Below are 57,671 nucleotides of genomic sequence, written 5' to 3'. Positions count from 1 at the left end.
TACACGAATGACGAAAGAGTTAGTCATCAAAGCGTTACAACGGGCTCTAAACAGCGAAAAACCAACGGGACGAGTGATTCATCATTCGGATCGTGGGAGCCAATATGCTTCGAATGACTATCAGCAACTTTTACAGGAACATCATTTTCAAGTGAGCATGTCGAGACGTGGGAACTGTTACGACAATGCTTGTATGGAGTCGTTTCATAGCCTCATCAAGAAAGAGTGTATTTATCTGAATCGATTCCGCACGCGAAAAGAAGCGAAACAAGCCGTTTTTGAGTACATCGAATGCTTCTACAACCGCAAAAGAAGTCATTCAGCCCTTGGCTATGTATCGCCATGTGAATTTGAAGCTGCATATTACGCTAACCAGAGAAAAGTAGCTGCCTAAATTCAGCTATTTCTCTCTGTTTAACGTGTCCGTTTTCTTGACATAACACCACATTTTTATAATTTCCTAAGGGTACTGTTAATCTTAATTCAGTTCCATCTGTAAAGAATGGTGAATTTAATAGATGGTTTAATTCACTAGCTCCTGATGAGTTTGATAAAGTATGGTCTGACCCTAGGTTAAGAAAAGCCATTGAAAGTAGACTTAGACATCCAGGTGGATTTCATGAGTGGCATTTAGTATCTCGAGCTCCTACTTTTAAACGGTGGGGTGTAACAGCAGAACAAATTAAGGAATTAAGAACTGCTATAGAAGATGTGAAGTTTGTTAATCCAAAAGGAGTTCATGGCGGGAAGGGTTCTACGAAAGCCCATAATGAATTGTTAGAGATTATTGATTCTTCACCAGATTATGCAACATTTAAGAGACGACTCCAAAGTTGGGCTAATTATAGACTAGAAGGTGGAGTGGAATCTTTACCGGAAGGTCTTAGACCGTAAAAAAGCTAAGGAGGAGTATGAAGTATATGGAAAAGGAAGGATTTGTATCATTATTTATTGGCAACTCTAAGTCATATAAGGATCTTCAAAACTATATTTTGAATAGTTATACAGAAGATGGAGATTTACTACCTTCCGAATTTGAAAAAGACTTTAACATTGATTACTATAATGAAGATTTTAGAGAAGTAGAATTCTATGATGAACCATCGAATGATTTACGTGTTCTACTTGAAGGTTTTTCTTATGATGAGGAGATAATTCCAAAATTTATAGAGCTTTGCGGTGAGCGTTTAAATCAAGAAGCGAACTCAGTTATTTTACTTTATAACTTTCAATATAATGGAAATGTCAATGAAAAAAATCAGTTTAGATTTTTAGGAACCGTACAATATAAGTAATTATAAACACCTTGAATGAGTGTTCGACACTCTTTCAAGGTTTCTTTTTTTATTTTATAAGAGGGGTGAGTGCCAAATAAACCACCATTGATACAGCCTATACTCATAACCTACGGAACTTTGAAAGAAGCATTGATGTTTTATTCAGTAAATTTAATCAAAATTTTTTACAAAACTAGATAATTTTGTACACGAATAATAAAACTGTTTAAAAATATATAATAATTGTTTAAAAATCAGGGCGATATAAAAGTTTTAACGCCTTACCCATTTACATGGCAACGATTATTTGTCTCTTTACAACTTTTCATAAACTGAGTAAGATAATTTCTGTAAAATTGAATATGATTAAATCGCTGAATCCTTTTAAGGAGCGGGGGAACCATTTTGTAACGTTTTGTTACTTGGGGTGAATCCTTGAAAAAGGAGGGGCTACTCTCATAGTCCTAATCCGACAGCTAACCTCGTAAGCGTTTTGGGAGGGATGTAAGTTGAATGATGTCTTTTTGGCCACTGAGTGCATCCTCAGTGGTTTTTTATGTTTATGAAGATGCACATAAAAGTCCATACAGTTCATCAAGCTATAAGAGAGGAAAAAGCCTAATACTTTTAAGAAAGAAGGAATCTTGAAAATGGCTTATTTGAAACGGTTATTCATCGGTTCGCCAATGGAAACGAAACGATTGAAACATGAAAAATTACCAAAATGGAAAGCATTGGCGGTATTTTCTTCGGATGCATTGTCTTCCGTTGCGTATGCAACAGAAGAAATATTATTAGTATTGATGATATTAGGAACCAGCGTGTTTTTTTATTCCTTACCCATAGCTTTGGCGATTGTAGGGCTTTTAGTCATTGTGACTTTATCCTATAGACAAATCATTTATGCCTTCCCATCAGGAGGCGGAGCTTATGTAGTGGCAAGAGACCACATCAATACCACCACAAGCCTAGTAGCAGGCGCAGCATTAATGATTGATTATGTTCTTACGGTTGCGGTTAGTATTAGCTCAGCCGTTGCGGCTCTTACTTCTGCTTTTCCAGCCTTGCTTACTTGGAAAGTGGAAATAGCCGTCGCTCTTGTATTATTGCTCATGATTTTAAATTTGCGGGGAATTACCGAATCAGCCACTGTATTTGCCTATCCAACCTATTTATTTATTATTTCAGTACTAGTTCTCATTATTGCAGGAGGATGGAAATTATATAATGAAGGATGGCATGGTTTTAATTATGCAAATCACGCTACACCTGAACATTTCTTCGCTAGTGGATACGGCGTGTTTATTTTATTAAGGGCTTTTTCATCCGGTTGTTCAGCAATGACAGGAGTGGAAGCCATTAGCAACGGTGTGCCATCGTTTAGACCTAACAGTTCCAAAAATGCTGCAATTACAATGGGATGGATGTCCTTACTGTTAGGCATCATGTTTCTAGGTATTACAATTTTAAGTACAGGCTTCGGAGTGACTCCAGCCGAACATAAGACTGTCATTTCTCAAATTGGAAGTCACGTCTTTGGCAATAGCATATTATTTTATATTTTTCAGATGATCACCATGTTAATTTTAGTATTAGCTGCGAATACAAGTTTTGCCGGATTTCCGCAGCTTGTTTCGATTATAGCTACTGACCGTTATTTGCCGAGAAGTTTAGCAGCGCGCGGAGATCGTTTGGTGTTTTCCAATGGAATTATTCTCTTAAGTATTTTAGCGATCATTTTAATTATCGTATTCCATGGTAAAACACATTCTCTGATCCCGCTGTATGCAGTCGGAGTATTTCTTTCCTTTACGATCGGTCAATACGGTATGATTAAAAAAATATGGAAAGAAAAATCGAAAAGCAATATGGCCACATTGTTGATCATTATCACTGGAACAATTGCTACAGGATTAGTAACGATCATTACCGTTATAGCGAAATTTACACACGGTGCATGGTTAGTGATTGTAGCCATTCCATTAATCGTTGTCTTGTTTAACAAAATTCATGCTCATTATGAAACATTAGCACAGCAATTAAAATTGGATAAAAGTGATCGGACTGAAACAAAAGAAATTGTGTCTCCGAAGGTGATCATCCCGATTTCAGGCATTAGTAAAGTCGTTGATCAATCTGTACAATATGCAAAAAGTATTTCAGACGATATTACAGCCATTACAATTGTTTTTGCCGAAGAAGAAGAACAGAAAATACGCGACAAATGGTATAAGTTGTATCCAGATATCGAGCTGAAAATTATTTATTCACCTTATCGGACAATCCTTTCTCCATTATTGGATTACATTAATAAAGTAGAAAAAGAAACAAAAGGAGCAACCATAACTATTTTAATGCCGCAATTTATTGTGAAAAAATGGTGGCATACTTTACTTCATAACCAAACAGCGATCTTTTTAAGATTCTTTTTGATCCTGAAAAAAGACATCGTCATTGCTACGCTTCCGTACCATTTAAAAGAATAACATCTGACTTTTGGCACTTGCTTAGGCGTTGTAAGTGTATATGAATCCGAGGATATATGTTCGAATTTCAAGAGCATTTATCCTCTTTTTTTTCATACGTTCATCTATCCGAATCGATTCTGTAGGCGGATATTCATAATGTGCCTCTCAATAACAGTTTTGATCATTAATTAAATGAAAACCATACGCACAGCGGTGTATGGTTTTCGGAAAGCTTTAAGCGAGGTATAAAAAAGCCCCTCCTAGTATTTTGGCTCGCCAACCAAATTTTATCTAGCTAGAAGGGAACTTTTTATGTCTTCTGACTTAAATAGTTAGTCACAGACAAAATGTAATTGTAAGTAATCATATCATCTTTGCTGATGAGTTATAATAAATTGAAGAAGATAGAACAGCCAAAGCCGAAATCACAACTGAAACATGATGAAAAGCCCTTTTAATAAGTTTAAGTTGGTGTATTTTCAGATCCCAAAGATGCTGAACGATTAGCCCAAGAACCTTATCTTTCCATGACATGATCGTTAACCATATTTTCTTTTTCGATACAATAAAGTCTATTGATTCTCTTCGTTTCCGTAAAAGATAGGACTCATTATTTCTTCTGATTTTATCAAAGTCTGTAATTGTTCATCTGTAATTTTATTTTCGTCATCATTTTTTTCAATAAACCCCAATATATCCAAGTATAGGGTTCTCCAATTTACAGAGGTAATGAAGTGATGAAGCCAAAGAATATTGAAATAACCCATTAAAATTGATTTTTAGTCCTGGGAAAGATATTTAAATTTTGAAATATCAGCTCTATCAATCCCATATGTTTCTAATACCTCTCGAATATAATCATCTGGATTTATATTAAATAAAAAATCTAAGTTCCAACTACAATATGCTTGTGCTACATGACCTAATAAATTTTCGGTTAACGCTGCTATTTCACTATGTTCTAAGTTTAATTCCTCTATATTTTTATTTGAAATAAATTGAACCTTTATATAGTTTTCTCTCGGCTCAAAAAATTGCTTATCTGTTTCACTAAGCCAAGAATAGTCCTTCAATGTACTTGGCCTCTTTTTATCTTCAATAATCAAAAAATTTGTACTTTCTATGTCCGGTATTTCAATTTTCCAAATTTCAAGTGAATTAGATTTTAGTTCTCTACTAATTATCATTTTTTTGATTCCACTCCTTTATATTATTCATAGTAATTGTCAATCTAGTAAATTTTAAAAATATATATCCCGAAGATAAGTATAAAATTAAGCACTTTGAGCAACCTTAGGATAATATAATTATAATACAAATATTTACAATTATGTATTTTGATAGAATTATGTCGACGGAATGGACACGTTAAACTGAGAGAAATAGCTGAACTTAGGCAAATATTTTTCTATCTTTGGCGTAATAAGCAGCCTCAAATTCACATGGCGATACATAGCGAAGGGCGGAATGTGTCAAAGCATTCAATATACTCGACAATGGCTTGTGTCGCTTTTTTCGCGTACGGAATTGATTCAGATAAATGTACTCTTCTTTGAGGAGGCTATGAAAGGTACCTTCAAGAATTTTGTGTAATGTAAGTCTGATCAGAAGAATAATTGTGTAAAAATTTACAATTTTGTGAAGATCAAAGTATAACGTTTGACTGTACAGTTTGATTATAATATGATCTTATTAAAAGGGTTAAAAGGGGGTATAGATGGATGGGGTCGTCTATAAAATTGGTGAACTAGCAAGTATAGCAAATGTTTCTAAAAGAACAATCGATTATTATACAAAACTAGGCTTGCTTAAAGCAGAACGGTCCAAATCGAATTATCGATATTATGATTCATCTGCTCTTGAGGATTTAAAATTAATTGACCATTACAAAAAACTGAATTATTCATTAGACATGATAAAAGAGAGGTTAGAGTTGCATAGAAAAAAAACAGCAGCCGAGGAAGAACTTATTCTTAAACAAGCCAAAACAATTGCTGAACATATGAAATTATTGGAGGATGAAATTAAAGAAATTCATGATCTTTTAAGCAAATTGGATGATGAGTGTAAGAAAAAGATTTCGAATCAATTGTCTCCACAGACGATGGCATTATTACAATCATTAATCATGTTTTTAGGATGATAAAGAGAGATCTATACAAGGGAATAGTGAAAAAAGCATAATTACTGTTGACATTTCGTTATTGGGAGGTGTAAGTCGTTCCTTTTTATAGGGGAACGGCCGTAGTTTGGAAATATTTAATTTATTTATGGTTGCTGTGTTAATTGGTTTCACAGCATTTTTCGTCGCTTCTGAATTCGCCATTGTAAAAGTCCGATCTTCAAGAATTGATCAGCTTATCTCGGAAGGAAATAAAAATGCTGTTGTAGCTAAAAAAATCATCTCCAATTTGGACGAATATTTATCAGCGTGCCAGCTTGGAATCACCATAACAGCATTAGGTTTAGGCTGGCTAGGAGAACCGACTGTTGAGCATCTTCTTCACCCCGTTTTTGAAAAAATGAATTTTTCCCCATATGTGTCTAATATACTGTCATTTGGAATTTCTTTCGCTGCGATTACATTTTTACATGTCGTTATTGGAGAATTGGCTCCGAAAACGGTAGCCATTCAAAAGGCAGAAGCTATTACATTATTAACAGCAAGACCCTTAGTTTTGTTTTATAAAATCATGTATCCATTTATTTGGGCATTAAACGGTTCTGCAAGGGGCATTATCCGTTTATTTGGCTTAAAACCAGCTTCCGAACATGAGCTTGCACACTCAGAGGAAGAGCTGCGGCTTATTTTATCTGAAAGCTACAAAAGCGGCGAGATTAACCAAACGGAATACAAATATGTGAATAACATCTTCACGTTTGATGACCGGATCGCAAAAGAAATCATGGTTCCCCGAACGGAAATTGTTGCACTTGATAAAAATAAAACCATTAAAGAAAACTTGGAAATCATCAAAAAAGAAAAATTTACAAGATATCCGGTAATTGACGGAGATAAAGATCATGTTATTGGCCTTATCAACATCAAAGAAGTATTTACAGAAATCTCCTCTCACGATAGCTTAAATACCGAAAAATCCATAGATGATTTTGTCCGTCCAATTATTCAAGTCATTGAATCCATTCCAATCCATGATCTGTTGCTGAAAATGCAAAAAGAACGAATACACATGGCAATTTTATATGATGAATATGGCGGTACATCCGGTTTGGTCACCGTTGAAGATATTCTTGAAGAAATTGTCGGTGAGATTCAAGATGAATTTGATGAAGATAAAAAACCCATCATCCAACAAATAAATCATGATCGAGCCTTAGTTGATGGCCGCATCTTAATTAGCGAGATAAATGATTGGTTAGGGTTGAAAATTGAAGAAACGGATGTAGATACACTTGGCGGATGGATGTTAACTGAGCGTTATGATATTAAACAAGGGGAAAGTATTGAATTTGGACCGTACACCTTTCACGTAGTGGAAATGGCCGGGAACCATATTAAAACGATTGAGATTACTAAAATTGATAAAGGCTCGCCAGTTCTAGTAGAAGATTAATCATAATAAGACTTGGCGACAAGATCCCCCCGCTAGCAGAATACAAAAAAAGTCTGCCAAAAGGCTTCGATATTTCAACCCACAGGGGAATACTGTAATCCCCAAAACGTGCTTATAGTTGCGGCGAAAATAAAAATCTGTCATCCGCCAAACTCATTTAAACGAAGCTCTCTAAATTGAGTTCACTCCTTCTAATGGTCGCTTATCTCGAGCGTATCAGTATCATTAAAATTTAAATAAGTGGAATGGGATATCGTTTCTTGAAAAGAATAATTATGAATAAATGGAGGGAAATTCAAAAATGCTCAAGAAATTTTTAGCGAAATTCGGTAAGGGAGCAGCGACAGTAGATTTACAATTCGAAAATCGTCCTTATCAGATTGGTGAAGTAGTGCAAGGAGAAGTTGTCATTAAGGGAGGCGAAGTAGATCAACAGATCAACCAGTTGGCAGTTCAATTCATGATGACTGTTAGAGCAAAGAATGGCCAGTCTGTTTCACGGGAGGTTGAGAGGATTCCTTTAAACGGATCATTTGTAATTTCAAAAAAAGAAGAAAAACGCATCCCATTTAATTATCGAATTCCGCAAGCCTTGCCTTTATCTAGAGGCCCTGTATCTTATTATTTTGATACCCATCTTGATATTGAGGGAGGCGTAGATCGGACAGATATTGATTATATCACCATTGGAGCATCGAAAGAGATCCAATCCATTTTTCATGCTCTTTCCCGTTTAGGCTTCCGAGAAAAATCTACTTCAGGAAAGCTTGATTCTTATGGCCAAGAATTTGAGTTTTTTCCGACACAGTTATTTGCAGACAAAGTTCATGAATTAGAAATTCGTTTTGCTTATGTAGAAGAAGGAGTCAAAGTTTGGATGGAAGTGGAATGCCGATCTGGCTATGGAAAAATCGAAGCGAAACGAGAATTTGTTTTGACTAAAGAAATAGTAGAGAACGAAGACAAGCTGGTGTCCTCACTCGAAAAATATATTGCAGAAGCAGTCCAGCAACCGGAATTGTATAAACAACCTTTTACCTATCCTACCTATCAGCCTCATCATAAAGGCAGTATGGCAAGCGGCATTGGAAGCATGGTTGGAGGATTGGCGATGGGTGTTTTAGGTGGTATGGTATTAAATGAACTGATGGATAACCTCGGTGTAGATGAAATGTTAGAAGATGCGGCAGAGGCCATAGGTTTGGACGAAGAGAATTTTGATTTAGCTGGCATGGATTTTGGTGATTTTTTTGATGAAAACTAATAAAAAAGCGTATTAACGGTCAGAAGAATGATTATTCTTTTAAAAAAAACAATTTTATGTTTGATGGAAGAATCCATTTGATCAAGCTTTTTTCCAAATGGATTCTTTTTTATTTACGGTTCAATATTTGTTTGATGTTTATAAACAAACTTAATTTTCATTAAGAACATAAATAACAACATTAACATGAATTTTATTAGTATCTAAACTTTTATTTAAAAAACATATGTCATGGAGTAAAATGGAAATAGCTCTAAACGACTGTGTTTTATTTTAATGAGATAATCATAGCAAAGCCTGAAATGCAAATAAAAATGATAAAAATTTAGGAAAGTTTTGAATAAACGTTATCAATAAAACATCGAATGTTATACTGCCTATAAAAATTACGAAACGATATGCTTCTTCTTCGAGGATACAATGGATTTTTACAAAGACATAGGTGCTGACGACAATTTATAGTTGAGCTCTATTGTTCAACTAGAACAAGGGGCATTAAACATTTTGTTTTTTAATTTTTAGCATTTTATCAATTAGCTAAGGGAAAATGACTACATAAAACTAAGAAAGGAATGTTCATTTTGGATAATAAGAATAAAAAACTTAAAATTATTATTGTAAGCGCAATTTCAGCAACCATTCTTTGTTCAATCATTGTATTGGCTTCACTTTCTCCAATATCTAATTCAGGACCTAATGTCAATCAATTTGGAGACATCGGTATGTGGATGTCTATCATTCTCATTCTTATATGCAATCCCTTTAATTATTTACAGTTTAGGGGTTGATGCATTTAAGTATGTAATGGCTGCACTCTGTGGCTTAGGTCTTCTAATAGGGATGGCTGTTATATTTACTACTATTTTATTTATATTTACTTCTACAACTAGTATGATTTTATATGCTTTATTATGTCTTTCCGTTTTATATATTATGTCAAATATAATTTGGATTTTTATTACCTTTTCAACTAGTAATAAAAGCAAAAACACAATTCTTCAATAGGCCTTATTATGCAAATGAGAAGTACAGGAACGGTCCGATAAATTCTAAAATGAAGCCAGTAGAGAAAAATGAGTTGTTTTTCTCCGCTGGCTTTTGTAATTTTTCGATTCTTGTCTGAGTTGAAGATGCGGATCCACTATTTTCAGGATGCTGTGAACTATTGCCACAATTCCAAACTCGCCCCCCTGCAAGGATCATCTGCAGATCACCCTTGATGTGTCTTGACGTTTTTTTACTTCGATTTTGAGTCGAATGTAAAAAAATCACATCTTTCTTCCTGAGTTTTAGGAACTGCTATTTCTTTCATTTTTCTTTGAACCAACTGGTCAAGTAAGTTCCCGAGAAAGGTGCAATCGTGGAACGACTTGAATATTATGGACTTTTCAAGCAGGGGTCGGAATGTGCATTATACGACCAATGCGATCGAAAGAAATTCGGAAATAGTTGAAACCGATGGGCATTTGAGCAGTTTAGAAATCGTGGGGAAAAGTTGTATATTTGATGATATAAGACTTTCATGAAAAATGGGCAGAGCAAAAGTAGAGAGGAGTACCGAAGCAAAGGAAGTCTTTCAGCAAATGTTTGGTAAATGTTGCAATGAACCATTATTGCAAAAAGGCCATACAGGAGACTTAAAATTTAGCCGCATTGTGTGAAGAAAACAGCCCTCTATTCTAAATTTCCATCAGAGGTACTTTATTTATCTTGCATTATACAAAATTATTGACGTTACCGAGTCAGTATCATTACAATAAAAAGGTTAACTTTTCCATTTGTCCTGCCTGACATATTTATTTTTTAAAAACTGTTCCTTATAAACAAAAAAATTATTTTCAAAATAAGTTAGGAGGCTATATAAATGGAAATATATTTGAAATACTTTTTAATGGGGTTAACGATTGCTTTACCGATAGGAACCATCACAATTGAAATGACTAAACAAGGGATTAAACATGGTTTTTTACATGGTTGGGCGGTGGGGTTAGGCGGGATGACAGTTGATTTTCTTTTAATTATTGCCATTTATTTAGGATTGGCTCCCCTATTATCGGCCCCTTTAATACAAATTCCATTATGGCTGCTAGGCGCTGTTTTTTTATTTTATTTAGCTTATGATTCGATAAAAAATGCAAATCACGATATGACAATGATTGGCGAACCAACTTATAAATCGATTGGAAAAACATATCGAAATGGTATATTTGTTGCAATCTCGCCAAGTAATTTAATTTTTTGGATATCAATTTTTGGTGTAGTGTTGACAGATTCATTTTCTCAAGCGAATACAGCTGATTTTTTTATTACTGCATTAGGAATCTTATCAGGAATATTGGTACATGACATTATACTTCTTACTATCATTTCGGTTACACGAAAAGCAATGAATAAAAAAGCAATAATGACTGTTTCGATTATTGCCGGAATTTTGTTGTTTGGTTTCGGTTGTACTTTTCTCTATAAATTTCTCATAACATTACAAGCGAACTATCCGTTTTGGTAGGTGCAAATAAATAATGACATTAGTGTAACAGGTTCGAATTGGATCGAAATTGAAAAAACTGCATCTTCAATTTTAGTCCTTCCTTCTATCACGGAACGATATTTTTATTTGAAAAATACGCTTTCCTCGTGGTAATGAAACGGTGAATCATAAAGGAATTTCAGTTTCATTCGATAAAACATCATTAACACTTGAATCTAAAAAATCGGTGATACGGCAGTAGCTCTATTTCCCATTAGCTCAAGGAAGAGCAATAGAAACACAGGAGAATCTCCTGAAGCGATGAAAGGATCAAGTTGAACAATTGAGAAAGAGTCATAAGTGTTTAACTCTTTGAGTCTCATACATTGCTTCCGGCAAAACAAACTTTAATACGATTCGCCAAGTATTTTTGGAGAAGTGCATTTTCTCCCTTAAAAAACACGTATTGATTATTCGGCTTGTTGCGTTTTGCTTGTGCAACATTAAAAAAAACACGTATTGGTTATTGACAAAACAAAAATCCAAGCTATATAATATCTAGTAATCAACTAGGAATACTATGTTTCGGTTGCATAATTTTCGGAAATACATTCAGACGTTCCGCTCCCTTTGAAATAGAATATCTCATTCATGTCGAACAGCGAATTTACAAAGCTATCTGGATTTATTTGTTTATCAATTGGGCGATTCTTTAACCTTAGAGCATACCAGCAAAAGAAGCAAAATAATCACTGATTGGAAATCTGAGCATATCTTGCATGGATACATGATAAAGTCCAATAGCAAGCTGATGAAGTGATGACAATCATTAGTCCACCAGACCACTGGAGACTTCCTTTCATTTTTAAGGGAGTCTCCTTTTTTATTTTAAGCACCTCAAGACATATTTAATCGTCCATATTCAAGGAGGAATTATAAATGGAAATCTTTTGGTTTATTCCCACAAATGGCGACTTTCGTCAATTAAATCATCAAGAAGGTTCACGTCCTGCAACCTATAACTATTGCAGACAAATTGCACAGGCTGTCGATGATTTAGGCTATAGCGGCGTGTTAATTCCAACAGGAAAAACATGTGAAGAAGGCTTTATTGTCGCTTCAACGCTTGCACCCGTAACAAAAAATTTAAAGTATCTTGTAGCGGTGCGGCCAGGATTAATGTCACCGAGCTTTGCAGCACGCATGTCGGCGACATTGGATCGATTTTCTGACGGTCGGTTATTAATTAATGTGGTGGCTGGCGGAGATCCGGTCGAGCTTGCAGGAGAAGGTGTGTTTTTAGATCACGATGAACGATATGAGTTAACAGATGAATTTTTAACCATTTGGCGTCAATTATTTACAGAAGAAGAAGTTGATTTAGAAGGAGACTATTTACAAATTCGAGGTGGGCAATTGCCATACCCGACAGTTCAAAAACCATATCCGCCGCTATATTTTGGAGGATCTTCACCTGCTGCGATGAAGGTGGCGGCAAAGCATATCGATGTCTATTTAACATGGGGAGAACCACCGGCACAAGTGGAGAAAAAAATCAATAAAATGCGGGCGTACGCTGCTGCCCAAGGAAGAACAGTAAAATTCGGCATCCGGCTGCACGTCATTGTCCGTCCAACAGAAGAGGAAGCATGGGAAGCTGCCAATAAGCTCATTGAACATGTGGATGAGGAAACTATTGCGCAGGCGTTGAAAGTATTTAAGCGGATGGATTCTGAAGGCCAGCGCTTAATGACGAGTTTGCATGAAGGTGATCGTACAAGATTAGAAGTGAGTCCAAATCTTTGGGCCGGTGTTGGATTGGTACGGACCGGTGCAGGCACGGCGCTAGTAGGAGATCCTGATACGGTTGCTGCCCGTATGAAAGAATACGCTGATTTAGGCATTGAGACCTTTATTCTTTCAGGCTATCCGCATTTAGAAGAAGCCTATAGAACAGCGGAATTATTATTCCCGAAACTTCCAATTGATAAAAAGGATACTTCTCATCAGAAGACATTCCTTAGCCCATTCGGAGGAGATATCAAATCGGCTGTTGCGAAATAACAGGTTCATTAAACAATTTGAGGTGACAACAAGAGGATTGTGAAAATGCTTGATTTTAATTGGTGATAACCATCATGTCTCTTATAGGATGATGCAGAAAGATTTTCATCTGTCACATAGAGGACAGCGGCTCTTTTTGGTTAAAACCAAAGTAAATAAATATGTTTAATTTGAAATAAGACAGTATGAAAGCGGGCAGCTCATCAGCAAGGAAAGGTTTGGCTTTACAGAAAACAGCAGCTCCAAAGTGGATCAATTAGTGAAAATTACGGGATTTAGTATGAGTTGACCAGACGACTGGAGACTTCCTTCATTTTATGGAAGTCTCTTTTCATTTTTTATGGGAATTTCAGTTTAAAAAAGTAAAAACGATTTTAAATGATGAAAAGGGGATGGATAAAATGGCATTCAATCATTCTGAAAAATTAATCAATCAAATATATGATGTAAGTTTTAAAGCAGATGTTCTTGTTATAGGTGGAGGGCCTGCCGGCGCTTGGGCTGCATTATCAGCCAAAAAAAACGGGGCAACGGTTATCTTGGTGGATAAAGGTTATTGCGGCACAAGCGGGGCGACGGCTCCTTCAGGCAATGGAGTATGGTATATACCGCCTGATAAAGAGAAAAGAGAAGAAGCGATGAGAAGCCGTGAAGCCTTAGGAGGGTTTCTTTCTGAACGGAAATGGATGAAAAGGGTACTAGAACAAACATATGAAAGTGTCAATCAGCTTGCTGAGTTGTTTTTGCAAGCAAAAAATACAGATAATTGCAGTAAAATTTACAGAGGCTTGCAAGCTCATTTTCTATTATTTGGAATCTGATTTCTTCACAGAAGAAAGGGCGTTTCTTAAACGATAACTTTCTCCTGTGAAGGCGATAATATGGGCGTCATATACGGACGGAATTCTTGGAAAATTATTTCCCCATCGTTGGTAAAACAGATAAATCGGTCCCATTCTTTCTTCATCACTAAGGACTGCTTGATCCGGACTTTATGAATCACAAACTTTTCCCCATCGACCTTAATCTCACCGTATTTATTTACTTTGACTGTATCGATTGAAAAGATTGGAAGATCTTTTAATGGCAACACTTTTAGCTTCTTTTGATCGTCTTGCCATAATTCTTCGATGCTGACACCTTTTTCATAATGCAGGCGTTTCCGATCTTCGATCATCTTCTTTTTCAGCCACTCAGCTAGTTGTTTGAAGTCCTCCATGATAGGAGCCGTGACAAAAAAGTGATTCCGTACATAACTGACTTTTCTTTCTACGTTTCCTTTTTCATGTTCACTGGCCGGATTACACGGTTGAACTTTAAACCCATAATGCGCTTGGAACCGTAGAAAGGCATCCGTATACTCCCATTGGTCTCCTTTTCCTACCGTCACAATGGCGGCAGCTAGATTATCCATTCTCAAATACGTTGGAATTCCTCCTGCTTGGTGAAACAGTTGTTTTAGTCCTTCTAAAAAACACTCTGTATTTTCAAAGGAAGAGGATAAGCAAACGCTGCATTGCTGTATGAAAAGCTTAAAATCAACGTTTTCACGTCTTTATAAGCCCCGTCTTTCACAGTGGTCATGTTCCCAAAATCACCCTGTGCCTCACCCGGAGGGTACTCTAGACAGTTCGATACGAACCTTCGAACTCATATTCCTCTTTCAATTGCTCAAAAATCGCTAGATTTGTTCTCCGATCTTTTCGATTTAGTTTCATGTCCTCCTCTAACCAACAATCCACTATTTCTCCATACCCTTTTTCATACATTATTCCACGTTTTTTCTTCACAACTTCTTGTTCAGATAAATCACCATCCGCATATTTTTTCACGGTTCTCCAATTATGTCCTGTTTTTCTTGCAATTTCATTTATGGACAAGTCTTCGTTTTCTCTTAAATGTTTGATATAATTAACTGCAGGCATTGCTAGCATCCTTTCTTTCCCTCCACCTGTTTAAGTCTGTACACAACCTAAACATGTAGAGGGGATATTGGGAACTGGCAAACCTTTTTTTATGCAATCAAGTTCTGCATTTTTTTGTTGCAGAACTCTGTATTTTTATTTTGCAATAAACAAATGGGAAAGAATTAATACGACTACATTGATTTCAACCAATTGACCATCCTTTGTTTCAAAAGGAATACTCTCTTTCCAATCTAATTGTGCTTGTTTTCCTATCGGTGTTTCAAATCGTGCAGTACCTTTTGGAGAAGGAAATCGTTTGTCCTCCTCAAAGAGCTTTAAACTCTGGCTTTTCCGCATATATGCCCGGAAAGTGGATGCTGTGCAATCCAATCCATGATTATCTTTTAAGTACTGCCATAGTACACGGCGATAATAAAATTACTGCTTGGAATCCTCCGAAAGGAGGGCTGCGATCGTTTCATAATACTCATCAATTTTCGAAGTCTTCTTTCGTGTCCGTTTAGGAACGAACCCTTTTAAATACTTATCTATGGTTCTCCGATCTACACCCAGATCTCTTGCTAATTGACTTTTATTTATTTTCATCTTCAAATGCTCCATTAGTTGTTTGAATTTTGGTAAATCTTCAAGACTCTTAATCTCTAAATCTGTTTCGCCATTTGTTGACATATACATACGAGCCCTATGGTGGGTTCAGGCCATCGCCGCAGATCAATCAACAACCTCGCCACTACTTGCCTGTTATACGGCGCTCAATGGAAAAAAGATATGATTGACGAAGATATCGTGCGTATGGCAGCCGAAGAAATGGGGTACTAACACAGCAGGGGCCGATCGGCCTCTGCTGTGTTCCATCCCACTCTATCCTCATTCTAGTTGATCATCCAAAATAATATGCAAACGTTCGGATATAATCTGCAAAATCTGGAATAATTCGCATTATTTCCGAATCCGTCCGAAATAATTGGAAAAAGGGATTCTGAAATAATGTGCTAATTTACACTCGGGGCTCAAAAAGTCAGTTAATCCTAACTTTTTGGACAGTCTCCTGAAAAATTGCTGTTTTATATTCAACATGATTCTGTTTGTCTGGATTGCCAGCCATCTTACATCTTTCATCTGTTCGCTACGTGATAGAGAACTTTGCAGTAATAAATTTATCTCTTTATTAAGACAAAGGGTTTTTTGGCAATTTTTCCACCTTCACTGTTGAATAAATTGCTTTAACATCCTCTTTTCTTACTTCTGGATACCAGTTTAAACAATTGGCTGCTGAATAAGAAATTGCTAATTTCAGTGATTCCTCATACGGAATATTTTGATCAATGCAATTAGTCAAGACACCTAAAAAAAAGTCACCAGATGCAACTGGATTTTTCGCTTCTATTTCTTTTGTTTTTAAATAAAAAAATTCATTTTCCATTTTGGCAATAACACCTTTTTTTCCTAAAGTAATAATAAAAAACGGTATGTTAGTTTGACCTGATAATAATTGATGGTAGTCTTGGATAGTGTTGAGTTTTTTTTTCGGAAATAGATCCATAATTTCTTCGTCATTGATTTTTATCATATATGGTTTTTCTTTATATGCTTCTACTAAAGGTTTTCCGCTTGTATCAACAAAAATTTTGACATTTCTCTTTTTTAACTTTTTTGAAATCTCTGCAATATAATTGTCAGGCATACCTTTCATCAATGAACCGGAAAATACAATAATGTCATTATCCTTAACGTTTGCTGCAATATTTTGGCTAAATGTCTTCAAAATGTCATTTGTTAAGCTTAAACCTTTTTCATAAATGGGATAGATTACTTTTTTCTCCGTATCTACAACAATATTACAGACTCTTGTATTTTGCATAACTTCTGTAATGACAAGATTTACTTTGCATTTTTTGGCTAAATCAGATAGATATTTACCATTATGTCCGCCGATTATCGTATGAATGCAAACCTCGGCCATTGGATTTTCCTGTTTTATAGCATATGCCACATTGAAGCTCTTTCCACCAGGGAATTCCTTCACCTCAAATGGTCTGTTTGGGGTGGAAGGAGAAAAGTTTTTGACTAATAGTGTTCGGTCTATAGCCGGATTGGGACAAATTAAATGGATCATGGAATACACTCTCCTTATATCAGTATATTAGCAATTGCAAAGAAAAATAGCAATATATTAAGGCTAAATGCAAATAAAATATTGGTTTTTTAATCAAAAAAGCAAAAAAATGCAAAGAAAAGTATTGCGATTATGACTAAATTGGCTTATGATATAGAAAACGGTTACAGGAAAGCAGGTGATAAATTGCTAAATGCAGCAGAAAGAAAAGAAAAAATAATTGAAATTCTTAAAGAAAAGAAAGCAGTAAAGATTTTGAGCTTAAGCAAAATGTTGAAAGTAACTAGGGAAACAATTCGAAAAGATCTATACGAATTGGAAAAAGAAGGATTAATCAAAAAAATTCATGGCGGAGCTGTTTTGGATTTGCCTAATCAAGAATCAGATTATGAAAGAAGGAAAACAAAAAATTTAGAAGCCAAGAGAGCCATTGCAAAAGAGGCAGCTAAACATGTTGAAGACGGCGATATTATCTATCTCGATTATGGTACAACAACGTACCTCTTGGCGGAGGAATTATTAAAATTAAAAAATATCACCGTTGTCACGAATACAATTCCAATCGTTAATTTATTGTTGCGGAGTGATTCAGTTAATTTAGTGATTTTGGGGGGGATGGTAAGAAAAAATGAAGATTCCCTTTATGGACCATTTGCCTCAAACAATATAAAAAACATATATGTTGATATTGGTTTTTTTGGCTGCGGAGGTATTGACAGCTTTAGCGGTATTACGAATCACCATATTGGAGAAACTGAAATTTCCAAAGAAATGATGTCACACTGCCAAAATAAAATTATTCTTGCAGACCATAGTAAATTCGGAACAACCGCTTTTAACCAGACTGCTACATTTTCCGATGTAGATATTATTATCACTGATAAAGATATTGATGAAGAAATTAAATCGGAAATATTAAAGCATAATGTTGAGGTAGTGATTGCAAAAGGAGCATCCGGGGGTGAGGAAAACGATGATTGATTCCAAGTATATTATAAAAGATTTAGATGTTAGCAACCAAAAAGAACTATTTGAAACGATAGGACAGGCTCTTATGGAGGATAAAATTGTAAAGGATGGTTTTATTGAAGCACTCTTAAAGAGAGAAAAAGAATATCCCACTGGTTTACCAGTGAACCCTGGAGTAGCCATACCTCATACAGATGGAACTCTAGTTAATGAAGATCGATTAGTTTTTGCAACTTTAAAAAATCCGGTAACATTTGCTGAAATGGGGGGAAGCGATGAGAATATCATTGACATCCACATCGTCATTTTGATGGCTATTAAAGACGGAAAAAAACATTTGGAAACCTTGCGGCAGCTTATCGATTCGATCAAAAAAGAAGAATTTATCAAAGGGTTGTTTAATAGCAAAAATTCCGATGAGATGGAAACGATCATTAAAAAATTTTTATAAATAAATGGATGGAGGTAATTTATATGAAAAAGAAAATAATTGTTGCTTGCGGTGGAGCTGTAGCAACTTCTACTGTGGCTGCCGAAAAAATTAGAGAATTATTAAAAAAGGAAAATATAGATGCAGAAATTATACAATGCAGAATGAATGAGCTTGAATCTAAAAAAGATGGAGCCGATTTAATCGTTACTACTGCAAGAGTAACGAAAGATTTCGGCGTCCCAGTTGTTCATGGAGTGGCGTTTATTTCAGGAGTAAACGTTCAAAAAACAGAACAGCAAATTTTAGATATTCTTAAATAAATGCTTGCCAAATGGGGGATTTGACATGGCTGTTATCCAATATATTGTTGATTTAGGTGCTAGCGTCATGCTGCCGATCATTATTTTTATAATTGGTTTGCTGTTAAAGCAAGGTGTCGGTAAATCATTACGCTCTGGTTTAACAATTGGAATCGGATTTGTCGGAATTGGGCTAGTCGTTGATTTGCTTAATAAAAACTTGGGACCTGCAGCTCAAGCAATGGCAGACAATTTCAATTTGGGGCTGTCAGTTGTTGATTTAGGATGGCCGGGCACATCGCCTATGGCATGGGCTTCTGCTATGGGATTAATTGCGATCCCGATTGCCATAGCTGTTAACATCGTGATGCTTCTTTTACGGATGACAAAAGTTGTTAACGTAGATATTTGGAATATTTGGCATATGGCTTTTACAGGGGCGATTGTATATGTGGCAACCGACAATTTCACTTTCGGCATTATTGGTATTATTGTCCATGCTATTATTGCCTATAAATTGGGGGATATGTTTGGTCAAGTCACAGATAATTATTTCGGCTTGGAAGGAATTGCAATACCGCACGGAACGTCAGCATATATGGGAGTTATTGCATCGCCAATTGATGATTTAATCGAGAAGATACCGGGAATAAACAAAATTAAAATTGACGGTGAAAAAATAGAACAAAAATTAGGTGTTTTTGGTGAACCAACCATCATTGGTGCCATACTTGGATTTGTTATTGGATTATTAGCAAAGTATCCTGTCGGCCAAGCGCTGCAATTAGCTGTACAAATGGCCAGTGTCATGGTGCTTATGCCAATGGTTGTAAAATTAATTATGCAAGGCTTATTACCTATCTCAGATGCTGCCAAACAAATGCTTGACAAAAAATTTAGCGGCGGCAACTACAAAATCGGCTTGGATCCTGCTTTGCTGCTGGGAGATTCCCAAGTCATATCAGCTAGTTTGCTATTTGTTCCGTTGACGGTTTTAATTGCTGCTATTGTTCCCGGAAACCAAGTGTTACCTTTCGGTGATCTCGCAACGATCGGTTTCTTTGTGGCGATGGCGGTAGCAATTCACAAAGGAAACCTCTTTAGAACACTTATTTCCGGCTCCATTATTATGTTTATTACGATTTGGATTGCAAACCAAATGATATCGTTGCAAACCGCTTTAGGGCAAAGTGTAAATTTGGTGGATGTCGGAGAACGTGTTTCATCTCTAGACCAATCAGGAAGTCCCATTACCTATTTGCTAGCCAAAGGGTTTAGTCTGGAAATGGGAATAGGATTCTTTATCATCTTTCTCATTTATGCGTTCTGTTTCGGGTACACATTTATGAAATATAAGAAGAAAACCATCTATTCAGATGAGAATAATAATTAAATAAGCACCCAAGATACTTTTAGGAGTGGTCAAATTGAAAGCGCTAAGTGTAGTAGATGTCAAAACTTTTAGTCTGGAAGAAATGGAGAAACCACGTGCTGGATTAGGAAACGTCGTTATTAAAGTGGCTTATTGCGGTATTTGCGGATCAGATCTTCCGAGATATTTTAATGGCGCAGTTCATTCATTTCCACAAATATTGGGGCATGAATTTTCCGGTATTGTGGAGGAAGTGGGTGAAAACGTAACATCTGTAAGTCGTGGAGACCGCGTAGCGGTTGCTCCTCTTGTACCTTGCGGAAAATGTGAATTTTGTCAAAAAGGGGAGCCTGCGATGTGTACCCATTACAGTTTTATTGGCTCAAGACAGAGCGGTGCAATGGCAGAATATGTTGAGGTGCCGGCTAGGAATTGTATAAAAATCCCAAACCATCTTTCATTAAAAGAGGCTGCGCTGGTTGAGCCATTGACAGTTGCTATCCATGGAGTAGATCGAGTCAATCTTCATTCAGGAGCCAAAGTTTTAATTTTAGGGGCCGGTACAATCGGATTGCTTACATTGCTTACGCTCCGTGCCAAAGGTGCAGGAGAGATTATTGTAGTGGATTTAAATCCGCATAAGATCAGCATAGCAAAGCAAATCGGGGCAGATGTAGTGATTAATCCGAAGGAACAAACTTTAAAAGATTATTTTTCTACTCATGACCTGCCTGAAATCGTTTATGAAACAGCAGGTAGTGCGTTGACTCAAGTTCAAGCTGTTGAATTTGTTAAAAAAAGAGGGAAAGTCGTCTATATTGGCACATGTACCAAAGACATCCTCTTTCCGCCAAAAGTGTTTGAGAAAATTCTCCGCGGTGAATTAGAAATAACAGGTTCATGGATGTCTTACAGCAGCCCGTTTCCTGGTTATGAGTGGGAAAGTGGGATAAGATATATGGCTGAAAAAGAAATAAATGTACAGCCATTAATCACCGGAGAATTCAAATTAGAAGATAAAGAACAGCCTTTCCAAAAAATGATAGAAAAGGATTCAAAACATATAAAACTTCTCTATAACATGAATGAGAATTAAACAGGAGGTACTCATGCTTACATTAAGTCGCTCTAAAATTGAGGCACTCGAACGTTTATCCAATGGAAATCATATTATTGGCGCATTAGCCATAGATCAACGGGGTTCTTTGAAAAAAATGATTGCTTCACATGGAAACACATCAGCTGGCGATGAAGATATAATTAAGTTTAAAGAAATCGTTTCTGCGGAGTTAACCCCTTTCTCTACATCGATATTACTCGATCCTGAATACGGGTTGCCAGCATCCCGAAAAAGGAATGAACATGCAGGTTTAATTCTTGCCTATGAAAAAACTGGATATGATGCCTCTCAACCTGGTCGCCTGCCAGATTTACTTGATAAGTGGTCCGTCAAACGCTTAAAGGAACAGGGAGCCGATGCCGTAAAATTTTTGCTTTATTATGACGTAGATGAAGATGCGGAAATTAATGAGTACAAACATGTCTACATTGAACGGATTGGTTCTGAATGCATGGCGGAAGATATTCCTTTTTTTCTTGAAATCGTAACTTATGATGCTGCTATCCAAGATGAAAAAGGAATAGAGTATGCCAAGGTGAAACCTTACAAAGTCATTGAAGCAATGAAGGAATTTTCAAAATCACAATATCATGTGGATGTCCTTAAAGTAGAAGTTCCGGTAAATATGAATTTCGTAGAAGGATTTTCCGAAGGAGAAACTGTGTATTCACGTGAAGAAGCACTGCGTTTCTTCAAAGAACAAAGCGAAGTAACCCCATTACCCTTTATCTTCTTAAGCGCAGGCGTTTCTGCGAAGTTGTTTCAGGAAACGTTAAAATTTGCTAAAGAAGCTGGCTCTACATTTAACGGTGTGTTATGCGGACGGGCAACTTGGAAAAGTGGTGTAAAAGTATTTGCAAATGAAGGAGAAAAAAAAGGAAGAGAATGGATGAGAACAGAAGGTAGAAGAAACATTGAGGAGCTCAATCAAGTCCTTCAAACGACAGCGAGTTCTTGGAAAGAAAAAGTTGCAGCCAAATTGTGAATCTTTCTGGACAGCCTCTCTGTTGAAAAAATTCGATTCTATCTTTAATCATTTTATTTTGTTATAAATAGTGTATCATTTTCGAAAAAGAGCGGACCGAAAAGTGGTATTTACGTCCCAAAATCTAAAAAAGTAGGCTCCAAGAATGTTGTTGCTACAGCATTCTTAGAGCTTTAATTTTGGTGTACTTTACCTTAAAATGGTCTTTTTAGACAGCCCCTACTAATCTTAATATGTTTAACTATTGATAAGGGGTTGGCGATAGCGAACAACTTATAAGCATTTGAAAATACTATATCCGATAGCGAACCGCTGTCCAAAACGATCAAGTCTCTTTCACTTCAGCTTCGTTTTGTCTTTTATTCAAGTTGGCAGCGTAATATGCAATGACTAAAATGGCAACCCAAAGCGGACCGACTATTAAGGCGATTCTTGTGTCTGGATAGTAGCCAAGCAGAATTGCGACAAATATGAGAAACGCCCCTGCAATGAAAGTGGATAACGGGTATAGCGGGGTTTTAAATTTGATATTTTTTTGTTGTTCAGGTGTAATCGATTTTCGGAATCGCCATTGTGCTAATAAAATAATAAACCAAGTCAATAAAGCGCCAAATGTTGAGATAGATGCAATCCAAGTAAATACTTGAGCTGGTACTAAATAGTTAAGCAGAACTCCGAATAATAAAACGGCTGATGTAACCATAACCCCTCTAAAAGGAACGCCTTTTTTGTTTAATGTGCCAAATGCCTTCGGAGCTTGTCCATTATGGGAAAGGTTGTATAACATACGTCCCGAACTGAAAATTCCTGTATTACAGGAGGAAAGGGCAGCGGTTAAAACGACAAAGTTGATAATGCCTGCTGCGGCCGGGATACCGATTTTGTCAAAGGTTAAAACGAAGGGGCTTCCACTTGTCCCGATTTCATTCCACGGATAAATGGACAAAATGACAAACAACGCACCCACATAAAAAATTAATATACGAAGTAAAGTAGAATTAATGGCTCTAGGCAGCGTTTTTTCCGGATCTTTTGCTTCACCGGCTGTTACGCCGATCATTTCGATTCCTAGAAAGGCAAACATAACCATTTGAAATGACATTAAGACACCTTCAAGACCGTTAGGAAGAAAGCCGCCGTGCTCCCACAAATTGCTGATTCCTGTAGGAACTCCGTTATTGCCGAATCCGAACAAAATCATGGCTAAGCCAATAATAATCATAAAGATAATCGCAATAATTTTGATTAGGGCAAACCAGAATTCCAACTCACCGTAAGCACTGACTTGAAGAAAGTTAAAGCTCATCATGATGATTAATGCTGCCAGAATCCAAATCCATCGCGGAACCTCCGGAAACCAAAATTCCATATAGATTCCAACGGCTGTCAGCTCGGTCATACAAGTAATGACCCATACAAACCAATAATTCCACCCTGTAATATATCCTGCCAGATTACCAAGATAATCATTGGCGTATTGGCTGAATGAACCGGCAACGGGATGGTGGACAGCCATTTCTCCTAACGCTCTTAAAATGAAAAATAAAATGATTCCGCAGAAAAGGTAGGATAACATTATACCGGGACCTGCCAGCTTGATTGAGCTTGAAGATCCTAAAAACAGCCCGACTCCGATTGCAGAACCTAATGCAATCAGTGTAATATGTCTTTCTTTTAAACCTCTTTGCAGCTGATTTTCCATGATCGTTCCTCCTTAAGTTTATAAATGAAATCCCTTTCAATGTTCTGTTGCGAAGGTCATCATATGTCAGATTTCATGATCGAAAAATTTAAGTTATTATTCCCCGCAACTCCTCTTGATAATCAAATTGTGACGCTTACATTTAGATTTGAATAAATTTTATCATACTATATTTCAATTTCTTTTTGTATAAAACGACAAATTTAGACGTTCAATTTGTTGAATGATACAAAGGAAAAATGTTCAAATCATTTTCCTTACTTCCGTTATTATGATCAAATAAAACTATAGATAAACTATTTAATTCAAGTTTTCCTGCCCTACTGGTTACAAACATGTAAGGCAAAATCGCGAATAAATACTCCGAGAAATCAGCCAATTCCTATTACAACCGGCTGGGAAATTGACAGATGTAATGAAGGCACGGTTTGTTTAAGAACAGAAAAAATAACAAAGTTCAAGTATTACAAGCAAGGCACTGTTGAAAAAGTGTAAAAAATATGAGTGAAACCTTGCTTCAAAAATTAATGTAACAAGTCAAACTGAATTTATTTGTGAAAATGTGCACAAAAAAACGAGACAAGCACCTCAATTTTTGATAATACAAAAATAGCGGCAAGTCTAGACTTCAACCGCTTACCATCCATCGAGAAAAATGCCAAAGATTCATGGACAAGGTGTTATATAGAGTACAAGCCATGTTTTTAAAATGTTTCGCTATTGGATGAGCATCACGATTTTGCTGTGACTATGAGAAAAGTGAAACAAACCTTTTATTGTCTATTTATTGCTTCTTGACTTTCGTTTACTCTATTAGAGTGGCAGTATCCTGCCTCTTATTGCGATAAATAGTGCAGTAGCTAAAATGTAAAATAAACATGCTGCAATATTCAATATATTACCATAAATTTTGTTCAGAGTGGTGATTATATTTGGAAGACAGGAAATTCGTGGCAGTTCCCTTTCAAGATTAGAAAATTGAAACTGCATTTCACAAATATTGATTTAGGTAAAAATTGGTGCAAAAGGAGAGGCAAAATTAAAGTTGTGTTGATCACACACGTAAAATATGAACAGCTGATCCAATTAATTAAAAATTCGAATTAAAAGATGTTAATACAATCTCTAAAAGGTTTTGCAAGGTTTGTGAATTTCATCCATCTAAAATTTTTTGCTTACTTGAATAGGCTGATAAGCTATAGATATTTAAGAGATGTTCCCTCTCCCACATGATGTGGCCTTTTTACAGCTGTGAAGAAAAACAGAAACCCCATTGATTGTGAAACACGGTCCTCGACAGTTTTTCAAATAACAATTAGCACGAAAAAAGTTATTGGATCTGACAAAAAGAAAAAATATCGAAAAATTTGAAATCGAAAGAGAAAAGGAGTCACTTATCAAAAGAAAAGAAAGCTATTTTATGAATTCAATTATTCATGATTTTCTTGAAAAAGCTTGTTGCTTCATTTTTATAGAGTTAAAAGTTCAACAAATTTGTTAAAAGCTAATGTTTTGGCAAGTGACTTACGAGTGATAAACACAGTATCTACGTTTACGTAGTCCTTATCAATGGGATATGTGTATAGACTTTTTGTTAATTTTGACATAGACTCGGGAATCAAAGAAATTCCAACTCCTGCACGAACACAATTTAAAATAGCTTGTGCGGCGTCTACCTCTATGACATTTTGAATCGTTATATGATAGTCGTTCATGATTCTGGTAAACACTTCTCGATAGTAACACCCTTCTTTAAATACAACTAAAGTGCATTCCTTGTTTTTAAGAGGATTGTCAGGAGTATTGGTGATAAGTACCAGTCTTTCTTTAAAAATAACGTTTTCGATAAGATCCGGATGATTAACAGGTCCAGCAACAAATGCACCCTCTATATCATGATGTAAGACCTTATCTATTAATTCTTTTGTGGTACCGGTTTGCAATTTAATTTTTACGTTAGGATAATTAGCTGAATATTGTTTTAATATGTGGGGAAGACGTACATAGGAGGTTGTTTCCATGGAGCCTATGTTTAATTCTCCATCGGGGATTGCCAGTTTATTCATTGCTTTTTCAGCTTCGCGACACAAATTTAAAATCAAATTAGCATAGTTAAGAAAGACTTTGCCGTTCGGTGTGAGAATAACCTCTTTTTTGGTTCTTATAAATAATGGAAAACCTAAACAGCTTTCTAATTTATTTAGTCTAGCCGTAACATTGGGCTGTACATATCCAAGCTCTTTTGCAGCCTTCGTAATCCCCTTATTTTTTGCTATTGCTGCAATGATTCTTAAATCTTGTAGCTCAAACATTATTTCTCCCCCATCACTCAAATTGATTCATAACAACAATTATCATTTTTTTCTATTTTACACCATCAAAATGGGGTCATAAACTATTTATAGAAGACAATTTGCGAAATATTAAAAAAATAAATTTTCATCTTTATACAAGTCAATTTCAGATGAATGTAGAAGCAGCTTGAATGAACAACATGATTTCAGTCCAATAATGTGAATTTTAGGATGGAAGGATGGGAACAAGAGAAATAAAAGAGCCGGACAACTGATGTTTCACTAAGTTTTGGGTGATCGTTTTTTCTGCTGCTGACCAAATCGTATGAATGGCATTATTAATTGAATGCCAACAGCTATGATTATTGTATTGTTAACCTATAGATTTGACGTATATAAGGCAAGGAGGAACATGGCATGTGGAATCATACAAAAATAACAGACAAACTATCAATTAAAATTCCGATTATACAAGCGGGAATGGCGGGAGGGATCACGACCCCCGAGCTTGTTGCTGCTGTATCCAATGCAGGTGGTCTAGGGATGATTGGGGCGGGTTATATGACGCCGGAAAAATTGGAGTCGGATATTCAAAAAATAAAGGAATTGACTTCAAAACCATTTGGTGTCAATCTGTTTGTTCCTGAACATCCGGCAGTCATTCAAGAAGAAATTGAAAGAGCGAATCAACTGCTGGAACCTATCCGCCAAATGTTAGGGATCGAAAAAAAGAATGATGTTCCGCAAATCAACACCTCTGTTTTTGATGAACAAATTCAAATCGTTTTAAAATATGAAGTACCCGTTTGCAGCTTCACATTTGGCATTCCTCAGAGAGAAATTATTCATCAATTAAAGAATAATGGTATTGTCACAATTGGAACAGCCACAACAGTAAAAGAAGCCATATTGAATGAAGAGGCTGGGATGGATATGATTGTCGTTCAAGGCAGTGACGCTGGGGGGCATAGGGGCAGTTTTGCAGGATCCTTTGATGATTCAATGATCGGAACAATGGCCCTTATTCCGCAAGTAGCGGATCATGTTTCAATTCCTATTATTGCAGCTGGCGGTATCATGGATGGCAGAGGAGTTTTAGCTTCTCTTGTATTGGGAGCGCAAGCGGTTCAAATGGGAACAGCCTTTCTTACCTGTATAGAAAGCGGAGCAAATGAACTCCATAAAGAAGCAATATTAAACGGTACCGAAGAACAGGCAGTAATCACTTCAGCATTCAGCGGCAAGCCAGCAAGGGGATTAAAAAATGAATTTATCATCAAAATGAAAGAGCATGAAGATGCTTTGCCAGCTTATCCGATTCAAAATATGCTCACCCAAGATATCCGGTCAGAAGCCGCAAAGCAGAAAAATAAAGAGTGGATGTCGCTTTGGTGCGGGCAAAATCCTCGACTAAGCAAAAATTTGCATGCCGCCGAACTGATCGAAACAATCATCAATCAAATAGAAGAAATTATAAGTAACTTCCCATTAATAAAAGGATGACTATGAAACCGCGGCTTACTTTATGCGGCGGTATTATTGCATTGATTATTGTAATGGGGATCAGAAGATTTGCTTATACCCTATCCTCCCCTACATGAATATAACTAAATCGATGGCTGGATATTTGGCTGGAACTTTATTTGTTAGCTTTTTTAATTTGAGAAGATATGAATCAATTTATTTAAAGATATTTTTAGCTTTGAACATTTTTACGACTCTGCTCATGGGAATGGTCAGTAAATAATATATTTTGGTACCTGTTCAGGTTTTTTTCAGGCCTTAGCAGCGGTGTAGTCTTTGTCTTAGTTTCTAGTATAGTGCTTCAAGTATTGAAAAAGCAAAATATGCAAATATTTAACGGTTTGTTTTATAGTGGTGTAGGGATTAGGATTTTCTTGTGTAGTATTCTAGTTCCTTTCTTCATTAGTATAAACGGGTGGAAACCATAAACAGCTGTTAAATATCCAATTAATTTGCTGCTGTTGTTCGTTGACATATATTGTACTTTTGAAACAGCTAACGTTTGAACTTCCAGGCATGCGTGTTTAAGTGTTGTTTTAAGCGCTATTCTACCCAAGAACTGGATTTCTTTTCCGAGGGCTATCATTTCGGTCTATTCTGAATAATAAGATTTTCCGCTGCCGCTTGTACCATATTTCTTCCAGATACAAAATAATTTTTGTTCAAAAGAGGCTGTTTGGAAAGGACCATAAAAAAATTCTTTTTCAATTCAGTCTCTTTTTTACGTTGATAGGATATTGCAGGGAGAAAAAAGATAGGTCGGCTATACATCAGATCATCTTGACGTACGGCAAGTTTAATAGAATTTCATTTTTCTTATTTTTTTGTAAATTCGAAAAATTCGTTGAAAAATCTTCATAAGAGTGTTTTAATAATTGTAAACATATAACATATCAAATATGTGTAATAAGAGAAGTGTTGCAGTCGATTGAAAGAAAATGATTTAAAACGCTTGCTCTTTTGCGCATTTATAGAAACGGTGTTTCTTATTACAAAACATAGGAGGTGCTTGATTTGCTCCAAGGAGAGTTGTACACAGAATTAAAAGATGTTTTCCCCGAAAGTCAAATGGAAGTAAAGGAAAATGAAGGTCATCCACTTGGAAATGGCGGAAAAGTCGCAGTCTATCCAAAAACTGAAAACGAAATTTCACACATCTTGCAATATGCAAACAAAAATGGGAAAACCGTTTCCATTGTGGGCGGAGGAACAAAGCGGGGGTTTGGCGGTCTAATTGATTCGGCTGATATTTTGCTTTCCTTAGCAAATCTAAAAGGAATCGTCGAGCATACAGTGGGAGATATGACATTAACAGTGAAAGCAGGTACACCATTTCAAGAATTGCAGCAGTACTTAGAAGAACATAACCAAAAAATATCTCTAGATCCTGCTTGGCCGGATTATGCGACCATCGGAGGTATTATCGCCGCGAATGAAAGCGGTCCCAAACGTTTGGCATATGGATCCGCCAGAGATGCAGTCATCGGGCTTCGAGTTGTTTATCCAAATGGCAAGGTCATCCGAACAGGCGGAAAGGTCGTGAAAAATGTCGCCGGATATGATATGAACAAACTTTTTGTCGGTTCCATGGGCACTTTGGGGGTTTTGACGGAAATCACTTTAAAACTCCGTCCTTTGCCAAAATATGAAAGCAATGTTCTTTTATCATTTACAGAAGGAGATTTTGCTGAAATGCGATCATTTGCCGCGGCGTTTTTAGATTCGCAGATGGAACCTGTCTCACTGGAACTGATAAGTCCGTCTTTGGCTGAAAAGCTAACGGGTGAAAAATTTTATACATTGGCCATTAGTTTTGAAGATAATGAAAGTTCGGTTCATTACCAAGAATCTTTTCTAAAAAGCATTCAGCCTCCTAAAACGAAAATGACCATTCTTGCTCAAGAGAAAGCGCGCAAGTTTTGGCAATCTTTTTATACAATCAGCCCGAATGGCAGGGTGTCTAATCAGACAGGGGAAACTGAAGCAGTATTGAAAATCGGAGTTGTCAATTTAGATGTCCTAAAAGTTATTAGGGAAAGCCATTTATTACAGGATACGCACAATTTGCTTATCGAAGCCCACGGTGGATTAGGCCACGGATTGTGTCAAATCGTTTTAAGAGGCGGCAGCGAAAACGTCATTTCAGCAATTCAGCATTTAAGGAATTTTGTAAAGCAGCTCAATGGGTATGCAGTCATTAAACATTTGCCGTTTATTTTACGCCAGAAAATAGAGGTTTGGGGGGAAAATCCGCCATATTTCTTTCTTTTCAAAGGAATCAAAACAAAGATTGATCCGAACAACATTCTCAATCCGAAGCGATTTGTGGGAGGGATTTAAATATGGGATTAAATGAAAGTGATCTTATCAAAGAACCAGCCTGTCAAACCAACAGCTTCAGCAATTACCTTTGGAGTGATCCGCCTGATGAAAACAAATGGGCGGATTGTGTCCATTGCGGTATGTGTTTAGAATCGTGCCCCACTTATGAGATCACGGGTCAGGAACAGCATTCTCCCCGCGGACGCGTCCATTTGATTAAATCAGTTGCAGAAGGAAAGCTTGAAGTGAACGAACATTTTATGGATCCTGTCTTTGCTTGTCTTGATTGCCGCGCTTGTACTACCGCTTGTCCTGCGGACGTCGATGTAGGGGGATTGATAGAAGAAGCGCGCGGTCAAATTCGCCAAGCCATGCCGTTAAAAGGCTGGAAAAAGGCGGTCAGCCATCTGTTTTTGCATAGTTTGTTTCCGCACCACAATCGCTTGTACACGTTAGGAAATGTGTTGAAATTGTATCAAAAAAGCGGCATGCAAACGTTTGTCCGTAAAACAGGGCTGATCAATATCATACCGCAGCATTTAGCCGAAATGGAAGCGATCATGCCGGAAGTGAAAAAGCCTGTGCGGAAAAAGTACAAACATGAAAAAGTCATTAAAGCAAAAGGAGAAACGAAGAGTACGGTTGCGTTTTTAACTGGCTGCGTAATGGATGTCATGTTCAGCGAAATTAATGAAGCAACAATTAACGTGTTAACTCGAAATGGAAATGACGTTATGATTCCGCAAAATCAAACTTGCTGCGGGGCTCTTCATGTTCATGCAGGCGACCGGGAAATGGGGAGAAAATTAGCGAAACAAAATATTGAAGCATTCCAACATGCTGAAAAAGTAATTGTAAATTCTGCCGGTTGCGGATGTATGTTAAAAGAATATCCGGAGCTGTTCCGTGAAGACCCCGTTTGGCGCCAAAAAGCTGAAACATTTTCAAAAAAGGTGGAAGACATTTCAAAATACCTTTATGACACTGGTTATAAAAGGCCCATCGCCGAAATCAAGGCTCGTGTTGTCTATCATGATGCATGCCATTTAGCTCATGGGCAGGGCATTCGTGACGAACCTCGCAGCCTTCTTCTTGATATACCTGGGGTCGAAATGGTTGAAATGGCGAATGCTGACCGATGCTGCGGCAGTGCTGGCATTTACAATATAACAAATCCGGAGATGGCTAAAGAAGTGCTTGATAGCAAAATGAAGAATGTTCCTAAAGAAGCAGAAATGATTGTAATGGGAAACCCCGGCTGTATGCTGCAGATGGCGATGGGTGTTCAAAAAAACGGAAGAAATCAAAAAATTGTTCATACCGTACAGCTGCTGGATTGGGCGTACCAAAAAGAAGATCGGCTAAAGGAGGGGGAGGAATGTCTCTAAAAGGGATAAGAACAAATGACAAACATATAAAAAACCTTGCAAACATTGTTGAAGGAAACCGTTCCATCTTGTATAAAAAAGAAGATTTATTAGCTTATGATTGCGATGGCTTTACCATTTATCGTCATTTGCCGAGGGCAGTCGTTTTCCCGAATAATACAGAAGAAGTCGCAAAAATTGTGAAATATTGCCACGAACATGATTTGCCGTTCCTTGCCCGCGGCGCCGGAACTGGTCTCAGCGGCGGGGCGATCCCGTTGAATGGGGAAGTAATCATTAGTCTTGTAAAAATGAAACGCCTTATAAGCGTTGATTTTGAAAACAGGCGTGCAGTAGTGGAACCTGGATTTGTCAACTTAAAACTGACGAACTCCATTTCGGACAAAGGATATTATTATGCGCCTGATCCATCAAGCCAATATTGCTGCACCATCGGCGGAAATGTCGGTGAAAATGCGGGCGGTGCACACTGTCTAAAATATGGTGTGACGACAAATCACATTTTAGGGCTTGAAGTGGTATTGCCAAATGGCGAAGTCATTGAAATAGGCAAGGATGGAATACCTGATGCACCGGGCTATGATTTATTAGGACTTTTAACAGGATCAGAAGGAACTTTAGGAATTGTGACGAAAATAACGGTTCGTATTTTAAAAAACCCGGAAGCAAAGCAAACGGTGCTCGCTTATTTTGACAACGTTGCGGATGGCAGTCAAGCCGTATCGGACATTATTTCTGCCGGAATTGTACCAGCAGCCCTTGAAATGATGGATCAAATAGCAATAGAAGCGGTTGAAGCGGCAGCGTTTCCTGTCGGCCATCCAAAAGACATTGAAGCGCTTTTGCTCATTGAAGTGGATGGAATATCCGCAGGTATAGACGAGCAAATCCATCAAATTTTAGAAGTTTGCAAGAGAAATCATGTTCGAGAAGTAAAAGTGGCACAAAGTGAAGAGGAAAGAGCTAGATGGTGGGCAAACCGCAAAACTGGATTTGGCGCAATGGGGGCGATCTCTCCTGATTATTTAGTTCAGGATGGTGTGATTCCCCGCAGCAAATTACCCGAAGTGTTAAACAGAATTCACGAAATCAGTCGAGAGTATGGTCTGCGCATCGCAAATATCTTTCATGCTGGCGATGGCAATCTGCACCCGCTTGTACTTTTTGATGCCAGAAAACCGGGCGAAACAGAAAAGGCTTTAAAAGCTGGCAGCGCCTGTTTGCAAGCATGTGCAGATGCCGGCGGATCGATTACAGGTGAACATGGAGTAGGGATCGAGAAAAGAGAAGAGATGCGCTTCATTTTTAGCGACGAAGAAATAGCGGCGCAAACGGATATTCGGGAAGTATTTAATCCGAAAAATTTATTAAATGCCGGGAAGCTCTTCCCAACTCCGGGACGTTGTTTGGAAGTGAAAAAAGAGGGGAAATCTGTTACAGCATCATAAAAAAGAATTTTAAGAAAATTATTGAAATGATTCCATCATCATGTTATCCTTTTTTAAACAATTACGAAACAGTGTTTCGTAATAACAAACAAAAATTATAACATTTAAAGGAGGAGTTGTGCCCATGAAAACAAACTATGTAAAAGTCGGCAATTTGCAAGTAGCTGAAAATTTGTATGATTTTATCAACAATGAAGCATTGCCGGGAAGCGGTGTGGAAAAAGATGAATTCTGGCTTCAGTTTGAGAACCTTGTTTATGAACTGACACCTATTAATAAAAATTTGCTTAAGCGTCGTGATGAAATCCAGCAAAAAATCAACGAATGGCACAAAAAACATCGCAACAAATTCAACTTTGAAGCCTATAAATCATTTTTGCAGGAAATCGGCTATTTAGAACAAGAAGTGGGAGACTTTAAGATTACAACAGAAAATGTCGATGACGAAATTGCTCTACAAGCCGGGCCGCAGTTAGTAGTGCCGATTAATAACGCACGGTACGCTCTTAACGCCGCCAATGCCCGATGGGGAAGCCTTTATGATGCTCTTTATGGAACGGATGTCATCAGCGAAGAAGATGGGGCTGAACGAAAAGGAGAGTATAATCCGATTCGCGGGGAAAAAGTCATTGCTTTTTCGAAAAACTTCCTTGATGAAGTAGTGCCGTTGCAAGAACATTTCCACCGAGACGCTGTTCAATACGCAGTTGAAGACGGGAATTTGCTTGTCACTTTAATGAATGGCAAGACAACCGCTCTTAAAGAAAGAGAAAAGTTCGTAGGCTACAGAGGAGAGTCGGATAAACCATCTGCCATTTTATTGAAGAACAACGGTCTTCATATTGAAATCCAGATCGATCGAAGCCATCCAATTGGAAAACATGACGATGCGGGAATTAAAGATATTCTATTGGAAGCGGCTGTTACAACGATTATGGATTGCGAAGATTCTGTGGCGGCAGTGGATGCGGAAGACAAAGTGCTTGTTTATCGCAATTGGCTTGGCCTCATAAAAGGAGATTTGACAGCTACTTTTACAAAAAAAGATAAAACGATTACACGTACGCTTAATGCTGACAGAACATACACATCCAAAACAGGAGAAAAGTTCACTCTCCCAGGTCGTTCACTTATGCTCATTCGTAACGTTGGGCATTTGATGACAAATAGTGCAGTGCTCATTGGAGAGGGAGAAGAGATCCCAGAAGGAATATTGGATACGGTTGTAACAAGTTTGATTGCTAAACATTCCCTTTTAGGAAATGGCAAATTTGAAAACTCCAGGAAAGGTTCGATCTACATTGTAAAACCTAAAATGCACGGGTCTGAGGAAGTGGCGTTTGCCAACTTGCTATTTAACTGCGTCGAAGATTTGCTGGGATTAAAACGGAATACGCTGAAAATTGGTGTGATGGATGAGGAACGGCGCACAACTTTGAATTTGAAAGCTTGTATTCGGGAAGTAAAAGATCGTGTTGTATTTATTAACACAGGGTTTTTGGACCGAACTGGCGATGAAATCCATACATCAATGGAAGCAGGTCCGATGATTCGGAAAAATGATATGAAAACATCTCAATGGCTGCAAGCCTATGAACGCTCAAACGTCTATATCGGTTTACAAAGCGGCTTCCAAGGCCGTGCGCAAATTGGAAAAGGCATGTGGGCAATGCCGGACATGATGGCGGAAATGCTCAAGCAAAAGATTGGCCATCTAAAAGCAGGCGGCAATACTGCGTGGGTGCCATCACCAACAGCGGCTACATTGCATGCTCTCCATTATCACCAAGTAAATGTAACAGATGTCCAAAACAAATTGGCTGAAACGATTGAAGATCTCCGTGATGAAATTTTACAAATTCCGGTTGCAGAAAACCCGAATTGGACCCCTGAAGAAATACAAGAAGAGTTAGATAATAATGCACAAGGAATTTTAGGATATGTTGTTCGTTGGGTGGAGTTAGGAATCGGCTGTTCAAAAGTTCCGGATATTAATAATATTGCTTTGATGGAAGACCGGGCAACGTTGCGGATTTCAAGCCAGCATATCGCAAACTGGCTGCATCACGGCATTGTTACGAAAGAACAAGTTCTTGAAACACTTAAGCGGATGGCGAAAATAGTCGACAAGCAAAATGAAAATGAACCTGGCTACCGCCCGATGTCAAAAGATTATGACCGTTCCGTCGCATTTCAAGCTGCGTGTGACCTCGTATTTAAAGGTTATGATCAACCTAACGGCTACACAGAACCGATTTTGCATCGCCGCCGTCTTGAAGCAAAAGCAAAATATGCTGTAAAACAATAACTTCTCATCATGAAGGCATCCTACCAAAGGGTGCCTTCTATTTAAAAGCTACATCTTCCATGCACAAAAACCGATCAAAATCTTTAGTTGCGCGGCTTTGGTTATGAATGAAAAGTTTTATTATGAAGGAGTTGAATGTATGAAAAACCTTCGGGAAAAGGCGCTGGAAGTTCATAAAAATCCGTTATTTGTCCTGAAGAACAGATTGTTATTCCAGAGGGAATAGACAGGGTAAAGTTTGAATCTAAGCTGGCAATTGTAATCGGTAAACAAACGAAAATGGTGCCGGAATCAGAAGCATTGAATTATGTATTTGGGTACACGGTGGGCAACGACGTAACGGCGCCGCAGTTTTCCATGAAGATGGCCATTGGACAATCGGTAAATCGTTTGACACATTTCCCCCCCTTGGCCCTGTCATTGAAACAGAATTTGATACATTTCACATTCATGTTGAAGCAAAGTTGAACGGTGTTAAAAAACAAGATAGTTCAACGGAATTGATGATTATTTCCATTCGGAAAATGATTTCCTATTTATCATCTGTCATGACACTTAAACCCGGTGATGTCCTTTTAACAGGAAGTCCGGTTGGAGCCGATTTTGTTTAAGCAGGAGATGTAATTGAATGTGAAATGAAAGGAATCGGCACATTAAAAAATACCGTTGTTGCTGCAAAAAAACGTGTTAACACGTTATGAAGGAAACAATCTTAGTATTCAAATGATAAAGTGAATAATGGAACAGAAAGAACTTGGCAGTTTTTGTTCTTCCTGTCATAATATAAGGGAATCAAGAAAATTTATATGGCGGAATTTGCACTCTAGCAAATTCCGCCAAGATTTTAGAAGGTGAACGGCTGTGGAAAGGGACAATATGGTCAAGTCTGTAAGCAGGGCGTTGGACATTATTCAACTTGTCAGCTTAAAAAAAGAAGGTTTAGGCGTCACAGAGATTGCCAATCAGATAGATATCAACAAAAGCTCCGTGTATCGAATCTTATCTACACTTGCCCGGTACGGCTATATTGAACAAGATTCCGAAACAGGACGATATAAACTGGGGTATAAATTTTTGGAAATCAGTTCGAAGCTATTAGAATCGATTGATCTTCGCAAAGAAGCAAAACCTTTCCTGCAAAAATTAGAAAATGAGACGAACGAAGTCATCCATCTGGTTGTTTATGACCAAGGAGAAGTCGTTTATATTGAAAAATTGGAAGGAAATGAAACGCTGCGCATGCATTCAAAAGTCGGAAAGCGTGCCCCAATGCATTGCACCTCTGTAGGGAAGGCCATTCTCGCCAATTTGCCGTCAAGTGTCGTTTTAGACATCCTTGACAGAAAAGGGTTGCCGATGCATACGAAAAATACGATTACGAATAAGGATGCATTTTTGAAAGAGCTCATTCGAGTAAAACAACAAGGATATGCACTAGATTTAGAAGAAAACGAATATGGGATTCGTTGTATTGCCGCCCCAATTTTTGATCATTTGGGGAAGGTCATTGCTGCCGTGAGCGTATCAGGACCAACCATTCGAATGACAGATGAGAGGCTCAAACAACTTCAGCCGCGGATGATTGAAATAGGAAAGCAAATTTCTGCTCGGCTTGGTTTTGTTGACTATGCTTGAGTAATACCTTCGCCTTATTTGAATTGGATTTCGCTCCAACTTTTCAAATAGGGCAAGGGTTTGATTATTACATAACAAAGGAATTAGTTAATGATAAAAAATTCAGAAAATATTGATAATTAAAAAAATAAAAGATATAATGAGTGTACAATAATTTTCCATTCATGTGGGTGAATTACATTTTGAATAAGAGAGGGGAAAATCTCTTGTGAGTACTGGATTGTTGGCTTTTTTATCGCTTCTTCCAATTTTAATCGTCGGAATTTTCTTGGTTGGGTTTCGATGGTCAGCTAGCAAAGCGATGCCGATTTCATATGTTGTGGCCGTCATACTTGCGCTCTTTGTTTGGAAAGTATCAGCAGCCAATGTAATAGCTGCCTCCATAAATGGTTTGGTTGTAGCTGCTACACTATTGTACATCATTTTTGGCGCCATTTTGCTTTTAAATACTTTGCAAGAAAGTGGGGGAATTAAAACAATCCGGCAAGGGTTCACCGATATTTCTCCAGACCGGCGCATTCAAGTAATTATTGTCGCATGGTTATTTGGTTCGTTTATTGAAGGATCCGCAGGCTTTGGTACACCAGCTGCAGTTGCTGTTCCATTATTAGTAGGATTGGGATTCCCAGCGATGGCAGCCGTTGTGGCGGGCATGGTCATACAAAGCACACCCGTTTCATTCGGTGCTGTCGGCACACCGATTCTTGTCGGCGTACAATCAGGATTATCCGCTGATGCAACGATTACTGATAACTTGTTGTCGTTGGTCACTTTGATTGGAGCGAAAGTTGCTATTCTTCATATGATAACGGGCACTCTTGTTCCATTATTTGTTGTAGCCCTAATGACCAAATTTTTTGGAAAAAACAAGTCGTTTTCTGAAGGAATTAAAGTTTGGAAATTTGCCTTGTTTGCGGCTTTTACAATGACGATACCATATCTCATCGTTGCCAATGTCCTTGGCCCTGAATTTCCTTCCATGGTTGGCGGCTTGGTCGGATTAGCAATCGTTATTGCCGCTGCGAAAAAAGGTTTTTTAATGCCATCTCAAGAAGAAGTATGGGATTTTGAAGAAAAGTCTAAATGGGATCCGGATTGGATAGGAAAAATTGAGATTAAAGATATCGCACACAAGAACGGCAAGATGAGCATGATTCGCGCTTGGACTCCGTATATTTTAGTTGGCCTGTTTTTAGTGGCGACCAGGTTGAAATCGCTTCCGATCGGCGGATGGCTGCAAGCGTGGACGATTGAGATTCGGAATATGTTTGGAACAAATATTACGGCTAGCTTTCAACCGCTTTATTCACCAGGAACAATTTTTATTGTTGCGTCACTGATTACCTTTTTTATTCACGGTATGAATGGAAGCGCATACAAACGTGCTTGGATGCATTCAGGGAAAACGATGATCTCAGCTTCAACCGCGCTAATTTTTACCGTTCCAATGGTTCAAGTGTTTTTAAATTCAGGCGGCGGTGCTGCAGGTTATGATCAAATGCCAATTGAATTGGCGAACGGAGTAGCAGCGCTGGCGGGCAATTATTGGCCCTTTTTCTCCACATTTATTGGTGGACTGGGCGCTTTTATAGCTGGCAGCAACACGGTCAGTAATATGATGTTTTCTTTATTTCAATATAATGTAGGTTCCCAAATTGGTGTTGATCCCACTTGGATTGTTGCCCTTCAGGCGGTAGGTGGTGCGGCTGGGAATATGATTTGTGTACACAATGTCGTCGCTGCTTCGGCAGTAGTCGGGTTGGTAGGAAAAGAAGGAGAAGTTATTAGAAAAACATTGCTCCCATTTACGTATTATGCTTTAATGGCTGGTTCGATTGGATACTCGATTGCATGGTACTCCGAAAAGGGAATATTTAATCTCGGTTCCTTGATTGCAGTCTTGATCGCAGTTGCCGCCGTTTACATCATTGCAACAAATAAAAAACGGGCAACATGGCCCGCTCATAATAAGTCATCATTTGGCGCAAAACAATAATCCTAACAAAAAGAATGGATATAATAATTTTTTAAGAAAAAGTAAAGGCTCTCTTAAAATATATGCTCCCCTTCACTAGGGGAGTTTTTCTATGACAAAAAAACATACTAATCTTAGTATGTTTTGTGAAGAGTGATAATAGGACTTGTATACTTTACAAAGTTGCTCTCACAATATCGCCCTATATTAAAATCCAGCTTTTTCTATGCAGATATAAGATGTGCTTGGTTGCACGTAAATATCAACGAAGTTTACATCAATAAGAAACCACTTGTAGCCTAAAGGTGTTTTTGTGACTATTATGTTAACTATGATTGAACAGCATATTTATATTTTGAAAAGGTGAAAAAATTTAAAGTGACATATCCCCCCTAGGGGGATATTATTATAATAAGGAGGAATGAAATATGTGTCAAAACCACCATCATCAAAATCATGAACATAAATATCGCAAGCAGGTCACTAATCGATTAGCACGAATTGAGGGACATGTTCGTTCCATTAAAGAAATGGCGATAGAAGGAAGAGACTGTCCTGAAATTCTTCTGCAAATTGCGGCTGTAAGGAAAGCGTTAGATAATGCAGCAAAAGTAATTTTTGTTGATCATATGGAGAATTGTCTAGTAAATGCTGTTCATCAAGGAAATGAGGAACAAGTATTAAACGATTTAAAAAAAGCATTAGAGAATTTCATTCGATAAGGGGATTAAATTTTTTGATGATTCCAGAGGGTATCAGTCAGGAGCGATCAACAAAACAAAAAATAAAGATCATCCTAGCATTAGCTGTTCCTGCCATGATCGAAAATATTTTGCAGACAGTGGTAGGATTTGTAGACACACTTTTTGTATCAAAATTAGGATTAAACGAAGTCACAGCAGTAGGCGTGGCAAATGCTGTTCTAGCCGTATATATTGCCATTTTCATGGCAGTTGGAGTAGGGGCTTCTTCTTTGATCGCACGTCATGTCGGTGCTGGTAATATTGGCCAAGCAAAAGCCGTTGCTAAGCAGTCAACCATTCTTTCTTTTTTTATAGGTTTATTTTTTGGTTTTATCACCTTATTTTTCACAGAACCTTTACTTCGTATTATGGGAGCAGAACCAAGCGTTTTAGTAGACGCCTCTGTTTATTTTCGGATTGTAGCTGTCCCGTCTGTTTTTATTTCTTTAATGTTTATCTTTGGAAGTATTTTACGAGCTGCTGGCGATACAAAAACACCGATGAAAGTAAGCTGGTGGATTAATATCATCCATATCGTTTTGGACTACTTTTTCATTTTTGGTTTATTGGGATTTCACGGGTTGGGCTTAGCAGGAGCAGCCTGGGCGACAGTCATTGTAAGAGTGCTGGGAGCCATCGCTCTTTATTATTACATTCAAAAATCGTCTATATCATTTTCTTTATTTCAGAAATCTTCTTTGGATATAAAGAAATTCACATTGCCTATTTTGAGGCTGTCTGCTCCTGCAGCAATTGAACGCTTAATTATGCGTTTAGGGCAAGTGTTTTACTTTGGATTAATTGTTCGAATTGGAACGGAAACGTATGCAGCTCATACAATTGCCGGGAATATCGAAACATTTTCCTATATGCTAGGATATGGCTTAGCTGCGGCAGCATCAACACTTGTAGGGCAGCATATTGGGGCAAAGCTTGAAAAAGAGGCTTATACATATGGAATGCTGACGACTTATATCGCCATGTTATTTATGTCTATTATAGGTGTTCTGTTGTTTTTTCTTTCTCCTTGGCTTGCTACCTGGTTTACAACAGATAAACAGGCTATTGAGATGGTTACTACGGCATTAAGAATTGATGCTTTTGCCCAACCAGCATTAGCTATGGGATTGGTGTTGACTGGAGCTTTGCAAGGAGCAGGAGATACAAAAAGCCCCATGTACAGTACAGCGGTCGGCATGTGGGTCATTCGTATTGTAGGTGTATATGTATTGGGCATCCAATTAAATTTAGGAATAGCAGGAGTATGGCTATCCATTGTAATCGATCAAGTCATTCGAGCCCTGATTTTATGGTGGAGATTTAAAAAGCAAATCAAACATTGAACATACAATTATATGTATAGAAAACTATGATTCTCAAATACTTTAGTATGCTAATGAACTAAAAATATCCATTGACATTCATTTTTATGTTGTGTTATTTTTATTTTATGTTAATTTATTACTCTAATATATTATCGAATTAAAGTACACTCGCAGATATCTTCATAGATGCGTTTTTATAGCAATTATCGTTATGCTTTTTTGAGCTTATTTGATGCAAATGTTGTCCGAACTATTGCAGATGCATTTACGGATGGTTTAATTGTGATTAGTAGTGGGGGACATTTAAATTTTTTGGACATGCAATAGGTTAAAAACAAAATGAAAATAAATTAAAGGTGGTTATCTACAGTATGAAACGATTAGCAATGTTTATTCTAACTATGGCAGCGTTATTCTCGCTCCTGATAGGATGCTCCAAATCGGAGGAAAAAGACAAAACGCTAGTAATTGGAATAGATGATAAATTTGCACCTATGGGGTTCCGGGATGAGAATAATGAAATTGTAGGGTTTGACATTGACTACGCCAAGGCAGCTGCCGAAAAAATGGGAACAAAGGTAAAATTTCAGCCGATCGATTGGAAAACAAAAGAATCTGAATTAAGCAGCGGACGGATCGATCTCATTTGGAACGGGTATACCATTACGGAGGAGCGCAAAAAGAAGGTTCTTTTTACAAAGCCTTATATGAAAAATGCACAAGTTGTGGTCACACTTGCTGATTCAAACATTTCTAAACTTGATGATCTAGAAGGCAAAGTGGTTGGTCTTCAATCTCTATCTTCTGCAGCCGATGCGTTGGATAAAAATCCGATTAAATCGAAAATCAAGACGGTTACGGAGTATGCCGACAATGTTCTGGCATTGAAGGATCTAAAGCTAAAACGTGTTGATGCAGTAGTGATTGATGAAGTTGTCATTAAATATTACATGTCGAAAGAAAAAGATACTTATAAACTGCTCGATGAATCCCTTGCACAAGAAGAATATGGAATTGGTGTTAAAAAGGGTAATGAGGAACTGCTGAATAAACTGCAAAAAGCTCTCGATGAGCTGAATGAGGACGGCACTGCCGCCGAAATCTCGCAAAAGTGGTTTGGCGAAAATAAGGTATTAAAGTAAAATAGACCAAACTTGGATTTCCTTGAGAAACCCTGTTTTGCTGTTGGAGGAATTCTTTCATGTCCGTAGATTATTTCAACTCAATCATTAAGCCGATGCTGCTAGGCGCACAGATGACGGTTCTCTTGTTTTTGATCGTCATTGTGTTGTCAATTCCGCTCGGCTTCATACTAACACTTGCTGTAAGAAGCAGGTTTAAGCCTTTATCGTGGCTTACACAGATTTATATATATGTGATGCGGGGCACCCCATTGCTGCTTCAGCTGCTTTTTATATGTTTTGGACTGCCGATGATCCCTGTGATCGGAGATTATTTGGTATTAGACCGCTTTGTCGCAGCTTGTTTGGGTTTTATATTGAACTATGCTGCATATTTTGCCGAGATTTTCCGCGGCGGTTTGCTGGCTATTGATAAAGGTCAGTATGAGGCATCACAAGTCCTAGGCTTGAATAAATGGCAGACGATGACGCGAATCATACTTCCACAAATGTTCCGCATCGCACTTCCTGCCGTCGCTAACGAATCGGTTACACTAGTTAAGGATACCGCACTGCTCTATGCTGTTGCCGTACCAGAATTATTACACTATGCACAGACTGCTGTGAACCGTGATTTTACAATCGTGCCTTTCTTCATCGCAGGCATTATTTATCTGATCATGACGCTCTTATTAACTGTTCTCTTTAAGTGGCTCGAACGACGGTTCAAATTTGATTAAAAAGGAGTAGTGAGTGTGGTTCTCATTGAAGTATCCAACCTCAAAAAATCATATGGCAAGTTGGATGTATTAAAACAGATAACATTTGATGTTAACAAGAACGACGTAATTGCTGTGATCGGACCATCTGGCTCTGGTAAAAGTACAATGCTCCGTAGCCTAGTCCATCTTGAGGAAATTGACGGAGGCAGCATTTGTATATCCGGGGATTATTTGGTGAAGGACGGGATTTACTCAAAACCGCAGGAGATTAAGCGGATCACCTCTAAGATGGGAATGGTTTTCCAACATTTCAATCTCTTTCCTCACCTCACGGTTAAAGAAAATTTGGAACTTGCTCCTAGGCTAGTAAAGAAGGAGTTAAATGCGGAAATTGAACGACGCAGCACAGAACTTCTGAAGAAAATCGGGCTCTCCGATCGGGCATCAGCTTATCCTGCAAAACTTTCGGGCGGTCAAAAACAAAGAGTCGCCATTGCTCGTGCGCTTATGATGAACCCTGAAATCCTGCTGTTTGATGAACCTACTTCCGCCTTGGACCCGGAGTTAACCGGCGAAGTACTGCAAGTAATGAAGCAGCTGGCTGAAGAGCACATGACGATGATTGTGGTGACACATGAGATGGGGTTCGCCAAGGAGGTTGCAAACCGAGTCATTTTCATGGACAACGGGGAAATCATCGAATCCGGACTTCCGACTGAGATTTTTACAAACCCGAAGTTTGAACGAACGAAAGCTTTCTTGAACCGCAGTTTGAAATAATCCGGGACGCTGTCTATTAGTAGATTACTTGACACTTGCTACTTAAAATAAATAGTAACTGATCAACAAATAAAACGTACTTTTAGCACACCCCAAATCCGTTTTAAATAAAACATATTAAGATTAGCAGCACAGACTACGGCCAAGTCTGTGCTGCTATTTTTGTACGCCCGGCAGAGTGTAATAATCTCTAGGGTGAAAGCCCCGAGCCGTGAAGGCAGAAGTAACGGTACGTACGGTGGTGTGAGAGGTCGGGGGTTAGTCACCCCCTCCTACTCGATTAGTAGAAGCGGTGAAAAGGTCATGAGCCCCGGAACCATAAGTTTGTTGTACAAATTCATTCGATGGGGTATGGAGCAGGATCATTTAGAAAGAGCCTTGCCTTTTTAGCATTCGTTCCTAAGTGCTTTTTCTCAGTTTATTGATGAATTGCTCAGACAAAATGTTGAAGGAAAGAATATGGTCCATATACACTTCACCGATTAGTTGTATCTCTTCATTTTCATGCTGTAAAGAATATGGGAGAGTTTTTTCTATTAATGGTATATGTTTTTCTGGTTCTTGAACAATGGTGTTCCATGCACGTATGATCAGCTCTAAGTCTTCACTGAACAGTGCGCTTTCCAATTCTTCCGTCGGTAACGGCTCTGATAATAGGGGCATTTCATCCACGAACTGTTTTGAATAAAGTCCTTCTAAAAATTTTTCAAAGTTTTCAGCTAGCTCCTCTGTATTTGCACCAAGATAAAATATTTTCCGAGTTTCAAGGTGAAGGACAATATTTCCATTGGTACAAACTGCAATCGGGATGACGCTGCCTTCTAATTTCAATTCCTCAAGAGATAAAAAGCGGTCGATTTCTATAGCTTCCTTTTCCGTTAAAAAATACATTTTCTCCGCTTCTCCTTCGTGTAAAGCAGTCACGAAAGACGCATACTGATCCGGCAGTTTGTAAGGAAGACTATGTCTCTCTTTTTTTGCTTTATGGCGGCTATGATTTTCCTTCTCAAATTCCTGATCGTGGTGAAAAATTTGTGTTTTATAAAAATGGGTAATGGAAAATTGTTTTGCAGCTACCTTCCATTCCGTCATCGGATTGTCAAATAAAACACTTAAGATGAAGCTTTTGTTATTAAGATCCCCTTCTTCATAAAGCCAAAACATACCTGGTGTTAAAGGTATTTCGGATTGTTCCTCCTTGATTCCAGTAATCTCAATAACGATGGCATCCCCCTTGCTGAAACTGCCTTCCCCATTTAACGTTAATCTGAGTGCATCGTAATCGCGATGGATATATTGTAATTCTGCGTCATGTAATCCATCTTCCAAAATGCTGATCAGCTCTTCCGGCAGATTTTCGCGAATATGTTCAAAATGATTATTCGCTTCATCTAACACTTTTTCGCATTCCTCAATTTTAGCCTTCAACCAAATGATGAGTTCGTCCCGCACTTCCTTTGGCAGTGTCGGCTGATTAATGGTGCCGTCCAGAATATAGGGATGAAATGTTTCCGGCAATGTTTGCAATAATTCGTCTTTAATAGATTCAAGATCTTGCCGCAAATAGTCGTAAACATCCTCGCCGTCTTCTTCAAAGCTTTTGATAAAATCCATCCATTCTTCATCAGACTCGGGAATTGTAAGCAGGTGCGCCTTCTGCATTTTGTCATACCATTCTTTTGTAAAAAATTTCATTATATCTCTCCTTATATGCTATCCACCATTTTTTCTCATATAATGAATTCACTTCTTATAAGCGTTTCACCTGCTAAAAAGGAGAAATTTAACAAAATAGGTGATGGGGGTGTCTAATAAGTCGTTTTTACGGCTTATGGACGCCCCCATTAATGTTTTAGAAACGTTGATATATCGGTGTTTATGATTTTTTGTTTTCAATGGGGATCTGACTTTCTGGACAGCCCCATGATTGTACAGAAAAATATCCGGTTTTAACGGCAAGGATATAAAAAAGAATTACTATCATGCATCTGAACTTAAAAGTAATTACTGTACAGAAATAGTTAAACTAATAGTTGAATAAATTCAAGTTCTATACTTACTAGACAACATCTTTCAAGCCTAAGCTGATCTGACGCGAAGAGAAATAATTCGTCTACTTGCCTCTCATGACCGAACAGTATGGGAATTGGCGGAACCTTTTTGATATGTCTTTAGCAGCTTTGCTAAGCATATCAAAACATTAGAACGGTCAACCCTGTTTGAAAGGACTATGCAAGGACGAACGCATATTTGTCGTCTTACCTCCAAATCGTTTTCTACTGCTAAAGATGGCTTCGATTTTATGAACATTTTTGGAACAGACAGTTTGACGTTCTTGAACATGAGCTGAATAAAGCAAAAAGGAGAAAAAAATAAAGTATTTGCAACAAATTCATTATTTTGTAAAGGGTGATGAGAATGGTTAGTACATCTACAATAACCTTAACGATGAAACGTTCTTTTGATGCCTCTGCAGATAGAGTATTTGACGCGCCACTTTGCATTCCCCCTGTTAATCCGAAATAAGAACGGGCTGGTCGCTGAGATAACGGATGGCACGGCAGAATACAACGAGAAAAACAACCGTTTATCACTGTTCTACGATCTAGCCAAGATGTCTGTCGTTCGTATGGCAAAGTCTTTAGCCCATAAGCATTTACCATATCAATGCACCGCCGTAGCATGACTCCGGGCTGGATGCGTTCTGACATTATGCTTGATCACTATGGTGTGACAGAAGAAAACTGGCGTGATGCCCTTGTGAAGGAACCCCAATTCATCATCTCGAAAACGCCGCATTTTGTCGGCCGCTTTAGCCGGTGATCCGAAGGTTGCTCGCTGGAACGGTCAATCTGTGTCAAGCGGTCAGCTCGCGCAAGTGTATAGTTTTTATGATCTTGATGGCTCACAGCCAGATGCCTGGCGATATATCGGAGAAGTGCAGGATGCTGGAAAGCCAGCGAATGCTTCCGAGTACCGCTAACGGGAAGCGATAGCTCGATATGCACGGCAGTGTGGATCTTTATTTTCATGTTTAAAAAAGTGTCCAAGAAGTCGAACTTGATCACCAGGCGAATGTTCGGCTTCTTCTTTTGTGGAAAATAGATGATATCTACTATTCTCTCGAAACCTTGTAGCTGTATGGGAGTCGAAGGGTGAGGGGGGAGAAGGTGGATAGATAAGAGGAAGAAAGAATGATGAAAACCTGTGATAAAATATGCGTAGAAGGAAATTCTTTTTCAATTAATGGGAAGCAGTATAAAGGATTTGACAAAGATGGAGAGAAAAAATGACTTATTCGTTTATTTTTTAAAGATACATTTATGGATTTAACGAAAACTCGTATCCGTGAAATACAGACTGATGAAGAAGTGTTGCTTCATCCTAAATGGAGTTTTCCAATTGGAAAGTATTCGTTTTTTTCTGGAAAAGAAGAATATAAGGCAATATCTACAAAAGAACATTTCATACAAAACGCCTTTGTTGTGCTTCAACCAGACGGAAAAGAAATTGTACGAATTAAAAATTTGTCACTTCATAAGAAAAAATCTATTTTTAAAGAGCTTCGAATGGTTTATAGCCAGAACAGCTTTCATATAAACTCTACTCTTGCATTTAAAACGATAACGATTAGTAATGGAAAAGAGGTCATTCTGACAGCGAAAAAAATTTCTTTGATATTTAAAAAATCTTTTAGAAATGTATGATTACGAAGTTCAAGTTCATCAAACGATGAACTTACCATTTATAGTGTGGGTGGCCATTTTCAAGGGGATCCATTTATTGATTAGACGTTAGATCCATTGTAAAAATCTCCTTGGACCTTTCTGGAATTCCTTTTTTTCTAACTCTTCTCCACGTAATGTTGCGGACATGATTTTTTAGTATTTTGTACTAGTTGCTGGTGAAAAGACGAGAGTCTGCGTGTATGACTGTGAGTAAGCGATGGATTGGATTTTATCAGGTCAGTCAAAACGTATTTTTCGAAGACTATCAAATTGTTATATCAAAAAGGACAAAAGTGCGAAGGACCGTTAAGTTTTAGGAGGATTCACATGAAGGAATATGTAATTTTGGCAGTAGCCATCATAAGTGAAGTATTTGCAAGTTCAATGCTGAAAGTATCAAATGGATTTAAAAAGTTGTTTCCTTCCATCGGAGTCGTAATGGGGTATGGCGCAGCTTTTTATCTCTTATCTTTATCTCTAAAAGCAATACCGCTTGGTACGGCTTATGCGATATGGTCAGGCTTCGGTACGGCTTTAACTGCATTAGTCGGTGTTATCTTTTATAAAGAAAGTATTGATCTTAAAAAATGTTTAGGCTTAGTTCTAATCATTTGTGGAGTGGTTGTTTTGAAACTCAGCAGTTCTCATTAACGATGAGAGAGGAGGCAATTGTATGAAAGGTTATATCGCATTAGGAATTTCTATTATCAGCGAAGTATTTGGTACGACAATGCTTAAATTGTCAGATGGATTTACAAGTTTTTTCCCTTCCATTGGTGTTATAGTTGGTTATGGATTATCTTTTTATTGTTTGTCGTTATGTCTTAAGACAGTTCCGTTAAGCTTGGCCTACGCGATTTGGTCGGGGCTGGGGACAGCTTTTACAGCGTTAATTGGTGTTCTAGTATGGCGGGACCCATTTAATATTATTACATTAGTTGGTCTAGTATTGATCATTGGCGGGGTGACTTTATTAAATGCTCCAAAAAGTCCAGATAAAGTTTTATAAAAACTGACCCCTTGTCTGAAGGGCGCAAGGAGTCAGCTATAGGTCTAAACGATTGTATTTCGTTTATAGGCTGACTCCCGGTTCGTATTCTTTAATTCGCTGACGGACGAAATCAGGAATCGCTCTCGATTTTCCAGCGGCGGTATCATAATTGACATAGATCACTTCAGCCTGAACCAGCGGGTCTTTTTCTCCCGCTTTTGTGATGATAAACTCCATTGTCAGGCTAGAGCCGCCAATTCGTGATGTTCGGCACCAGATCTCAAGCATATCTTTAAAACGGGCTGGCTTTTTATATTCCAGCGTTGATTTGACCATTGCAATATCAAATATATTTTCTTGGGCAAGCTCCTCGAGATCCCGCCCAAACACTTCCTCAAAATAGTCAATAACCGCAACGTCAATATATGTCAAGTAATGGGCGTTAAAGACAATTTTTTGTCCGTCAATTTCTGAGTAGCGCACCCGCAGGCGGTGTGAAAAACGGAATCCTTCCATTATGTACCCTCCTGAAAAAATGTTATTTTCATTATATAATGAAAATTCTATCAATTAAAGCGGGAAATAAGACTTTGTAAAGAAGTTCGAAATAAGCTGAGCATCTGTCAAAAATTCAAACATTGATGCTAAAGTTGCGTTCACCTCTTTGATTAGGACAGAGGTAGGAAATAACATAAAGAACAAAAATAAAAAAATATATTCAATAACAAACAAAAGTGTTATATAATTGAAATTACAGTAAAAACCAACTAGTATGTTTGGAATATTTTTATATTTATGCAAAAAGCGAAAATAAAAGATGTCATGAACTCTTCCCCCTTTCCTTGGCGCCGACGCTGGCATTTATCAAGCTAAAGAATTTAATTTGTCCAAAGGTGAAGGAATGTTCGACAGTTAGTGAAGAAAATTGAAACCGTTTACTTTAAAATTTCTAAATTTTCATAACAGTTCATAAAAACAGCATAAGGTACATTCATAATGTATTAGAAAAAAGTACTAGTTTACTAAAGGAGATGGATAATTTATGGTTATAAAAGAATCTTTTGAGCTAGCAAGGCAAGTCTATGAAAAATGGGGAATAAATATTGAAGAAGTATTAGAAAACTTGCAGCAAGCGTCAATCTCTATCCATTGCTGGCAAGGTGATGACGTAAAAGGATTTGAAGCAGATGCAAGCGAGCTTTCAGGGGGGATTGATGTAACAGGAAATTATCCGGGGAAGGCAAGAAATGCTGAAGAATTAAGGCAGGATTTAGAGAAAGCGCTGTCATTAATTCCAGGAAAACATCGTGTCAACCTACACGCCATTTATGCAGAAACAAATGGTGAAAAAGTGGAAAGAGATCAGTTAGAACCGAAACATTTTGAAAACTGGGTTAATTGGGCGAAAAAAATTGGTGTAGGGCTGGATTTTAATCCTACCTTATTTTCGCATGAAAAAGCAGCAGATGGACTGACGTTGTCTCATCCTGATCCGGGAATTAGAGAATTTTGGATCAACCACTGTATTAGGAGCCGAAAAATCGGTGAGTACTTTGGCAAGGAGCTTGGAACACCATGCTTAACAAATATATGGATTCCGGACGGCTATAAGGACATTCCAAGCGACCGATTGACTCCAAGGAAGCGATTAAAAGAATCATTGGATAAAATTTTTAGTGTAGAGATCAATGAGAAATATAATTTGGATGCAGTCGAAAGCAAATTGTTTGGAATAGGATCTGAGTCTTTTGTTGTCGGCTCGCATGAATTTTATCTAGGGTACGCCTTACAAAATAATAAAATATATTTATTAGATACAGGTCATTTTCATCCTACTGAAACAGTCTCAAATAAAATTTCATCGATTTTGCTTTATAGCGACAGGCTTGCTTTACACGTATCGAGACCGGTTCGGTGGGACAGCGACCATGTCGTGATTTTGGATGATGAATTGCGTGAAATAGCGCTTGAAATCGTGCGCAATGATGCGCTGCATAAGGTTTTAATCGGACTTGATTTCTTTGATGCCAGCATCAATCGTCTTGCTGCATGGGTCATTGGAACGCGTAATATGATTAAAGCTTTATTATATGCAATGCTTATGCCGCATGAATATTTAAAGCAATTGCAAGAAAAGGGAAACTTTACGGAAAGATTGGCGGTTATGGAGGAATTTAAAACTTATCCTTTCGGTGCAATTTGGGATTATTATTGTGAGAAAATGAATGTTCCTGTAAGAGAAGAATGGTTAAAAGAAATTCAAAAATATGAGGAGGAAGTATTAACTAAGAGACAGTAGTCGTAAATATGGCAAGAGTATGAATTCTCTTGCTGCTCAAATTAGCCGATCAGTGAATTAAAAGAGCTGAAAAATTATAAAGACTTCGTGGATTAAGGAAAGCTTCACTCCTAATGGAGAAAATAAAGTAAATATAGGAAGTGCTCGATTCGGCAATTTCACTTAATAGCTTTAGCATCCGAAGCATCAGTAGATAATAGAAAGAGAAAAAAATGTGTGGCAGAGGTTGATGAAATGAACAAATCACAGCCAATTTTTATAGGAATTGATATTGGAACACAGGGCATTCGCACAATTGCAATCGGTTATAACGGAACTATTTATGCAGCCAGTACTGTAACTTTTAACTTGGCGAAAGGAAACGAGTTAAGAATGGAGCAATCGCCGTTTATGTGGTGGCAGCATACCGCTGAATCTATTCGACAAGTAGCAAATAGTTTGAAGGAGCAAAAAATTCTTAATCAAGTTGTTTCCTTGTCTGTCACTTCCACATCAGGTACTGTAATTCCCCTTGATAAACAATATGAACCGCTATACAATGCCTTAATGTACAGCGACAGCAGGTCAGCATCTGAGGCAGCGCTTTGCAGAGAGGCTGCCTTTGCAGCAGGGCATTATACGGCATTTTCCAGCTCGTATGGTTTGCCGAAAATTGTTTGGTTCCATAAACATTTTCCGCAAATAGCAAAGGATGTATGTTTATGGGCGCATCCTACTGACTATATTATCGGGAAATTAACGGGAAAATGGGGAATAACCGATTATACGAGTGCATTTAAAAGCGGCTATGATTTAAATAATGAAAAATGGCCGGAATATATTGAAAAAACTTTAAAAATACCTGTTAAATCACTTCCAATCGTATTGCCTTCAGGGACTTTTGCTGGGAATGTGTCAAAGGAATGTATGGAGGAAACAGGGTTACCGGAAAATGTAAGCGTTACACTCGGACTGACTGACGGTTGTGCGTCGCAGTTCGCATCCGGTTCATTATCGCCTGGAAACTGGAACACGACAATTGGCACAACTTTAGTAATAAAAGGGATTACATACGAGCCAATAATAGATGAGAAGGGAATACTTTATAACCATCGCCATCCAGATGGATATTGGATGCCGGGCGGTGCGAGCAACACAGGGGGAGATTGGATTTCAATTGATTATTCAAAAGATGAATTAGCTTATTTAAATAGTAAAGCATATGAATATTTCCCAAGCCGGTGGATTTCGTATCCGCTCCGGCAAAAGGGAGAGCGTTTTCCTTTTGCATTTCCTGACATACAAGGCTTTGACGAACCAGGTTTGACAAAAGAACAGCTCTTTATTTCCCGTTTAGAAGGTGTTGCCTATCTTGAAAGAATGGCTTACGAGATGATTGAAAAGCTGTCAAGCGAGAAAGTGAGGGCTGTCTTTACAGCAGGCGGAGGAAGCAGCAGTGATGTATGGCTGACTATACGGAGCAATGTCTTAAAGAAGCCTATTATTAAAATGAAGCATAGCGACGGTGCTATTGGGGCTGCGATTGTTGCGGCAGCTTCATATTTTGGAAGTATTCAAGAAGCCGGGGAGAACATGCTGAAAAGAGAAAAAGAGGTGATGTTTGAAGAACATATAAGTGAACAATATGAAGAAGGATATGAACGCTTTATTCAAGCACTTAAAAAGAGAGGAGTTGTGCTGTGACAAGATTTTTCCTTTTACGCCATGGAGAAACGGAATGGAATCGGGATGGCAACAAATATTGCGGAAGGACGGATGTTTCACTGTCAGAGCAAGGGATTAAGCAGGCGGAAGTAGCAGCTAAAGCGCTGAAGCACGTAAAGTTTCACGCGGTCTTTTCTTCAACTCTAGTAAGAGCATCGGCAACAGCTGCAATTATAAGCAAAGAGTTTGGTTTGCCAGTTATTGAAGATCAGCGTCTTGTAGAAATTGACTTCGGGAAATGGGAAGGAAAAACGGTACAAATGATTGAGAGAGAACATAAGGATTCATGGACAGATTGGTTAACGAATCCAGCAGAGTGTTTTGCCGGGGAAACGGGAGAATCTGCAAGTCAAGTTTATAATCGGATCCAATCTTTTTTTGAAGAGGTATCGAAAACATATCCAGATAAAAATGCGCTTGTTGTAGCTCATAACACAGTAAACCGTATTGCTGCAACGCAATGGTTTGGATTACCTTTTTCGCATTACCGCAAAATAAAAATGGACAATACAGGGGTTTCTATTATTGAATATCACGGTAAAGGAAAGGCATCCATTATTCAATGGAACAGTATTTTGCATCTTCTTTGAAGCAGGAAGTTTCCGATAAGCATCAAATCGATCTTAAAAAAATTTCCTTTTCGGAAAGGTATGGAGAAAATTGAACAAAACGTTTAAGTTTTTCGCCCTTGCTTTTTTCCTGTTCCTTTTGGCATCCTGCTCTTTATCAAAAGAATATGAGGTTATTTATGTAGATAAACCAACTGAACAAATGAATCATGAAAGCAACAGGAATCATGAACATGAGATTGTCATTGGACTTGTTCCTAAAATCGCTAATATTCCTTATTTTTTAGCAGCAAAGGAAGGAGCCTTAGAAGCAGCGAAGGATTTGAATGTTACAGTCATCTATAAAGGGCCTTCTGCGGCAACCGCAGAGGAACAAATTGCCGTTATTCATGAGCTGATAGAGCAGAAAGTAGATGTGATTGCTGTTTCAGCAAATGACCCGAAAAAATTGGGTACGGTTCTGCAGCAGGCCCGTGAAAAAGGGATAAAAGTCATCACTTGGGATGCAGACACAGACGCAAAATATCGTGACTTCTTTGTCAATATGGTCGATGCCGAGCAAATGGGAAGACATATTATGGATCTTTTAGCATTAGAAATGGGAGAAAGGGGGAAATACGTTATTTTGACCGGCTCGCCGACTGCTGCGAATTTAAACAATTGGATTAGGTGGTTAAAGGTGCAGCAAGAAGAATATTATCCAGAATTAGAGCTGCTCGATGTGGAGTATGCGAATGAAGATATTCACAAAGCTTACAATTTAACAGTTAACCTATTAAAAAAATACGATGATCTAAAAGGGATCATTGGTATATCGACAGTGAACCCGCCTGCTATTGCGCAGGCGTTAAAGGATTACGGAAAATCTGGAGACATTAAAGTTGTTGGAACATCGACTCCGAACATGACAAGACCATATTTGAAAGAGGATGTGCTGCAAACCATCACATTATGGAGTCCGCAAAAGCTCGGTTATTTAACCATTGCGTTAGCCAAAAACTTAGTGTTGGAGGATTTGCCGTATGATGGACAGTTTGTGGAGAATATAGGGAATATTAGTTTTGACGGCGACATGGTGATTATGGGACAGCCAATCGATTTTACAAAAGAGAATGTGGATCAATATGATTTTTAAGAGAAGAAACGATTCAAGCCGAAAATCTTTGTCTTTAACACATAAACTAATTATTTCCTATGTTCTGCTGACTGTTATTCCAATGGCTTTGCTTGGTCTTTTAGCGTATTCGCAGTATACATCCTCTATCGAGAAAGAAGTCGGAAAATACACTCCGCGATTATTAAAGCAAGTGAATAATAATATCGAAAATGAAATCAGGAAATTGGAAGCGCTTCCAAACCTAGTGTATAATTCGAGCGATGTGATGACAATATTACGGGAATCGGAAGAAACTACTCAATCTAAAAGACTCCGAGATAAGTATATTGTTGAAAGCTATTTAACAAGAACATACTTGCGAAACCACACAGACAATATTTTAGGAGTGTTCCTTATATCGAAGAACCGTGTTTTTTCAAGCACTACTTTACCTTATGAGAATTTTGGCTTTCATGACGGTTCGTTGCCATATTTAAATTCTTTAAGCAAAGTTGGAAGTATGGAAGTAGTGTTATCAAGTCAAATTAACTTAACTTTTGAAGGATCTCCTTCCTATTTTATGCTAATAAAAGAAATCACCGACTTCGATAATAGAAAAAAGCTGGGAACAATATATATTGTGGTAGATGTAACATTCATAGAGCAGTTCGCTAAGGATTTGCTGCATGAAAAAGATGCGGAAGTATGGATGATGACGAAGGACGGAATGATTATATATCATTCAGATCGCTCCAAAATTGGCACAGTCGATAGGAGAATTGACAAATATCCAATTTTAAACGGCAGCTTTACTATAAAAAAGAACGGCGAGCGCCTGCTGGTTAGCTTAAATGAGTCGAGTGTATTGCCGTGGGTGATGGCTCATAGCATGCCAATAAAAAATTTAACAGAAACAACGGATTTAGTAAGAAACGTGACAATCCTCATTTTCATAGCGTTTGCCTTAATAACGACCGCCATTTCCATATTCTTTGCAATGAATGTAACCCGTCCTTTAAATAATTTAAGCAAAATGATGAAGGAAGTTGAAAAAGGAGATTTAAGCATTAATATACCTGTTCATTCAAATGATGAAGTCGGGCAGCTGGCTAAAAGCTTTAATTCAATGCTGATGGAAATTCGAGAGCTGATTAAGCAGAAATATAATGTAGAGCTTAAACAAAAAACAGCTGAATTATATGCATTGCAATCTCAAATTAATCCTCATTTTATGTATAACACATTAGAAACAATCAGCATGTCGGTCGAAGAAGAAAAAACAGAAGATGTTGTAACAATGCTGACTTTGCTTGGAAGAATGCTTCGGTATTCTTTAAATAACAAAGATAAATTAGTCACGATACGGAATGAACTGCAGCATATTGAAGATTATTTACGCATACAGAAGTTCCGGTTTGAAGAACGACTGCACTTTGAAATTGAAAAAGAAGAGAAATTACTAGAATACTATATTCCTAAATTTGTGCTGCAGCCAATCATTGAAAACTCAATCAAATACGGACTTGAAAAACAGAGAGAGCTAAAAGTGAATATTTCAGTTTGTGAAGAGCATCCGGACCTCATTTTAACTGTTTTGGACAGCGGTCCTGGAATTGCCAAGGAAAAGCTGGAAGAGTTAAATGAAAGATTGATGGCTGATCCAATGTTAGGAAGGGATTCCGGCATAGGAATTATCAATGTAAATGCCAGAATTACAATGATTTTTGGGGATCATTACAGATTATCGATTACTAGTCATGTAAATAAAGGTACTATGATTAAAATTCGAATACCAAAAATAAACGCCTATCAAGCAAACCAGCTTCTTTTGAAAGGAGGAGGTGATTAATGATCACGGATCAGATAAAGGTTGTAATTGTCGATGACGAGCCGCGGATTAGACAGGGGCTGGAAAGACTAATTAAAAAGTTTAGGCCAAACTGGCACATTTGCGGGGTATTCTCAGACGGAGATGAAGCTTTTAGAGAAATTCATGAAAAAATTGGCGCCTTCGATCTTATATTTACCGATGTGCAAATGCCGGTTATAAACGGATTGGAATTAATTAGTCTACTGAAAGAAAAAGGGTATAACTTTTATTCCATTATTATCAGCGGGTATGATGATTTTAAATATGTCCAGACAGCGCTGCGGGAAGGGGCAATTGATTACATTTTAAAACCGATAGATCGAGAGAATTTTGAATCCCACTTACAAAAAGCAGAGGAGCTTATAGTAACTGACAAGAAAAACAAAAGACTAATCGAAGAGGCTGAAGAAATTCAAACAAAATTGACGTATGAAAAGCAAATCCAATTATTAAGCGATACAACGGCAGTTGAAAATATGGATGTGTCGTATTTGGACTGGACACGTGATTTTCCAGATGGAAAGTATAATTTGCTTTATATCGGTATAGATAATGCGTTTTCTAGAAACGGCTTCGAAAATAAGGATGAATGGAAGAAATGGGATGTCACCATCAAAGAATCGATTCGAAAATCGTTTATAAAGGAACGCAATTGGATTTGGAAAAACAACCAATATTCGTATTGGGTGCTTATTTATAACGGGGAAGAAGCGAAAATTGAACAAAGCTGTTTGTCGCTAAAAACAACCATTCAGAGGACAACGCCTTTTACGGCATCGATTGTTTTAGGACAGTCATTTGTGGATTTATCAATGTTAGTGGATGTGAAGAACGAGCTGCGAGAGGCAATGAAATATAGGATGATTCAAGGAGGGAATAAGCTTTTTAAAACGGAATCTTTAAAGCACCTTACCTATAATAAGATTACGGATGTTCCGCCGGCAGTGTACAAATGGGCTGAACAAACGGTTGAAGCAATGAAATATGAAGAGCAAAATGCTTTAACAGCAATCAACTCATTTTTTGACGAGCTTAAAAAAATGACCTCACCTTTTTTGCTTCAAGAATCAGTTCGTTATTTGTGCATCCGGGTCATAAACCAATGGATACAGGATGATGGGATTAGCGAGCTTCCTACACTGCTTAGCGAGGCATTTTCGATTACGGATGAACCGGCTTCCTTTTCTGTTTTGAGACAGGAAATGATTAACTGGATCATGAAAATTAGAAAAATGAGAGAATATTATCGGAAAAATACAATTGACCCAATTGTTAAAGCAAAAGAATGGATTCATTCTAATCTTGGCGAAAATATTACCATTAAACGTATTGCGGAACATGTTCATTTAAACCCAACCTACTTTTGCGAATACTTTAAAAATCAGACAGGAGAAACAGTTCTGGATTATGTAACGAATGCGAGAATTCAAAAGGCGAAACAATTATTGGCTGCTACGGAAATGAAAATTTATGATATAGCTGTTCATGTCGGATATCAAGATGCAAAATATTTCAGCAGATTATTCAAACAATGGACCGGTTTATTACCGTCGCAATACAGGGAAAAACGGGGGAGCTTTTAAGAGGACGCACTGAAGGCGTTGAAAACTGATCGTTGAAATACAAAAATACTTGAAACCTTTTTAAAAGAACGTACTGAAGACGGTTGGCACATACCGAACTTTGTATCGGCAGCTGTGCTGAATTTGTTTTCAGTACGTTTTTTATTTTTTTAAAATTTACTGAATATTGTCACACCAATCCGAATTTTAACCCCTATCCATAAGTAA

General features: G+C 37.8%; 41 protein-coding genes, 8 pseudogenes and 1 riboswitch (1 of these 50 cut by a window edge). Of the genes and pseudogenes, 40 read left to right on the top strand and 9 right to left on the bottom strand.

Features of this window, described 5'->3' with window-relative positions; translation table 11 throughout:
• The 3 genes and pseudogenes from FB379_RS02915 to FB379_RS02905 all read left to right on the top strand — a co-directional run.
• Positions 1-394, top strand: a pseudogene (locus FB379_RS02915) (IS3 family transposase) (it extends 774 nt beyond the left edge of the window).
• Between the two features lie 526 nt (positions 395-920).
• On the top strand, positions 921-1,295 hold the full coding sequence (locus FB379_RS02910) for an immunity 22 family protein (protein WP_063386469.1): 375 nt from the start codon (positions 921-923) through the stop codon (positions 1,293-1,295).
• A gap of 344 nt (positions 1,296-1,639) precedes the next feature.
• A riboswitch (cyclic di-AMP (ydaO/yuaA leader) is annotated at positions 1,640-1,783 on the top strand.
• 144 nt (positions 1,784-1,927) lie between these two features.
• Positions 1,928-3,763 carry an APC family permease gene (locus tag FB379_RS02905; protein ID WP_144596930.1) on the top strand — a complete coding sequence of 612 codons (1,836 nt, stop codon included), beginning with the start codon at positions 1,928-1,930 and terminating at the stop codon, positions 3,761-3,763.
• 761 nt (positions 3,764-4,524) lie between these two features.
• Here the strand turns inward: FB379_RS02905 and FB379_RS02900 are convergent.
• On the bottom strand, positions 4,525-4,932 hold the full coding sequence (locus tag FB379_RS02900) for a hypothetical protein (protein WP_144596928.1): 408 nt from the start codon (positions 4,930-4,932) through the stop codon (positions 4,525-4,527).
• A 530-nt stretch (positions 4,933-5,462) separates the two neighbouring features.
• Here FB379_RS02900 and FB379_RS02895 point away from each other — a divergent pair.
• From FB379_RS02895 to FB379_RS02870, 7 genes and pseudogenes are all read left to right on the top strand, one after another.
• Positions 5,463-5,888, top strand: coding sequence for a MerR family transcriptional regulator (locus FB379_RS02895; protein WP_066250348.1), 426 nt, complete (start codon positions 5,463-5,465; stop codon positions 5,886-5,888).
• 106 nt (positions 5,889-5,994) lie between these two features.
• Positions 5,995-7,320, top strand: coding sequence for a hemolysin family protein (locus FB379_RS02890; protein WP_144596926.1), 1,326 nt, complete (start codon positions 5,995-5,997; stop codon positions 7,318-7,320).
• A gap of 301 nt (positions 7,321-7,621) precedes the next feature.
• The gene (locus FB379_RS02885) at positions 7,622-8,584 is read left to right on the top strand and encodes a sporulation protein (RefSeq protein WP_094244901.1); all 963 of its coding nucleotides are present in this window, start codon (positions 7,622-7,624) and stop codon (positions 8,582-8,584) included.
• A 572-nt stretch (positions 8,585-9,156) separates the two neighbouring features.
• A pseudogene (locus tag FB379_RS19170) lies at positions 9,157-9,589 on the top strand (DUF5391 family protein).
• 859 nt (positions 9,590-10,448) lie between these two features.
• Complete coding sequence (locus FB379_RS02880; RefSeq protein ID WP_094244904.1) at positions 10,449-11,090, top strand: LysE family transporter; 642 nt, start codon at positions 10,449-10,451, stop codon at positions 11,088-11,090.
• A gap of 900 nt (positions 11,091-11,990) precedes the next feature.
• On the top strand, positions 11,991-13,115 hold the full coding sequence (gene ssuD / locus FB379_RS02875) for an FMNH2-dependent alkanesulfonate monooxygenase (protein ID WP_066250362.1): 1,125 nt from the start codon (positions 11,991-11,993) through the stop codon (positions 13,113-13,115).
• Positions 13,116-13,432: 317 nt separating this feature from the next.
• Positions 13,433-13,936, top strand: coding sequence for an FAD-dependent oxidoreductase (locus FB379_RS02870; RefSeq protein ID WP_422386922.1), 504 nt, complete (start codon positions 13,433-13,435; stop codon positions 13,934-13,936).
• On the opposite strand, the pseudogene FB379_RS19360 reads toward FB379_RS02870, so the two are convergent.
• The 4 genes and pseudogenes from FB379_RS19360 to FB379_RS02850 all read right to left on the bottom strand — a co-directional run.
• Positions 13,922-14,011: pseudogene (locus FB379_RS19360) on the bottom strand (ATP-binding protein); the annotation flags it as partial. The gene FB379_RS02870 and the pseudogene FB379_RS19360 overlap by 15 nt on opposite strands.
• Positions 14,005-15,049, bottom strand: a pseudogene (locus tag FB379_RS02860) (IS21/IS408/IS1162 family transposase); the annotation flags it as partial. The pseudogenes FB379_RS19360 and FB379_RS02860, both read right to left, overlap by 7 nt.
• A 144-nt stretch (positions 15,050-15,193) precedes the next feature.
• Positions 15,194-15,718, bottom strand: a pseudogene (locus FB379_RS02855) (IS21 family transposase); the annotation flags it as partial.
• 493 nt (positions 15,719-16,211) lie between these two features.
• Positions 16,212-17,159 (bottom strand): 1-phosphofructokinase family hexose kinase, encoded by a 948-nt coding sequence (locus FB379_RS02850; RefSeq protein ID WP_066250371.1) that lies wholly within the window; start codon positions 17,157-17,159, stop codon positions 16,212-16,214.
• A 186-nt stretch (positions 17,160-17,345) separates the two neighbouring features.
• Between FB379_RS02850 and FB379_RS02845 the strand changes: the two genes are divergently transcribed.
• The 6 genes from FB379_RS02845 to lacD are packed head-to-tail and all read left to right on the top strand — an operon-like array spanning position 17,346 to position 22,337.
• On the top strand, positions 17,346-18,140 hold the full coding sequence (locus FB379_RS02845) for a DeoR/GlpR family DNA-binding transcription regulator (RefSeq protein ID WP_066250498.1): 795 nt from the start codon (positions 17,346-17,348) through the stop codon (positions 18,138-18,140).
• Complete coding sequence (locus FB379_RS02840) at positions 18,121-18,579, top strand: PTS sugar transporter subunit IIA (protein ID WP_199757324.1); 459 nt, start codon at positions 18,121-18,123, stop codon at positions 18,577-18,579. Before FB379_RS02845 ends, FB379_RS02840 begins: the two co-directional genes overlap by 20 nt.
• Before the next feature lie 23 nt (positions 18,580-18,602).
• Complete coding sequence (gatB, locus tag FB379_RS02835) at positions 18,603-18,881, top strand: PTS galactitol transporter subunit IIB (RefSeq protein ID WP_066250377.1); 279 nt, start codon at positions 18,603-18,605, stop codon at positions 18,879-18,881.
• Between the two features lie 25 nt (positions 18,882-18,906).
• Complete coding sequence (locus tag FB379_RS02830; protein ID WP_066250380.1) at positions 18,907-20,253, top strand: PTS galactitol transporter subunit IIC; 1,347 nt, start codon at positions 18,907-18,909, stop codon at positions 20,251-20,253.
• A gap of 25 nt (positions 20,254-20,278) precedes the next feature.
• Complete coding sequence (locus FB379_RS02825) at positions 20,279-21,328, top strand: galactitol-1-phosphate 5-dehydrogenase (protein ID WP_422386921.1); 1,050 nt, start codon at positions 20,279-20,281, stop codon at positions 21,326-21,328.
• 13 nt (positions 21,329-21,341) lie between these two features.
• Positions 21,342-22,337 (top strand): tagatose-bisphosphate aldolase, encoded by a 996-nt coding sequence (gene lacD / locus FB379_RS02820; RefSeq protein WP_066250387.1) that lies wholly within the window; start codon positions 21,342-21,344, stop codon positions 22,335-22,337.
• 325 nt (positions 22,338-22,662) lie between these two features.
• Here lacD and FB379_RS02815 read toward each other — a convergent pair whose 3' ends face one another.
• Positions 22,663-24,039: an amino acid permease gene (locus tag FB379_RS02815; protein WP_063386488.1), complete on the bottom strand. Its 1,377-nt coding sequence runs from the start codon at positions 24,037-24,039 to the stop codon at positions 22,663-22,665.
• A 1,469-nt stretch (positions 24,040-25,508) separates the two neighbouring features.
• Positions 25,509-26,351, bottom strand: coding sequence for a LysR family transcriptional regulator (locus FB379_RS02810; protein ID WP_063386489.1), 843 nt, complete (start codon positions 26,349-26,351; stop codon positions 25,509-25,511).
• Between the two features lie 399 nt (positions 26,352-26,750).
• Between FB379_RS02810 and FB379_RS02805 the strand changes: the two genes are divergently transcribed.
• The 14 genes and pseudogenes from FB379_RS02805 (at position 26,751) to FB379_RS02740 (ending at position 43,624) form a co-directional block, all read left to right on the top strand.
• The gene (locus tag FB379_RS02805) at positions 26,751-27,836 is read left to right on the top strand and encodes an NAD(P)H-dependent flavin oxidoreductase (protein WP_063386490.1); all 1,086 of its coding nucleotides are present in this window, start codon (positions 26,751-26,753) and stop codon (positions 27,834-27,836) included.
• Positions 27,837-28,060: 224 nt separating this feature from the next.
• Positions 28,061-28,285 (top strand): annotated as a pseudogene (locus FB379_RS19165) (YbfB/YjiJ family MFS transporter); the annotation flags it as partial.
• 640 nt (positions 28,286-28,925) lie between these two features.
• Positions 28,926-30,197 carry an FAD-binding oxidoreductase gene (locus FB379_RS02795; RefSeq protein WP_144596947.1) on the top strand — a complete coding sequence of 424 codons (1,272 nt, stop codon included), beginning with the start codon at positions 28,926-28,928 and terminating at the stop codon, positions 30,195-30,197.
• Between the two features lie 2 nt (positions 30,198-30,199).
• Positions 30,200-31,567: a (Fe-S)-binding protein gene (locus FB379_RS02790; RefSeq protein ID WP_063386492.1), complete on the top strand. Its 1,368-nt coding sequence runs from the start codon at positions 30,200-30,202 to the stop codon at positions 31,565-31,567.
• A complete protein-coding gene (locus tag FB379_RS02785) occupies positions 31,558-33,015 on the top strand; it encodes an FAD-binding oxidoreductase (RefSeq protein WP_130157025.1) in 1,458 nt (485 codons plus the stop codon). Before FB379_RS02790 ends, FB379_RS02785 begins: the two co-directional genes overlap by 10 nt.
• 124 nt (positions 33,016-33,139) lie before the next feature.
• Positions 33,140-35,323: a malate synthase G gene (locus tag FB379_RS02780; protein WP_144596924.1), complete on the top strand. Its 2,184-nt coding sequence runs from the start codon at positions 33,140-33,142 to the stop codon at positions 35,321-35,323.
• A 186-nt stretch (positions 35,324-35,509) separates the two neighbouring features.
• Positions 35,510-35,934, top strand: a pseudogene (locus FB379_RS02775) (fumarylacetoacetate hydrolase family protein).
• A gap of 250 nt (positions 35,935-36,184) precedes the next feature.
• The gene (locus FB379_RS02770; protein ID WP_066250400.1) at positions 36,185-36,958 is read left to right on the top strand and encodes an IclR family transcriptional regulator; all 774 of its coding nucleotides are present in this window, start codon (positions 36,185-36,187) and stop codon (positions 36,956-36,958) included.
• Positions 36,959-37,166: 208 nt separating this feature from the next.
• Positions 37,167-38,954 carry an L-lactate permease gene (locus tag FB379_RS02765; RefSeq protein ID WP_144596922.1) on the top strand — a complete coding sequence of 596 codons (1,788 nt, stop codon included), beginning with the start codon at positions 37,167-37,169 and terminating at the stop codon, positions 38,952-38,954.
• Between the two features lie 407 nt (positions 38,955-39,361).
• Entirely contained in the window at positions 39,362-39,655 is a 294-nt protein-coding gene (locus FB379_RS02760; RefSeq protein ID WP_144596920.1) for a metal-sensing transcriptional repressor, read from the top strand.
• Positions 39,656-39,672: 17 nt separating this feature from the next.
• A complete protein-coding gene (locus tag FB379_RS02755; RefSeq protein ID WP_242009276.1) occupies positions 39,673-41,019 on the top strand; it encodes an MATE family efflux transporter in 1,347 nt (448 codons plus the stop codon).
• 353 nt (positions 41,020-41,372) lie between these two features.
• Entirely contained in the window at positions 41,373-42,143 is a 771-nt protein-coding gene (locus tag FB379_RS02750) for an amino acid ABC transporter substrate-binding protein (protein WP_063386498.1), read from the top strand.
• A 59-nt stretch (positions 42,144-42,202) separates the two neighbouring features.
• Complete coding sequence (locus tag FB379_RS02745; protein WP_063386499.1) at positions 42,203-42,862, top strand: amino acid ABC transporter permease; 660 nt, start codon at positions 42,203-42,205, stop codon at positions 42,860-42,862.
• A 15-nt stretch (positions 42,863-42,877) separates the two neighbouring features.
• Positions 42,878-43,624, top strand: coding sequence for an amino acid ABC transporter ATP-binding protein (locus FB379_RS02740; RefSeq protein ID WP_066250409.1), 747 nt, complete (start codon positions 42,878-42,880; stop codon positions 43,622-43,624).
• A gap of 399 nt (positions 43,625-44,023) precedes the next feature.
• Here FB379_RS02740 and FB379_RS02735 read toward each other — a convergent pair whose 3' ends face one another.
• A complete protein-coding gene (locus FB379_RS02735; RefSeq protein WP_144596918.1) occupies positions 44,024-45,319 on the bottom strand; it encodes a DUF4085 family protein in 1,296 nt (431 codons plus the stop codon).
• 793 nt (positions 45,320-46,112) lie between these two features.
• Between FB379_RS02735 and FB379_RS02725 the strand changes: the two are divergent.
• The 4 genes and pseudogenes from FB379_RS02725 to FB379_RS02710 form a co-directional block, all read left to right on the top strand.
• Positions 46,113-46,607 (top strand): annotated as a pseudogene (locus FB379_RS02725) (short-chain dehydrogenase); the annotation flags it as partial.
• 340 nt (positions 46,608-46,947) lie between these two features.
• Entirely contained in the window at positions 46,948-47,331 is a 384-nt protein-coding gene (locus FB379_RS02720; protein ID WP_242009273.1) for a class I SAM-dependent methyltransferase, read from the top strand.
• Between the two features lie 348 nt (positions 47,332-47,679).
• Positions 47,680-48,003 carry a DMT family transporter gene (locus FB379_RS02715; protein ID WP_130158505.1) on the top strand — a complete coding sequence of 108 codons (324 nt, stop codon included), beginning with the start codon at positions 47,680-47,682 and terminating at the stop codon, positions 48,001-48,003.
• 22 nt (positions 48,004-48,025) lie between these two features.
• Positions 48,026-48,361: a DMT family transporter gene (locus FB379_RS02710; RefSeq protein WP_144596916.1), complete on the top strand. Its 336-nt coding sequence runs from the start codon at positions 48,026-48,028 to the stop codon at positions 48,359-48,361.
• Positions 48,362-48,424: 63 nt separating this feature from the next.
• Here FB379_RS02710 and FB379_RS02705 read toward each other — a convergent pair whose 3' ends face one another.
• Positions 48,425-48,859: an acyl-CoA thioesterase gene (locus FB379_RS02705; RefSeq protein ID WP_242009272.1), complete on the bottom strand. Its 435-nt coding sequence runs from the start codon at positions 48,857-48,859 to the stop codon at positions 48,425-48,427.
• A 526-nt stretch (positions 48,860-49,385) separates the two neighbouring features.
• Here FB379_RS02705 and rhaA point away from each other — a divergent pair.
• The 6 genes from rhaA (at position 49,386) to FB379_RS02675 (ending at position 57,464) form a co-directional block, all read left to right on the top strand.
• On the top strand, positions 49,386-50,642 hold the full coding sequence (gene rhaA / locus FB379_RS02700; protein WP_144596915.1) for an L-rhamnose isomerase: 1,257 nt from the start codon (positions 49,386-49,388) through the stop codon (positions 50,640-50,642).
• Between the two features lie 234 nt (positions 50,643-50,876).
• Positions 50,877-52,325 carry an FGGY-family carbohydrate kinase gene (locus tag FB379_RS02695; RefSeq protein ID WP_117017033.1) on the top strand — a complete coding sequence of 483 codons (1,449 nt, stop codon included), beginning with the start codon at positions 50,877-50,879 and terminating at the stop codon, positions 52,323-52,325.
• Positions 52,322-52,936, top strand: coding sequence for a histidine phosphatase family protein (locus FB379_RS02690; RefSeq protein WP_144596913.1), 615 nt, complete (start codon positions 52,322-52,324; stop codon positions 52,934-52,936). Before FB379_RS02695 ends, FB379_RS02690 begins: the two co-directional genes overlap by 4 nt.
• A 70-nt stretch (positions 52,937-53,006) precedes the next feature.
• On the top strand, positions 53,007-54,050 hold the full coding sequence (locus FB379_RS02685; RefSeq protein WP_063386509.1) for an autoinducer 2 ABC transporter substrate-binding protein: 1,044 nt from the start codon (positions 53,007-53,009) through the stop codon (positions 54,048-54,050).
• Complete coding sequence (locus FB379_RS02680; RefSeq protein WP_066250437.1) at positions 54,040-55,860, top strand: sensor histidine kinase; 1,821 nt, start codon at positions 54,040-54,042, stop codon at positions 55,858-55,860. The genes FB379_RS02685 and FB379_RS02680 overlap by 11 nt, the downstream gene beginning before the upstream one ends.
• Positions 55,860-57,464 carry a response regulator transcription factor gene (locus FB379_RS02675; RefSeq protein WP_144596911.1) on the top strand — a complete coding sequence of 535 codons (1,605 nt, stop codon included), beginning with the start codon at positions 55,860-55,862 and terminating at the stop codon, positions 57,462-57,464. Before FB379_RS02680 ends, FB379_RS02675 begins: the two co-directional genes overlap by 1 nt.
• Positions 57,465-57,671 lie beyond the last annotated feature (207 nt).

Origin of the sequence: Aeribacillus composti (genome assembly GCF_007827555.1) — a bacterium.
Taxonomy (GTDB): Bacteria; Bacillota; Bacilli; order Bacillales; family Aeribacillaceae; genus Aeribacillus; species Aeribacillus composti.
Note: the sequence above shows the minus strand (reverse complement) of the source record. Positions and strands in the feature narration are given on the sequence as shown.

What these genes read in the sequence shown, in the direction of transcription:
- FB379_RS02910 (WP_063386469.1), top strand. Translation starts at nt 921, where the DNA reads ATGGAAAAGGAAGGATTTGTATCATTATTTATTGGCAACTCTAAGTCA.
- FB379_RS02905 (WP_144596930.1), top strand. Translation starts at nt 1,928, where the DNA reads ATGGCTTATTTGAAACGGTTATTCATCGGTTCGCCAATGGAAACGAAA.
- FB379_RS02900 (WP_144596928.1), bottom strand. Translation starts at nt 4,932, where the DNA reads ATGATAATTAGTAGAGAACTAAAATCTAATTCACTTGAAATTTGGAAA.
- FB379_RS02895 (WP_066250348.1), top strand. Translation starts at nt 5,463, where the DNA reads ATGGATGGGGTCGTCTATAAAATTGGTGAACTAGCAAGTATAGCAAAT.
- FB379_RS02885 (WP_094244901.1), top strand. Translation starts at nt 7,622, where the DNA reads ATGCTCAAGAAATTTTTAGCGAAATTCGGTAAGGGAGCAGCGACAGTA.
- FB379_RS02880 (WP_094244904.1), top strand. Translation starts at nt 10,449, where the DNA reads ATGGAAATATATTTGAAATACTTTTTAATGGGGTTAACGATTGCTTTA.
- ssuD (WP_066250362.1), top strand. Translation starts at nt 11,991, where the DNA reads ATGGAAATCTTTTGGTTTATTCCCACAAATGGCGACTTTCGTCAATTA.
- FB379_RS02870 (WP_422386922.1), top strand. Translation starts at nt 13,433, where the DNA reads ATGGAAGTCTCTTTTCATTTTTTATGGGAATTTCAGTTTAAAAAAGTA.
- FB379_RS02850 (WP_066250371.1), bottom strand. Translation starts at nt 17,159, where the DNA reads ATGATCCATTTAATTTGTCCCAATCCGGCTATAGACCGAACACTATTA.
- gatB (WP_066250377.1), top strand. Translation starts at nt 18,603, where the DNA reads ATGAAAAAGAAAATAATTGTTGCTTGCGGTGGAGCTGTAGCAACTTCT.
- FB379_RS02830 (WP_066250380.1), top strand. Translation starts at nt 18,907, where the DNA reads ATGGCTGTTATCCAATATATTGTTGATTTAGGTGCTAGCGTCATGCTG.
- lacD (WP_066250387.1), top strand. Translation starts at nt 21,342, where the DNA reads ATGCTTACATTAAGTCGCTCTAAAATTGAGGCACTCGAACGTTTATCC.
- FB379_RS02815 (WP_063386488.1), bottom strand. Translation starts at nt 24,039, where the DNA reads ATGGAAAATCAGCTGCAAAGAGGTTTAAAAGAAAGACATATTACACTG.
- FB379_RS02810 (WP_063386489.1), bottom strand. Translation starts at nt 26,351, where the DNA reads ATGTTTGAGCTACAAGATTTAAGAATCATTGCAGCAATAGCAAAAAAT.
- FB379_RS02805 (WP_063386490.1), top strand. Translation starts at nt 26,751, where the DNA reads ATGTGGAATCATACAAAAATAACAGACAAACTATCAATTAAAATTCCG.
- FB379_RS02795 (WP_144596947.1), top strand. Translation starts at nt 28,926, where the DNA reads ATGGAAGTAAAGGAAAATGAAGGTCATCCACTTGGAAATGGCGGAAAA.
- FB379_RS02790 (WP_063386492.1), top strand. Translation starts at nt 30,200, where the DNA reads ATGGGATTAAATGAAAGTGATCTTATCAAAGAACCAGCCTGTCAAACC.
- FB379_RS02785 (WP_130157025.1), top strand. Translation starts at nt 31,558, where the DNA reads ATGTCTCTAAAAGGGATAAGAACAAATGACAAACATATAAAAAACCTT.
- FB379_RS02780 (WP_144596924.1), top strand. Translation starts at nt 33,140, where the DNA reads ATGAAAACAAACTATGTAAAAGTCGGCAATTTGCAAGTAGCTGAAAAT.
- FB379_RS02760 (WP_144596920.1), top strand. Translation starts at nt 39,362, where the DNA reads ATGTGTCAAAACCACCATCATCAAAATCATGAACATAAATATCGCAAG.
- FB379_RS02755 (WP_242009276.1), top strand. Translation starts at nt 39,673, where the DNA reads ATGATTCCAGAGGGTATCAGTCAGGAGCGATCAACAAAACAAAAAATA.
- FB379_RS02750 (WP_063386498.1), top strand. Translation starts at nt 41,373, where the DNA reads ATGAAACGATTAGCAATGTTTATTCTAACTATGGCAGCGTTATTCTCG.
- FB379_RS02745 (WP_063386499.1), top strand. Translation starts at nt 42,203, where the DNA reads ATGTCCGTAGATTATTTCAACTCAATCATTAAGCCGATGCTGCTAGGC.
- FB379_RS02735 (WP_144596918.1), bottom strand. Translation starts at nt 45,319, where the DNA reads ATGAAATTTTTTACAAAAGAATGGTATGACAAAATGCAGAAGGCGCAC.
- FB379_RS02720 (WP_242009273.1), top strand. Translation starts at nt 46,948, where the DNA reads ATGGATTTAACGAAAACTCGTATCCGTGAAATACAGACTGATGAAGAA.
- FB379_RS02715 (WP_130158505.1), top strand. Translation starts at nt 47,680, where the DNA reads ATGAAGGAATATGTAATTTTGGCAGTAGCCATCATAAGTGAAGTATTT.
- FB379_RS02710 (WP_144596916.1), top strand. Translation starts at nt 48,026, where the DNA reads ATGAAAGGTTATATCGCATTAGGAATTTCTATTATCAGCGAAGTATTT.
- FB379_RS02705 (WP_242009272.1), bottom strand. Translation starts at nt 48,859, where the DNA reads ATGGAAGGATTCCGTTTTTCACACCGCCTGCGGGTGCGCTACTCAGAA.
- rhaA (WP_144596915.1), top strand. Translation starts at nt 49,386, where the DNA reads ATGGTTATAAAAGAATCTTTTGAGCTAGCAAGGCAAGTCTATGAAAAA.
- FB379_RS02695 (WP_117017033.1), top strand. Translation starts at nt 50,877, where the DNA reads ATGAACAAATCACAGCCAATTTTTATAGGAATTGATATTGGAACACAG.
- FB379_RS02680 (WP_066250437.1), top strand. Translation starts at nt 54,040, where the DNA reads ATGATTTTTAAGAGAAGAAACGATTCAAGCCGAAAATCTTTGTCTTTA.
- FB379_RS02675 (WP_144596911.1), top strand. Translation starts at nt 55,860, where the DNA reads ATGATCACGGATCAGATAAAGGTTGTAATTGTCGATGACGAGCCGCGG.